Below are 57671 nucleotides of genomic sequence, written 5' to 3'. Positions count from 1 at the left end.
TTGTAAAGCGATGTTTCCGTTAGGCACCATTTGCGTTCCGGCACGGTACAATCTTGTAAAAGTAAAATCGTGTTGGTGAAATTCGGGAATATCTCCCAATCTTTTGTGTGTAATTTCTTTATTGGTAACCACAACATGACTTGTAACTAATTTGCTATCAATAGCGGTTTTAAGATTCATATCACTTTCAGAACCTATAAGAAGATGTAATTGATCGAAAGTATTTTTTTGCGCAACAATAAGTAAAACATCATTTTCTGATAAAATTTCTTTTGGAGTAGGTGTAATAATGATTCCTTTATGAAACATTCTTGAAACTACAATAGGTGTTTTAATCATTTCAAAAATGGCACTAATAGATTTTCCTATCAATTGTTTGTTTTCCAATTTCAAATGTTTAGAAATGACTTTATCTTCTCTTAGATTGTTGAGTTTATTTTGCAATTCGGTTTCGTGTTCGATGTCGACTTTGTATATTTTCTTTAAAACTACCATTGAGATAATTATCCCAAAAACCCCAAAAGGATAAGCCACAGCGTATGCTAAAGTAACCAAAGAATTGTCATTTGTTACATGATGCAGATTGGTAATTGTAGTTTGAGCCGCTCCTAAACCAGGCGTATTAGTAACAGCACCACTCATAATCCCTGTCATGATTGATATGGGATTGGTAGATAAATAATATAGAATTAAGGTTGTAGCTACTCCAAAAATAACAACTAATGCTGCTAGCATGTTAGTAACCAAAGCGTTTCGGTTGAGAGAGGCAAAGAAACCCGGACCTACTTGCAATCCAAGGGTGTAAACAAATAGTACCAATCCGAATTCTTTCAAGAAATCTTGTAATTCATGATTGACTGAAATACCAATATAAGAGAATAGTAAGCCAACAAAAAGTACCCAAGTCATTCCGAGAGAAATTCCGAAGATTTTAATTTTACCAAACCAAATACCAAAGGCAATGACTAAACCGAATATTATCACCGTTTGAGCAAAAGATTGCTTTGTAAATAAATCAATTATCCAGTCCATTATTGTTGCTTTTAAATACCAATGGAAAGATAGTGAAATTTTTCCATTGGTATTGGTTTAAAGTGGTTATAAACTTGGTCCAGCACTTACCAAACGTTTACCTTCTTCAGTATTGGTATATTGCTCAAAGTTTTTATTGTAAAGCGCTGTTAATTCTTTTGCTTTTTTCTCCCAATCAGCCACATCTTTATAAGTAGTTCTTGGATCAAGAATGTCGTCTACTTTAGCTAATGTTTTTGGAGCTGTCAAATTCAAAAACGGAATTTTAACTGTTTCAGCTTTTTCTATACTTCCATCAATGATGGCATCAATAATGGCGCGTGTGTTTTTTAAAGAGATACGTTTTCCAGTTCCATTCCAACCAGTGTTTACTAAATACGCTTTAGCATTGTGTTCTTTCATTTTAGCCACCAAAGTTTTAGAATACATTGTTGGGTGTAAGGTTAAGAAAGCTTCACCAAAAGCTGGAGAGAATGATGGTTGTGGTTCTGTGATACCTCTTTCAGTTCCGGCTAATTTAGATGTAAATCCGCACAAGAAATGGTATTGAGCTTGTTCTTCGTCTAATATTGATACTGGAGGCAGTACACCAAAAGCATCAGCAGATAAGTAAATGATTTTGCTAGCATGTCCTGCTTTAGAAGGAAGTACAATTTTATTGATATGATAAATTGGATAAGAAACACGAGAGTTTTCTGTAATAGAGTGATCGTAGTAATCCACTTCACCATATTCATTGACTACAACATTTTCTAATAAGGCATCTCGTTTGATAGCTCTCCAAATATCTGGTTCGTTTTCTTCTGATAAATCAATTACTTTGGCATAACAACCACCTTCGTAGTTAAAGACACCATTGTTATCCCAGCCATGTTCGTCATCACCAATTAAATAACGTTTTGGATCGGCAGATAGCGTAGTTTTTCCTGTTCTAGATAATCCGAAAAAGATTGCAACGTCTCCATCTTCACCTACATTGGCAGAGCAGTGCATAGAAGCCATTCCTTTTAGAGGAAGGTAATAGTTCATCATAGCAAACATTCCTTTTTTCATTTCACCACCATACCAAGTACCACCAATGATTTGGATTTTTTCGGTAAGATTGAATAATACGAAGTTTTCAGAATTTAATCCGTGTTCTTTCCAGTTTGGATTAGTTGTTTTAGAACCGTTCATTACTATAAAATCAGGTTCTCCAAAGTTTTCTAATTCATAGATAGATGGACGAATAAACATATTGGTAACAAAATGTGCTTGCCAAGCTACTTCCATTACGAAACGCACTTTTAGACGAGTATCTTTGTTGGTTCCACAAAAAGCGTCAACTACATACAATTTTTTAGAAGTTGAAAGTTGTTTCAAAACCAATTTTTTTAATTCGCTCCAAACCACTTGCGATGTTGGAAAATTTACTTTATCGTCCCAATAGATAGTATCTTTGGTAACATCATCTTTAACAATGTAACGGTCTTTTGGAGAACGTCCTGTAAACACTCCAGTTTTAACAGCAACAGCGCCAGAATCGGTTACAGCACCTTTTTCATATCCTTTACGGAAATGAGAAGTTTCTGCTTGAAACAATTCTTCGTAGGTTGGATTATAAACCACTTCATGGTAGCCAGTGATTCCTAAATCGTGAAGTTCTTGAATGACTTTAATGTTTTTCATAGTTAAAAGTTTTAGTTCTTATTTTAGTATTCTTTAAAAGCTTAAATTTTATACTTCAAAGTTCCAATTTTAACTACTTAAATAAACTGATAAATATCATAAAAAACAGAAATCTACGAAAACGTTTTCTTTGTATAGCAAGGGTTACAGCGTTTTTTATTCATGACTTTGTGGGAGAGGGAAGTTGGTTAAAAAGCAAAAAAGTAAATTCCTTTTGAAAACTTTTCACTATCAATTAAAATACCAAAAAACATTCGTAATTTTGCAACACTATTTTATAAACACACACACACAAAAATATATAATATGAGTTCATTTGACGTAGTCATTATAGGTTCAGGTCCAGGCGGATATGTTTCTGCAATTCGTTGTGCCCAATTAGGTTTTAAAACCGCAATTATTGAAAAATATCCAACGCTTGGAGGAACTTGCTTAAATGTAGGTTGTATTCCTTCTAAAGCGCTTTTAGCATCTTCGCATCATTATGAAGAGTTACAACATTTTGCTGATCATGGAATTGAAGTTTCTGGACAAGTAAAAGTAAACTTGACCAAAATGATTGAACGTAAGCAAGCCGTTGTTGACCAAACCTCTGGTGGAGTAAAATTCCTTATGGATAAAAACAAAGTTACAGTTCTTGAAGGTGTTGGTTCGTTTGAAGATGCTACTCATGTAAAAGTTACCAAAGCTGATGGTTCTTCTGAAGTAGTAGAAGCTAAAAATATTATTATTGCAACAGGTTCTAAACCATCAAGTTTGCCTTTCATTAAATTGGATAAAGAAAGAGTAATTACTTCTACAGAAGCATTGAAATTACCAGAAGTTCCTAAGCATTTAGTGATTATTGGTGGTGGAGTTATCGGAATTGAATTAGGTCAAGTTTATTTAAGATTGGGTGCCGAAGTTTCGGTTGTTGAATTTATGGACAGAATTATTCCAGGAATGGATGCTGGTTTATCAAAAGAATTGACTAAAGTGTTGAAGAAACAAGGAATGAAATTCTATACTTCTCACAAAGTTCAATCGGTTGATAGAAAAGGAAAAACAGTTACAGTGAAAGCTGAAAATGCAAAAGGTGAAATTATTACTTTAGAAGGTGATTATTCATTGGTTTCTGTTGGTCGTCGTCCTTACACAGATGGATTGAATGCTGACAAAGCAGGAGTGAAGCTGACAGAAAGAGGACAAGTAGAAGTAAACGATCATTTACAAACAAATGTTCCTAATATTTATGCAATTGGAGATGTTGTTCGTGGTGCGATGTTGGCTCATAAGGCAGAAGAAGAAGGAGTAATGGTTGCTGAAATTTTAGCAGGTCAAAAACCACATATTGATTATAATTTAATTCCAGGTGTTGTGTATACTTGGCCAGAAGTTGCCGCTGTTGGTAAAACAGAAGAGCAATTAAAAGCTGATGGTGTGGCATACAAAGCAGGAAGTTTTCCATTCAAAGCATTGGGAAGAGCTCGTGCAGGTGGTGATACTGATGGATTTGTAAAAATCTTAGCTGATGCTAAAACAGATGAGGTACTTGGTGTTCATATGATTGGTGCTCGTTGTGCCGATTTAATTGCAGAAGCAGTTACAGCAATGGAATTCAGATCGTCTGCAGAAGATATTTCAAGAATGAGTCATGCGCATCCAACTTTTGCAGAAGCAATCAAAGAAGCAGCATTGGCAGCAACAGATAATAGGGCTTTGCACGTTTAGTAAGGTTGTACAAAATTAAAAATCCGTTCTTTATTACTAAGGAACGGATTTTTTTATCGTTTACTTTCCCATTCTTTTTCAAAGAACTCAATGTATTTAATGTATTGTGAATTGGGTGAAGCATTTTGCTTTACAAGATTAGCCCATTCGTTGAATTTGTCTTTACTTTTCTGAATGAAATAATAATTAGCCATATTAATTGCCATTTCATAACTCAATTCTTTATCAGTAGCAATTTCAACACCTCTTTTATAAATGGCTTCTGCCTCTGGTAATTTGTGTAAGTTTAGATAAGCATAACCAAATTCCTTATACAATAAAGCATTTTTTGGGTCGTGTGTGGTCGCTTTGTTTAGAATTTCTATAGCTTTTTCATATTGACCAAGCGCATTGTAGGCATAGCCCAATTCAAACTCCAAACCTTTATGATGAGGTGATTTTTTGTAAGCTTTTAATAAAAACTCTAAAGCCTTTTTACTTCCGCCTACAGCATTAAGATGATAACCTGTTCGTGTTAACGATTCGGCATCTTCAATAGGTTTCTTATAATTTTTCAACCAATCAGGAACAGGAATTACACTTAATTCTTTGATTTGAGTAGGTGAAAGTAATGCAACGTTGGGTGTTTTATTTCCTAGACGTACTTTGACCATGTGATAAGGCTCTTTTTTACTACCAACCAATTTACCAGTTTTGTCTATATGAAAGGTACCTTCATGATTAAAAGTGAGACCAGCTTGCATATCTAAATAAATATAACCGTAAACATATGTAGAATCGGTTTCTGTTTTAGGAAATGCAACCCATTTATAGATTGCGTCGTAATAAATAGTCTCAAATTTAAATTGATTTGTTGGAGTTATATTTTGAGAACTACTAATTGTTGTAATAAATAATGCAATTAAAAAAGGAATTATTTTTTTCATTAAAACTTTTATTTTTATCAAAAATACTGAAAAAAAGCTTTTCACAAAAGTAACCTATTGAAACGATAACATTTTTGTGTTAATTAATACTAAAAAGCCGAACTTTGATGAATATTTTATTGAATTTACGTACCTTTGAATGACGTACTTCAAGGATATTTATTTGTCAATAAGTATTTTATCTGATTTACATCAAATGAATTTTAGTAACGTTTTTAATATTTTAAACAATGAAAAATAATCGATTAGTTGCTGTATTATTGTTAATGAGTTTTGTTGCCTCGGCACAGTTTACCCAAAAACCATTGCCTTATGCCTACAATGCTTTAGATCCATTTATAGATGCGCAAACAATGGAAATACATTATAGTAAGCATCACGCAGCTTATGTCAAAAATCTTAATGCAGCCATTGCAGGAACCGAAACAGAAAAAATGTCTTTGAAAGATATTTTTGCGTCTGTATCTAAACAAACACCAGCAGTTAGAAATAATGCAGGAGGACATTACAACCACGAATTGTTTTGGTCGATACTTACACCAGAAAAAAATACCAAACCATCACCAGAGTTAGAAAAAGCTATAAATGAGTCTTTTGGTAGTTTTGATGCTTTAAAAGAAAAACTTAATGCAGCAGCTGCAACAAGATTTGGTTCAGGATGGGCTTGGTTGTCTGTAGATAAAGATAAAAAGTTGATAGTTTCTTCAACACCAAATCAAGACAATCCTTTGATGGATGTAGTTGAGAGCAAAGGAACTCCAATTTTAGGAATTGACGTTTGGGAACATGCGTACTATTTGAAATATCAAAACAAACGTGCCGATTATTTAACCGCTATTTGGAATGTAATTAATTGGAATGAAGTGAGTAACAATTACAAAGCAGCTACCAAAGGTAAGTTTGATGATTGGCAAGCTTTAAAAGATTTTCACAAGATAATGTCGCAAACCTTTCATCCAAGTGAAGAAGGAAATTTAGAACCTATAAGAAAACGTTCTGGTGAAATGGTTGAGAAAGCAAATTTGTTAGCAAAATCAATAATTCCTGATGAGTTTAATAAAAAAGAAGTCGTGGCTGCCGTACAAAAATTAGCTACTGATAGTAAAAAACTTGACAAACTTGTTAGAAGTAAAAAATCGGATAAAGAACTAACCGAATCTTTGACAAAATTGCACGATGTATTTCATGAAATTATCGGACTTTGTACTAACGAAGATCACTAAAAAAAAAGACCATTCAATTACGAATGGTCTTTTTTATTTATTTATGCTTTCTTTGTCTTAGCTGTTGTTTTAGATTTCTCTAATTCTTTTCTGGCTTTTTCTAGTTCTTCTTTGGCTTTGATCATTTCCTCTTTGGCTTTTAGCATTTCTTCTTTAGTATTGTCTAAATCTTTTGAGGAACCACCAAATGAAGATTTCATTTCCTCCATTTGTTTTTTGAAGTTTTCTAATCCTTCTGCATTTCTGAAATCAAATTGCTTTTCGCCTAGGTTATTTCCAAAACCATCAGAAAATTCAAATTTGTGGTTCTTTTTGATTTCTTCTATCTCTTCTGCAGAATAATCATCAGCACCTTCAATAACTTCACCATCTTCAATTACTAAAGGTTTTCTACCATCTTTTTGAATTTGAATACGTGATTTCGATTTACTCATTCCATCACCATCATTTGGAAAACTAAAACTATACGATTGAGAATTTTTATCTCCTCCAAAGTTGAAACGTTTCATAATGTCATCTGCACCTGCAAAACCTCCCATCATAGGGTTTCCGACAAAGAAGTCATTTCCGTTAGAAGGTTCGCCAAATCCAACGGTGTCTCCTTGTTTGAAGAATTTGATGGTTGCAATTGGGTTAGCATTATCCAGTTCCATTTTGCCTTTATTTCCTTTTCTATCAGAATATTCTACTTTAATAGCAGTAATCTCATCCTTACTGTTTCGTTTTATATTAGAATATTTGATAGTAATACCTTTTTCTGACAAAGCTTTGATGTCGTCTTTCATTTCGCTTTCAGGTGTATCCTTGTTCCAAGTCATTACAATGTCATCACTATTGGCTTGATTGTTCAAAATAAACGGATTTTGTTGCGCCAAAATCACATTCTGAGTAAAAAGAAACGCAACTAAAGTAGGAAGTACAAAAGCAAAGTTTCTAAATTGTGTTTTCATAAGATTTGTTATTTGATTTATTGATTGATAAAATTCCAAAACAAATTTATAAAGTTGTCTATTTCAATGAAAATATATTTACAATTTTTTAACTTTTTTAAGTAAGATTTAGGAAATTACTTGGTAGTAATCACAATTTTCTTAGTTAAAGAACCTAGAGTTTCTTTTCCATTTTCATCAAAAACTCTTACAGATTTTACATTTTGTAAGTTCGTTTGATTTAAGGTTTCCAACGGATTTAATTTTTGCACTCCATTTACGATAAGAATTAAACCTTCATCATTTAATCGAATTGATGGATAATGTGGTAGTTTTAAAATTTTTTCTGCAGGAATGAAAACAATGTCATCACCATTGTCATTGGAGAAAATTATAGTTTTTCTTTCCAGAGTTTCTTTTGAAACATTGATTTTCTCAAGTGTAGTAACTCCATTGAAAACCATTGCACCGTCTTTGGCTTTTTCACCAAATTTCTTTACAGCTTCTTCTTCGTCATAATATGTAATTGCACCATCACATTTTAAAGTGTAGCCTTTTAAATCATTTTGAAAATATTCTTTACCATTTATAATGTAAAATCTATTCTTTTCTTGATTGACTTCACTAGTTGTTTTACTTTTAACAGGTGGTGCTGGAGGAGGCGGAGGTACAGGAAAATCGGCATCTAAAACATTGTTGATTATTTCAGTCTCACCTTTAAAAATTACAGCACCATCTTTAGCTCTTTTACCGTATTTTTTTAGAGCTTCTTTAGGAGATAATTTAATAATATTACCATCAATAATTGCAATATTTTTTCCTTTCAAATCTTCTTTAGTGTAAGGTTTACCATTAATAATAAACAAACGATCTAAATTATCTTCTGTATCACTTTCAAATTGTGAGTTGAAGATAGATACATATTTTTCATTTTCTGTTGATGTAATTTCATTAGTTCCTAAGTTATAAAATCCAATTTCACCTTTACCATCTTGATTAATATCTCTTCTAAAATAGATAGGGTCAATTCCGTTCTCCTTAAAGATTTTTTTTGAATCGCTATTTCCTAATTTATCTTGATATGAAATCATAATTTCAATTATTTCATTCTTATCATTTCTTTTTATACCACTTAATGACATTGTGATATCTGAACTTTTTAAGGATTCAATATCATCTTTGAATTCTTCATCTGTGCTGTTTTTTGTCCAATACATTTCTGTAACCTCTCTTGTTGATGCAGAAATTGATGATCCATCAGAAATTTGAATTAATTTTTCTTGTGCCACGACTTTTATTTGGAATAAAAATACGAAAGCAATAATTACAGGAAGAATTAATGTGTACTTCCAAATACTTTTTTTGTTGGATTGATTTTTGTTTAACATAACGATTCGTTTTTTGATTAATGATTGATAAAAATGATTGGTGATGGGTAAGCAGTTTTGATGAGAAACTACCTTTAAAAGTGCCATTTGATAACACTTTTTATCTTCTATATTTTGTATTGCTTTGCTATCGGCAATGTATTCTAAATTCTGAATGATGGCCTTTTGATACCACCAAATTAATGGATTGAACCAAAAGACAATGGTGAATAATTTTGCCACCAAAACATCAACGGAATGTTTTTCTTGGCTGTGAATTTTCTCATGCAATAAGATACTTTCTAATTCTTCTTGCGAGTAAAGACTTGAATTAAACACGATATAATTAAAGAACGAGAAAGGCGCTATATCTTGATTTATATTAATATAAGATAAGTCTTCTTGCTTTTGAATGGTTTGTTTTCTCAACAGTTTGGCAAGTGAAAACAAATCAATAATAACTTTAATAATTAAGATTGTTGCAACAATACCGTAGACAATAAACAAGATTTGAAGCCAATCAATACTTTCCGTTGTAATTGTTGTTGCTTTGTCTATAATTATGGGTAAATTATTGTTTTCTGGAGCAACAGGCAAAGTAATTTTCGGACTTTCAACGTAAACTACTTTCGTAATGAAAAATAGAGGCAATAGGATGGAAGTAGCCAAACCTGAAAGTAAAAACCAACGGTTGCTAGTAAAGAACGTTTCTTTTCGCAACAAAAAATGATAAGCAAGAAAGAAGGCAGCCAACAATCCACTTGATTTTAGTAAGTAAGTTACAATTTCTTCCATAATTTTACTTTTTTAATTTTGTACTTCGTATTTCGTACTTTGAACTATTTTCTTTTCTCTATAATCTCCAAAATCTCACGCAATTCGTCAGCAGAAATTTTATCTTCTTCAGCAAAAAACGAAACCATATTTTTATAGGAATTATTAAAATAGTTCTCAATTGCCGTATTCATAAATTCTTTTCTATAGTTTTCTAAAGCAATAATTGGGAAATATTGGTGTGTGTTTCCATAGGCATTGTGACTTACATATCCTTTGTCTTCCAAATTTCTGATTATTGTTGAAAGCGTATTGTAATGTGGTTGGTCTTCAGTTATTTCAGCCATTACTTCTTTTACAAAAGCTTTTTTTAGCTTCCATAAAATGTGCATAATTTCTTCTTCTTTATTAGTTAACTTTTGCATGATGTTTATTTTTATAAGGCAAACATATAACTATATTTTTAGTTACACAACTATTTTTATAGTTAAATAACTAAATTTAACGTTTGCTTTTTCTAATTCTTATTTTAGAAATTAAAAGAAATGAGTAAAATAAATAGAATCCATTTAATCTGTGGCAAAAAATAATTACTTACTTTTGTTCCAATAGTAAAAAGTAATGCCAATTAAAACGTACAATAAAACCAATTTTCACAAATACACTTTTTGTATTTTCAAAGAAGTCGATGTAGATGCAATTAAAGATTTGGAACTGCATTACAAAAGCAAATCGGGTAGTTGTTATTACTTTGTAGAAAATGGAGTATACCGTTTGTCAAACCACTGGAGTAGAGTAGCCAATTGCAAATGGAGATTGATTAACGAAAATAGCAATGTCAATCACAATATCAATAGCAATAGAACCAAACTCGGTTACGCCAATTGGTCTGATTTTTATTCCGATAATGATATAGATAAAATTTACTTTCTTGAAGCCGATTATGAGTCTAAAACGGTCAACTTTTATCACAAACAAAGTTCAAATTATTCTTCCGACAAAGTTTTAAGATCATCTTCAGAAACAACAAAAATAATTAAGCAAATCCGAACTTTATTTGAAGAAATCGCTTGGGCAAAATATTTAAACGAAGATAATATTGATGTTTTAAGAAAAGATGTTATCGAGGAAATGATGACTACAAATCAGACTTTTCAGGAAATAAGAAAAAGGCTTTTGTAATTATTTTAATTCTCAATTTTTATTTTTTCTTTAATGTTCCCAATTATAAGAGATACAATTCCTAATATAAAACCTTTTCCCAAAATAATTAAATCACTGTCAAAAGGTAAAAAAGCATTTCTATCGCCTTCATAATCTCGGTGAATAGTCGTTAAATGAATGACAAAGGATTCAAATAGCCAACCCAAATTCACAAATATAGCAATGAAAAAGACTAAATATAACTTACTTCTAAATTTCTTAAATAAAAGAAGCAATGGAAGAAATGTATGTGCAACAAGCATTAAAATATAGGTCAATTTGTAAATTCCTGTAGCTCTATTAATAAAAGAAGCATACAATTCAGAATCTACTTTAACTACTGAAATTAGAATTAGGTAAATTATTGATAATAAGCAGTAAAAAACCATTAAGTAGCTTAAAATAGTAAGAGCATTTTGCGTTTTAATTGACTTAAAAAACTTTCTAACAATGATTATCAAAAGAACACTAACGAAAATACCATCAATAAAATGATCATCTATAAACGAAAGTAGTTCTATAAATGGTTTCATTTTTTTTAATTACTAATTTTTAATTTTTCTTCTGCTACCAATCGCATCACCCAGTAACCAGCACCAGTTCCGATTAATCCCAGAATTCCCATGAACAACCAGTTCATTTGGTATCCATAGGCAGCAACAACACCCATTCCGATTTTGGCACTCAAAATATGTGCAGCGCTAAAGCTCATTGTGAAAATTGCCATATAACGACCTTCATGACCTTTGGGCGCTCGACTCATTGCAAATGAATTGGAGAATGGAAATGCAAACATTTCTGCTACCGTCATAAATAACATCATGATGATTAATATTCCTGCCCAAAAGTTGATTAAAAGTAAGAATAAACTAATCGTCATAAGCAGACAACCAATTGTAACAACTTTTACTTTATTCAATTTATTGCGTTCGATGTAGCTTACCACAGGCATTTCCATGAAGAAAATTAGAATTCCGTTTAAAGTAAGTAGCAAACCTGTTTGAAGTTCGTTCAAATTGAATTGCTTTTTGTGATATAATGGAATCGTAGTAAACAATTGAAAGAATAAAACTCCAGTGATGACGCACATAAATAAGAAAATCCAAAAAGGTCTGTCTTTGAAAACTGATTCTCGGTTGGCCTCAAGAAGAGCTTTTGCTTCTTTTGATTCGGCAGGTTTTTTCTTTTCTTTTACTAACAGCCAGAAGATTGAAATAGCCAAAATACATGTGGCACCATCTGCCCAAAAAAGTCCTTTGTAACCAATGTTCATAATGATTAATCCGCCCAATGCAGGTCCAGCTGCAAATCCTAGATTGATAGCTAGTCTAACTAAAGTCAATGCACGCGTTCTATTTTCGGGTTTGGCATAAGCTCCAAGTGAGACAAACATAGCAGGACGAAACATATCGGCAACCACCATAATTGAAAATACGGCAATACAAAGTCCGATATAACTTGTAACATATTGCAAGCCAAAGAACATCAATCCGCTAACAAACAAACTTAAAACCATTATTTTATAAAATCCGATTTTATCTGACAATTTTCCGCCAAGCCATGAGCCAACCATAGAACCTATTCCGAAACAAACTAAAATGTTTCCAATTTGCTCGTAGGAAAAATGCAAATCATCGTTCAGGTATTTTGATAAAAAGGGCAAAACCATCGTTCCGGCACGATTGATAAAGGTAACCAAAGTAAGTATCCAAACTTCTCTTCGAAACCCTCTAAAATTATCGATATACTTACGAAAAGCGTTTTTAAACATGAATCATTCGTTATTTTACAAAGGTATAAAACTTTGTGGCTTTGCGCCTTTGTGGTATAACATCTTTTGAACTATTTTTGTAAAAATTATTCAGATGCAAAAGTTATTCACTTTCCTTCTTATTTGTTGTTTTTTAGTATCAAGCGCTCAAGATAAAACGGCAGAAACTTCTAAAGAATTTCAAGATAACCTCAATTATGATTACGCTGATAAAGAGAAAAGTCCATTAACAAAAGAAGATTTGAAAAGTTTTAAGTCTTTAGATTTTTTTCCAATTAACGATAAATATATAGTTGAGGCAACTTTTGTTAGAACCAAGAAAGAGAAAGTTTTTAAGATGAAAACGTCAACCGATAGACTTCCGGAATATATAAAATATGGTGAGTTGAATTTTACTATTGATGGTGTTGCTTGCCAATTGAATGTTTATCAAAATATAGAATTGATTAAAAAACCAGGTTTTGACGATTATTTATTTCTACCATTTTCCGATTTTACTTCTGGAAAGGAAAGCTACATTGGTGGTCGCTATGTAGATTTAAGAATTCAAAAAGGTAAACTTTGGATTATAGATTTTAATAAAGCTTACAATCCGTATTGCGCTTATAATCATAAATATTCGTGTCCGATTGTACCTTTGGAAAATGATTTGAATGTCGAGATTTTAGCAGGAGTAAAGAAATTTCATGACTAATGAAGTATTTCAATTTACATACTCACAAATTCACAAATTCTCCTGAAGTTTTAGAACTAGTCAATCAATATCCTTGGGAATTTGATGTTGCCATTCCAAACTATTCTATCGGAATTCATCCTTGGTATATTAATACAAATAGGTTAGAAAGTGATTTGAAAATCATCGAAGATAAACTTCAATTAAATGTATGCTTGGCTCTTGGAGAATGTGGATTAGACAAGCGAATTGAAATTCCATTAGCATTACAAATTGAGGTTTTTGAAAAGCAAATTGAATTTGCAGAAAAGTATCAAAAACCATTAGTTTTGCATTTAGTTGCTGCTTTTGATGAATTAATTGCAATTAAAAAGCGATTGAAAATAAAAGTTCCGATTGTAATTCACGGATTTTCTAAAAACGAGCAGGTAGCAAAACAATTGATTGACAACGGATTTTATCTTTCTTTTGGAAAATATTTATTAAGAAATCCCGACATGGAAACTGTTTTTAAATCGGTTCCAAATGATAGATTTTTCCTTGAAACGGATACTATCGAAGAAACCTTAGAAGAAGTTTATACTTTAGCAGCAAAATACAAAAACATAAAAATTGAAGATTTGATAGAAATAGTAAATACAAATTTTAGTACTGTTTTCAAATCTAAAAATCCAATAATCTAAAAATCTAAAATGTCTGAATTATGGCAAAGTGGCAAGAAAGAGCAGAATTACTATTCAAACCCGAAGGATTAAATAATTTAAAAAACGCTAATGTTTTAGTGGTTGGACTTGGTGGCGTTGGTTCGTTTGCAGCCGAGTTTTTGGCTCGTGCTGGCGTTGGAAGTCTAACTATTGTTGATGGTGACGTGGTTGATATTACTAACGTAAATAGACAATTACCAGCGTTACATTCTACGGAAGGAATGCCAAAAGTTCATGTAGTTGGTGACCGTTTGATGGATATAAATCCGGAGTTAAATTTGACTAGAGTACAAGAATTCCTTTCACCAGAAAGAGCTTTTGAAATTGTAGAAGAAAAATACGATTATGTTTTAGATTGTATTGATAGTGTAACGCCAAAGTTAAATCTGATTGTTGGAGCTAAACGCAAACGTGTAAAAATAATATCTTCAATGGGCGCAGGCGGAAAAATGGAAGCAGCTAAAGTCAAAGTTGCAGACATTACCAACACGGTAAATTGTATGTTTGCAAAAACCATCAGAAGACGTTTGAAAGAGTTTAAAATTGATAAGTTAAAAGTAGTTTTTTCTTCAGAAATTCAAGATGAAAGTAGTTTGAAAATGACCGATGGAAGTAACTTTAAAAAATCGTTTTACGGAACTAATAGCTACATGCCAGGACTTTTTGGTTTGTATATGGCGGAAACGGTGATTCGATATTTGATAAAAAAAGAGTAATTAGTTTTAAAAAGACTTTGTGTCTTAGCGCCTTTGTGGCAAATACAAAATGATAAATACAGTAATTTTCGATATGGATGGCGTAATTGTTGACACGGAACCGGTTCATCATTATGCATATAAAGAACATTTTAAACAATTAAATATTGATGTTTCTCAAGAAATGTATTCCTCTTTCACAGGAAGTTCTACCAAAAATATTTATAGCCGAATTAAAGAATATTTTAATTTAGAACAAGAAATTGAAATATTAGTTAGAGGCAAACGTGATTTTTTTAACAATGCTTTTGACAAAAAAGAAGATCTGTTTTTATTAGATGGAGTTGAAGATTTAATTAAAGAATTGCATAGCAATGGAATGCAATTGGTTTTGGCTTCTTCATCAGCAAATGAAACTATTGAACGCATTTTTAACCGCTTTGATTTGCATCAATATTTCACATTTAAAGTTTCGGGTGAAGATTTTCCGCAGTCAAAACCACATCCAGCAATTTTCTTGAAGGCTGCAGAATTAGCTCAAACTTCTGTTGAAAATTGTATCGTAATTGAAGATAGTACTAACGGAATTAAAGCTGCAAATGCAGCAACAATTTTTTGTGTAGGATATAAAAGTTTTCATTCAAAGTTGCAAGATTATTCTTCAGCTGATTTAGTTATTGAGCATTTTAGTGAGTTGAGTTTTGATAAAATTAGAACTATAAAAAATAGATTATGAAGAAGTTATTCTTAGTTTTATTGTTGATAGTTTCCACTCTTGGAAATGCTCAGCAAAGACCTTTTTGGAATGAAATAAATGCTTTTGTAAAACAAGATAGTATCAATAAACCCAAAGATAAAGTTATACTTTTTGTTGGTAGTTCGTCCTTCAGACTTTGGAAAGATATAAAAACCGATTTGAATAACGATAATATTCTAAACAGAGCTTTTGGTGGTGCAACTTTATTGGATATGATTTACTACAAAGACAAAAATCTTTTAAACTATAACCCAAGTAAAATTGTAATCTATTGTGGAGAAAATGATGTAGCAAGTTCGGAAAAAGTAGATGGGAATGAGGTTTTTAAACGTTTCAAAAAGCTTTATAAGATAATAAGAAAACAATATCCAACAGTTCCATTAGTTTTTGTTTCTATCAAACCATGTATTTTACGCTGGAGCATGAAAGACAGAATGATTGATGCCAATGAAAGGATAAGCCGATTTTTAAGTCATAAAAAGCAAACTATTTTCGTAAATATTTGGGACGCAATGTTAGAAAATGGCGAACCTAAAAAAGATATTTTTATTCAAGATAATTTACACATGAATGCAAAAGGTTATGCTATTTGGATTGAGAAATTGAAAGGTGTGGTTAATGAATAATATTGTTTATTAGGATTCTCCTCCTTTGGAGGAGTGCCTGAAAGGCGAGGTGGACAAAATATAATTATGAATAAAATAATTACATATATAAACGAAATCCCAATCAAAAGAAATTTTGTTGAAAATTTGCCATATAATATAAAATTAAAATCCCGTGCTAGAGCATTACGAAAAGCAGGAAATTATCCAGAAGTTGCATTTTGGTTACAAGTTAAAAAAAATGGTTTTCATAATATAGATTTTGACAGACAAAGAGTTATTGGAAATTATATTGTTGATTTTTACGTAAAAACATTAGGTCTTATTGTAGAAATTGATGGAGAAAGTCATAATGTTAAAGAGGAATATGACAAAAAACGTGAAGAATATCTTGAATCTTTGGGTTTGAAGATATTTAAAGCCACAAGTATAAGAGTTTTACATGATTTGGATAATGTTATGAAAGAGTTGGAATTATTTGTTTTAGAACATTTTTCTTATCAAAACTAAAAGCCACCTCGTCCTTCGGACACTCCTCCAAAGGAGGAGAATCGTAATAAGACATTTTTATTTTACCCTACAGCTTCTTTATAAACTCTCAAGCATCTTTCTCTAGCTTCTTTGTGATCTACAATTGGATTTGGATAGTATTGTGTTTCCAACTCTGGAATCCATTTTTTGATGTATTTTAGCTCTTTATCAAACTTTTTGATTTGCTCTGTTGGATTGAAAATTCTAAAATAGGGTGCAGCATCAACACCGCTTCCTGCTGCCCATTGCCAATTACCTACATTACTTGCTTGTTCGTAATCTAAAAGTTTTGTTGCAAAATAAGTTTCACCCCAACGCCAATCGATTAATAAATGTTTGCATAGAAAACTAGCCACAATCATTCTCACACGATTGTGCATGTGACCTGTTGCGTTTAGCTCGCGCATACCTGCATCTACAAAAGGATAACCGGTTTTTCCATCGCACCATTTTTGGAATAAATCTTCATTATCATCCCATTTGATGGTATCATATTTTTGTCGAAAACTTGATTTGTTCGTGTGCGGAAAATGCCATAGAATCTGCATAAAAAATTCTCTCCAAATTAATTCTTTTAGAAAGGTTTCATTTTTACTTTGCAAAGCTTTAGCAATCATTTTTCTTATAGAAACTGCTCCAAATCGGAGATAAATTCCTAAGTAAGAAGTTTTGTTTAAAGCAGGAAAATTTCGAGTTGCTTCGTAATTATCTATTAAATTATTTGAAATATCAAAAGAAGAAACTTTTATAGATGAAGTTTCAAAACCAATGTCAGATAAACTCAAAAAAGGATAGGAGTGAAGTGTAATTTTGTCTAAAAAATCTTCTGAATTATAGTTGATTAATTGGATTTTTTTGAAGTTATCTTTCCATTTATTTGAATAGGGAGTATAAACAACATAAGGAGTTCCGTCATCTTTTACAACTTCGCTTTTTTCAAAAATGACTTGGTCTTTGCTGGTTTTGAAATCGATACTATTTTCTTTAAAAAGATGGTACAAATCTAAGTCACGTTTGCGTGCATAAGGTTCGTAATCATGATTGGTGTAAACCGATTTAATATTGTTTTCAGAAATTAACTTTTGATATACTTCCAATGGAGTTCCATGAAAAACAGCTAACGATTTGCCGATTTCTTTCAATTGGATTTGGATGTTTTCTAACTGCTGATGAATAAAAGTTACACGAGCATCGTCTTTTTGAAGTTGAGAAAGTATGGCTTCATCAAAGATGAAAATTGGCAGCACTTCTTCACCACTATTTAATGCGTGAAAAAGTCCAACGTTATCGTCTAATCGTAAATCTCTTCTAAACCAGAATATGTTCATTCGAATGTTTATTGTTGCTAGTTTATTGTTATCCGTTAACTAATAAAGTTGACATTCCACCATCTACATGGAATATTTGTCCGGAAATCCAACTGCTTTTTTCACTTAATAAAAAACTTGCCATTTGAGCCATATCTTCAGAGGTTCCAACTCTTTTTAAAGGATGACGTTGTGCTGATTTTTCTTTTTTATCATCGTTACTCAAAAACTTTTCAGCCAATGGTGTATCTGTTAATGAAGGAGCAATTACGTTTACTCTAATTTTTGGAGCATATTCTGCTGCTAATGCTTTTGCAAATCCTTCTACAGCACCTTTTGCAGCTGCAACACTAGTGTGAAAAGGCATTCCCATACTTGCAGCAACTGAACTAAAAAGCACAATACTTGATTGATTGGAAGCAGTCAAATTTGGTAAAACCGATTGGATTACTTTCACCAAACTTATAAAATTTATTTGTAAATCTTGTTCAAATGCTTCAGGTTTTAAACCACGAAACGGACGTAAATTGATACTTCCAGGACAATATACTAAACCATCAATAATTTCAGGTAGTTTTGAAGTATCTAAAGTGTCTGTTGTAGCATCAAATGGAATGTGCGTCACGTGCATTTCTGCTATTTCTGCATTAGTTCTTGAAGCTACAAAAACCTTATTTTCATATTGTAATTCTTTTGCGATGGCTAAGCCAATTCCATAGGAACCGCCAATTAGTAGTATGTTTTTCATAATTTATTTATCCTTTATATTCTCCGAACATTTCAATTAATTTTTTTCTTCTGTATTCAAATATTTCATCAAGCTTTGGTTTAACCAAAAATGGATGGACAAGTTGACCCAAAATTCCCATTGGAACTTTATAATCAACAATATCTTCCATTTCAACACCACCAGGAATTTCTTTGATAAAATGTTTGTGATGCCATAACGCATAAGGACCAAAACGTTGTTCATCTACAAAATACTGTTTGTCTACAACATGAGTGATTTCGGTTACCCATTTTGCAGGAATTCCTAAAACAGGTGTTACTATATATTGAATAATTTGTCCAGGAAACATTGGTCTGTCAGCACCAGAAAGGATTTTAAAACCCATATATTCTGGAGTTATTTTCTGCAAATTTTTTGGATCAGACAAAAGAGCCCAAGCTTCATCTATTGATATTGGCAGATTTTGTTTGGTATGTAGTCTATAAATCTTCATTTAAATTATACTTTTAATTCGTTGCAAATGTAATAAATGTTTAACTATTTAAAATATTTGTTAAACAAAAAAGAGCATCATTTAAGTTTAAATTAACATTTGAAGCCGATACAATTTGTAATTTTGGAACTCTAAAACAAATGATATGAAAAAAATATTTATTTTATTGGCAATTGCGATTGCTAATTTTGCTGTAGAAGCTCAGGTGAAAACACCACAACCAAGTCCGAAATCTGTTTTAAATCAAGTTGTTGGTCTTACAGATGTAACTGTTGAATATTCTCGTCCTAGTGCAAAAGGAAGAGTAGTTTTTGGTGATTTAGTTCCTTTTGGAAAATTATGGAGAACAGGTGCTAATGCTAATTCTACGGTATCTTTTAGTGAAGATGTTGTTATAAATGGAACAACCGTAAAAAAAGGGAAGTATGCTATTTTTACTTTACCAAAGGCAGATATGTGGGAAGTAATTCTTTATACAAATACTGATAATTGGGGTTTACCAGAAAATTATGATGTAAATAAAGTAGCGGTAAGTTTAAATGTTGATCCAGTAATGTTAAACAATCATGTAGAGTCTTTTAATATTGGAATTAACAATTTAACAAACGATAGTGCATCTTTAGACATATCTTGGGAAAAAACTATGGTTTCTTTGAAATTTGAAGTACCAACTCAAAAAGCTGCCATGGCAAGTATTGCCAAAGTTTTGGCTGGACCAACTGCTGGAGATTATTTTTCATCGGCTCAATACTACTACCAATCTAATGGTGATTTGAATAAAGCTTTAGAATATGTGAACAAAGCAGTAGCTATGGTAAAACCAGGTGAAGAAGCTCCTTATTGGCATTTACGTTTAAAATCATTAATTCAAGGTAAACTTGGTGATAAAAAAGGAGCTATTGAAACAGCAAAATTATCATTAGCAGGAGCTGAAAAAGATGGCAATGGTGATTACGTTAAAATGAATAACGATAGTATTAAAGAATGGAGTAAAAAATAATTTACTTTTAATATATAAAAAACGTCCCAAGAAATTGGGACGTTTTTTTATGTAGTTAATTCTGTAGTAGTATTCTTTTCTTTGAGAATAACTTGTGAAAGCATGGACAATAGAATTGTAAGCAAAGCCCCAATAAAGTTGAGCCATAAGAAGCTAACCACATCCAAATAGTATATGTAAAAAATTGTTAATTGGCTGACAACAGCACTCCAAAAGATAGCTCTTGCTTTAACAAATTTGATGTAAAATCCAACTAAAAATATTCCCAATACCGTACCATAAAAAATGGAACCCACTATGTTTACTAATTGGATTAAGTTTTCAAATAGTGTTCCAATACAAGCAAAAAGTATCGCGATTACACCCCAAAGTAGTGTAAAATATTTGGTAGCATTCACATAGTGCTTTTCAGATTTTTCGCCTTTAACATTACGTTTGTACAAATCAATAGCAGTGGTAGAAGCCAATGCAGTTAGTCCAGAAGCAGAAGAAGACATAGCTGCTGATAATATTACAGCAAGTAATAATCCAATAAGTCCTTTTGGTAAATAGTTTAGAATGAAATAAAGAAATACATAATCTTTATCGTTAGTTTCTGCTTTTGGATCGGCTTTGGCAATTAAATCTTTAGCTTGGTCACGCAAATCTTTTTCTTTTCCAGAAATTGCCAATAATTTACTTCTAAGAATTGGATTGTCATAATTTTGATTTAAATGATCCATGTAGAGTAAATTGTATTCTTTTTTTTCTTCAGTAAGTGCTTTTAATTGGGTTTCTAAACCATGATATTGATTAGCATATTCCGATTTTTCAATGGCTATTTTGTTTACAGGATTAAAGTTAAGTGGTACATCATTGAATTGGAAAAATACAAAAACCATAACTCCAGTAAGTAAAATAAAGAACTGCATTGGTACTTTTAGAAATCCATTCATAATCAAACCTTTCTGACTTTCTCTATCTGATTTTCCAGATAAATAGCGTCCAACTTGAGATTGGTCTGTTCCAAAATAGGATAACATTAGAAAAAAACCACCTGTAATTCCACTCCAAAAAGTATAACGAGTTTCTGGATTAAAAGAAAAATCTACAATATTCATTTTGTCATTAGCTCCAGCTATGTGCATTGCATTACTGAATGTCATTTCGTTTGGTAACATATGTAAGATTAGATAGAACGTAATAAACATACCGCTCATGATGACAAACATTTGTTGTTTTTGAGTAACGTTAACCGCCTTAGTTCCTCCAGAAAAAGTATAGATGATTACTAAAATTCCGATGATGATATTTAGTAAAGTTAGGTTCCAACCCAATAATGTAGATAGAATAATTGCTGGCGCATAAATAGTTAAACCGGTTCCTAAACCACGTTGTATAAGGAATAGAATGGAAGCCAGAGATCGCGTTTTTAAATCGAATCGTTGTTCTAGGTATTCATATGCAGTAAATACTTTTAACCGATGATAAATGGGTATAAAAGTGTAACAAATTACTACCATAGCAATAGGCAAACCGAAATAGAATTGTACAAATCCCATTCCGTCGTGATAGGCTTGACCTGGTGTTGATAAAAATGTAATGGCACTGGCTTGAGTTGCCATAACAGAAAGACCAACCGTCCACCAATTGGTTTCTTTATTTCCTAAAATATAATCTTCTACGTTTTTACTTCCTTTGGTTTTGTATACTCCATAAATTACAATAAATAGGAGTGTAGCCGAAAGAATTATCCAGTCTATCTTTTGCATATTACGAGAAAATTTGCATTAGCATGAAAAAAATAATGATATAAATAGCATTCATTACTAAAAGCCAAGTATAATTATTACTCCATTTATTATGTTTTTTTGATTCCATAGTTATTTTCCAATTGCAATAATGTTAGCTAATAATCTAAATGCACCAGGAACGCCTTCTGGCAATTCTCTAAAGAAACTTATTCCAGTGTAAATGTAATTTCCTTTACCATATTTTGCTACCAATATTGCACCATCCTTAGCTTTCTCGCCTTTATCATTAGATGAAATTATTGGTGTAAAATTGGCATCCCATTCACTTGGATAATACAAACCTTGTTCTTGTTTCCAGCCTTTAAAATCTTCTGTTGTAATCTTATTTGGTGTATTCAAAATAGGATGATTTGGGTTCAAAAATCGTACTTCTGCATTTTCTTCAGTAACTCTATCTCTTGAAATTTTTAAAGGAAATGGCGCTATTTCTTTGGTAACCAAATCGTCAAGAGTATTGTATTGTACAATCATAGTTTTACCATTTTTAACAAAATCAAAAAGAATATTTTGTTTGAAACCTAGTGCTGTAACAACATTATATGCACGAATTCCAGTCATAACCACATCAAAGTCTTGAAGTTTTTCTATTGAAATTTCTTCAGGTTTTAGGATAGAAACTTCATATCCCATTTGCGTTAAGCTTTTAGGAACTTCATCACCTGCGCCCATGATGTAAGCAATTTTTTCTGATTTAGTTTTAATGTTCAACTTTATGGCTTTTGCTTCTGCAGGCTTTAAAACCATTTGTTTATAAATGTGTGGATAATTGATGTCTATTTTTTCTTTATCAAAAGTTTGTCCGTCAATAGTAATAATACTTTTCAAAGTTATATCAGATGCTTCTTTTGAAGGCGTTACATTGAAAATTGCCAATTGCTCTTCACCCTTTTTGGTCATTGTAAATGGAATTGAAGATGGTGAAACTATCCAATTTTGTGGAATATCTAATTTAATTGAACCCGATATGTTTTCTTTACCTGCTTTTATTTTTACAACAATTGCTTTTTCTTTATTGTTCGGAAAAATGTATACTTTTTCTTGAATAGAAGATGTTGCAACAGGAACAATATCAAGTGGTTGGTAGACTTCTCCTTTTACATCGTCGTTGTATTTGTAGACTATATTTTTTTCAAATGGAATTGTTACACCATTGATTTCAATTAAAAAAGTTTCAGAAATCCTTGAAATAACATCAGGTTTACCAATATTTCTTTGATCATTTACAACGTACATTCCTTCAGTTCCTTTTTCGTTTAAATAATATGGATTTGTGTATGGATCGTTGTTTTCCATTTCAACTTCAATATTATCATTAATCACTTTATTAAAAGGAAGCTCTATTTTTATAGAATTATCAATTCTAGAAATCCAATTCATTTTTGCAGAACTTCTATTGATAACTTCATATTTTACTTTAGTTTTACTTCCTAAAGCAACTTCTTGAACATCGGCAACTGCTTCCAAATATAAACCTGCACAACTTGCAATTATCTTTTTAATTTCTTCCGATTTGATTGTTTTCCAATGATTATCTTCTATTTTTTGGATTAAATCATAGGCTTTTACCAATTCTGCTATACTGGCTTCAGGGTTTTTGAAATCGAAATTTTTTTGTACGTTTTCTAAAATTGTTCCAATGGCATCTCCTCCTTTTACTCGATTCCAAGTGGTATCAATTCCTTCAAATAAATTGGTCTTATCATTTAAATTATCACCTTTTAAAAACTCTAAATATTCTTCTTCTTCACCACGAGTTCCTGTATTTCCGAAACCTTGCGATTGATGACAACTTCTACTTAAAGCTGCAATTTCTTGATTGGATTTGCCAAATTGTTCATAATAAACGCCTATTTGAAGTTTGCTTAAATTGGTTTTATCTGCTTTTTCAAATTTTTCTTTACTTCCATAAAACCACCATGATGTATTGAAAAATATACGTTTGGGTTGCCAAGTAGCAACGTATTGCAATTGATTTGGAAAAATAGAGGCATCGTTAGTTTTATTAAATGCTTCCATGCTCAACAAAGCAGAAGCTGTGTGGTGTCCATGAGTTGTTCCTGGTGAACGATGATCAAATCGATTGATGATTACATCTGGTTGGAATTTACGTATTGCCCAAATCACGTCACTTAGCACTTGTTCTTTATCCCAAATTTGTAATGTTTCATCTGGAGTTTTTGAATAACCAAAATCGTTGGCACGAGAAAAAAGTTGTTCACCACCATCAATTTTTCTTGCTTCTATAAGTTCTTGTGTTCTAATGACACCAAGTAATTCGCGTAGTTCAGGACCAATTAAGTTTTGACCACCATCGCCACGAGTTAAAGAAAGATATCCTGTGCGAGCATTTTTTTCGTTAGATAAATAGGAAATTAAACGAGTGTTTTCATCATCAGGATGTGCAGCAACATAGAGTACAGAACCTAAAAAGTTTAGTTTTTCAATCTGATGATAAATCTCTACAGCATTAGGTTTTTGAGGTCGTTGACCAAAAACAATGAAGGAGGAAAGAAGGAATAGAAAAGAGTAATATTTCTGCATTGGTGACTATTATTTTGCAATAGTTTCAAATGTAGTAATAAATATAAAGTGAAGTTTTATTTTTTTTAAACTTTGGAATTTCTTTAACAAAAAAAAGCAACATAATGAAACATTGCTTTTGATTTGATCTCTAATCTTTTTTGTTTTTTTCCTTTTTAGGGTTCTTTTTTCCTTTTTCCTTTTTTTCTTTTTTCACAACATAAACTTTGGTTGAATGTGCTTTTTTAGGATATTTTATTTTATGATTTTTATAATATTGATAAGGTGTATTTCCTCTATAATCAGTAAGATAAATAATATTCCCACCTCTCAAATTATAATTTCTATATCTGTATGGTAATGAAGTAGCACGTATCCATTTCCCATTTTTTATGTAAATAAAACGAGCAGATGGGATATCGTAATAGGCATCAATATCAGGCAAATAATAATATTGAGTTTCAACTCTATTTGCTGGTGCCCACTCAGGAGGAGTTCCAAAAGTAATTTTTACTTCGGTTTGCCCTTGAATAGTACTAGTTGCGATAAATAGTAAACTAAAAATAAATAGCTTTAATTTCATCTTACTTATAGTAACAAAATTAGCAACAGAATAATGATAATTATGGCACCAATAGATAAGTAAACTCCATTACCAGTAGATTTTAAAGTTTTTTTAATTGCTTTAACTTCTTTTCTAAGTTCTTTTTTTTCTGAAGAATTTAAATTGGATTTATCCATTTTTTTAATTTCTTCTAATCTATTTAAAAGTACTTTTACTTCAGCAGGAACTTCTTTCGGATTGGTTGATGATGTTGGAACCTTTTCATTAATTGCAAAAGAATTGGATGGAAAGAAAGTTACAGTTAGTAACAACATCATGGTGTAGAAAGTGAATTTTTTCATTTTGTTTCAATTTTAGTTTAACTTAATTAGTAAGTGTAAAATTGATTAAATGATTCTTTAAATGTGTTATATAATTTTTTGTAAATGTTATATAAATCACATTTTTTTATAAGTGTCTCGAATTTTTATGTTGATTAATATAATTTAATTGATGTTCTGCAACATAATTTCTAAAAAGTTCTACCAAAGAATCATAATATTTTTCAAGATTTTTAACATTCACTTTTGGGTTGCTGTCTATTGGAATAGTAACTGGCATCTCGTTTAAATATTTCGATAATTCTGGATAATTTTCCTGAATAATCATTGTGATTTTCAAGATTTTCGCATTGATTTCTTCTTCGGTTTTCATAAACTTCCATCACTTTTTGTGTAATGTAAATTTAAGCACTTTAATCTAAATAAGATGTTAAATAAGTATATACTTTTTCTGTAGGTAAACCAACCACATTAGTGTAAGAACCTTCAATTTTATGTATACCAATCAGACCAATCCATTCTTGAATTCCGTAGGCACCAGCTTTGTCAAATGGTTTGTAATTATCTAAATAGTAGCGTATTGAATCATCTGACAATTCTCGAAAAGATACTTTTGTTATTTCAAAAATAGTTTCTGTTTTGTCAGTTGTTTTAAAGCAAACCGATGTAATTACTTCGTGCGTTTGATTGGATAACGATTTTAAAATTTGAAAAGCGTCATCATAATCTTTCGGTTTGCCCAATGCTTTCCCGTTTAACCATACTAAAGTATCGCTCGTTATTAAGATTTCGTTGACGGCTAATTCACCATCAAATGCTTTTGCTTTTAGTTCGGCTAAATAGTTTGTAATCTCCTCAGCTTTTAGATTTTCAGGATAGATTTCTTCAATTTCTTTTAGTCTAATTTCAAATTGCAAATCGAAATCTTTAAAAAATTGTTGACGTCGCGGTGAACCAGATGCTAAAATTATTTTATATTCTTTAAGCATTGTGTTTAATATTTAAAGTAACAACTGCAATGGATAAAATTCCGAAGAAAATAATCCATTTTAAAAGCATACTAATTTTTTTGTAATCGTTGTTTTCTTTTGCATTCCAAATTTGAACTAAACACATTATCATTGGAGCAATAACAAATGCTAATAGGTAGGCTAATCCATAAAATAAATTATTTTCAAAAAGATAGGTTTTAGAATAATAAAGTAAATATAATGTTGGAAGAAGTAATACGATAAATGCAATAATTCTTGTTTTTTGTATTCCAATAGTAATAGGTAAGGTTTTCATTTCTTGAAGAGCATCACCTTTTACATCTTGAATGTCTTTAATTATTTCACGCACTAAATTAATAATGAAAGCAAATATTGCATAATCTAAAAGAATACTAAAAGCCAAAGTCATTTGTTTTCGGTTGATATCGAAAGTATTTGGAAATATATCAAACATTCCAATGATTATGACACTAAAAGCCAATAACAATGCTACTACAATATTTCCAACTAAAACCATTTGTTTCAAAGTACTTGCATAGAAATAGAGTAGGGTAGCAATCAAAACAAAAACAACAGCAAAATTGGGATGTTCTACAGAATTCGCTAAAATGAATCCACAAGCAACTCCAGTAATAGTTAAGGAAGCATAAATAATATAAGCCTTTGATTCAGAAATTGATTTACCAATAATTACTTTATTAGGTTTGTTTTCTGTATCGGTTTCTTGATCAAAAATATCGTTGATTACATAACCACCAGCAGCAATTAAAACAGTTGCCAATATCAGTAAAGTATATTGCCAATACCAAAGTGAAAGTGGAATATTAATAAGTTCTAAATAACCAAACCGAATAACAAGTTGCATTAAGGCAATTAAAAGTAGGTTTTGGTATCGTATTAATTTTAGGTATTTCATGTTAAAGTGTTCAGTGTTCAGTGTTCAGTGTTCAGTGTTCAGTGTTCAGTGTTCAGTGTTCAGTGTTAAATAATGTATATGAATTTACGATTTATCTTCTTTTACTCCAAACTTTTTTGGGTTTAGAATCATGTAATTTATCAATTTTCCTACTTCTTTTGAATCATTTAATAATTCTGTATATGTTTCATTTGTTATGTATTCACAAGCAATGGAATATTCTAACCAGACTTGAGTTTCAGAATTTTCAGCATCAGAATCGGTTAACTTACTATGAAAATGTTTTGGATAATCACGTTTTCTGTATGCTTCAGCAATATTTGCAGAAACACTTCTTGATGATCTTCTTATTTGATCTGTTAAAGAATAAGTTTCTTCTTTTGGGAAGGATTTTGAAACTCTAAATATTTTCATTGCTAAGGCAAATGATTTTTGATAAGCCAATAAATCTTGAAATGTCATAAATAACTAATTAACTGAATACTAATTTAATACAATCTAAGTAACTGAAAACTGATTACTGAACACTGAATACTTTTTAATCGTGTTTTCCGTTGTAATACAAATGCCATTTTCCTTGTACCTTCATGACTTGTTCTATAACTTCTCTTACAGCACCTTTTCCACCATTTTTATGAGAAATATATTTAGAAATGGCTTTGATTTCAGCTACAGCATCTTGTGGACAAGTTGGTAATCCTACTAATTGCATCACATGATAATCAGGAATATCGTCGCCCATATACAATACATTTTCTGGCTTGATATTGTATAATTCGGTATATTCTTTAAAGGTTTCTACCTTGTTTGGAGAAGCTAAATGAATGTCGGTAATTCCTAAATTTCTTAAGCGAATTCGCACACCTTCATTATTTCCGCCAGAAATGATGCAAACATTATAACCACTTTCAATTGCGGCTTTCATGGCAAAGCCGTCACGAATATTCATAATGCGTAACATTTCTCCATTTTGAGAAACGTGAACCGAACTATCGGTTAAAACACCATCAACATCAAAAACAAAAGTGTCGATGGTATTCATAATTTCTTTATAACTTTTTGCCATTATCGATAATAGATTTTGTTAAAATTTTATAGATATCTTTTTGATTTTCATCAGTTAAGATTGTTAAATGTTTGTTTATAGTTGAAGTGTCATTTCTTTTTGCTGGACCTGTTTGCGCTTCGTTAGGCTCTATTACTTGCACTTTTTTGGCGGTTTCCAAAATTAATGGTTTTAGAATTTCAAATGGTACTTTATGTTCAATACAAATATCACTTCCTATTTTATATAAGTGATTTACAAAATTGGAAACAAAAACCGCAGCTACATGTAAAGATTTTCGTTGTTCGGAATCAACATTGTACACATGATCTGAAAGATGTTGAGCAACTTCAGTTAAAAGATATAAATCAGCTTCATTTTGAGCTTGGATGCAAAGTGGAACCGTTGTAAAATCGACTTCTTTTTTCTTGGATAAGGTTTGTAATGGATACAAAACGGCTTTTCTGTTTTTGTCAGAAAGTTCTTCCATAGCAACACTTCCGGAAGTATGAGCAACTAATTTGTTAGAAAAAAACAAGGAATTAGAAACCGATTGAATAGCATCATCAGAAACTGAAATAATATATAAATCAGCATTTTTTAACTTCGAAATGTCATTTGTAATTTTATCAGAATCAATAAGATGCGAAAGAGAATCAATATTTCGTGCATACACTTGAGTCACTTCTAAAATTGTAGTTTTAGAAATGGCTTTTATTAAATGTTGTGCGACATTGCCCGAACCAATTATAGTAATTGAAATCATTCGGTAAAAATATTGAAAATATATTTTACTGCACTAGTAAAAATTAATATTCTCAACGTCTCTTAAAAATCCCTTAAAACCATGTTATAATTTTAAAAAAATCCACAATTTTAATTTACTTTTGTGACACTTTTTTAAAATCATTCCAAAAATCCTCATGGAAAAAATTAAATCTATACTTTTCTCAACACGTTTAATGGCTGTTCTATTTATTGGTTATGCTGTTGCAATGGCAGCTGGAACTTTTATTGAAAGCGCTTACAATACCGATACAGCTCGAGTTATTATCTACAATGCATGGTGGTTTGAAGCCATACACATTTTTTTCTTAATCAATTTCTTCGGAAATATTTCTAGATATCAATTGTGGAAAAAAGAGAAGTGGGCTACTTTATTATTACATCTTTCTTTTATTTTTATTATTATAGGCGCAGCAATTACCAGATATATAAGTTATGAAGGTATGATGCCAATTCGCGAAGGCGAAGCTTCTAATCAAATTTACTCTGATAAAAATTATCTTACTTATTTTGTAGATGGACAATATCAAGGAGAAATGAGAAGAAGAGTATTTGAACATCCATTATTGTTTTCTTCAGTGTCTCTTTCACCAATTGCAGATAATCATTTCAATTTTCAAGATAAATTCGATGAAACTTCTTTTGAGGTAGAATATGAAAAATTTATTCTTGATGCTAAAGAATCAATCAAAGAAACGCCAAACGGAAAGTTTCATTTAAAAATGGTTGAATCTGGTGGCGGTGAACGTCATGAACATTATTTGAAAGAAGGTGAAGTTCAAAATATTCACAATGTTTTATTTGCTCTAAATTCTTACACTAAAGGCGCAATCAACATCACAATTAAAGACGGAACAACCACAATTGAAGCTCCATTTGAAGGAAATTTTATGCGAATGGCAGACAAATTGCAAGGAACTGTAGCTAAAGATGTTGTTGAACCGTTAATGTTTCGTTCACTTTATAATATGGGAGGCGCACAATTTGTATTTCCAGATCAACCTATAAAAGGAGAAAAAGATTATAAATTTAGTGGTGATTATAAAGCAAAAAATGGTGAAGATGCTTTAGTAATTAAAGTAAAAACAGAAGGTCAAGAGAAGGAAATTACTTTGGTAGGTTCTAAAGGAAAGCAAGGTGTACCTCAAACAGTTAAAATTGGAAAATTAGAATTTACTTTTTTCTTTGGAAGTAAAGTTTACACTTTGCCATTTAGTCTTAAGTTAAATGACTTTATAGCACAACGTTATCCAGGAACTGAAAAAAGATATTCATCATTTGAAAGTAAAGTCACTGTAATTGACGGAAATGACAAATTTGACGCAAGAATTTTTATGAATAATATTTTGGACTACAAAGGATTTAGATTTTTTCAGGCCAACTTTGATCCAGATGAAAAAGGTACTGTCCTTTCTGTAAATCATGATTTTTGGGGTACCTTAATTACCTACATTGGTTATTTTATTTTATTCTTTGCAATGATGGCCATATTGTTTACAAAACATTCTCGTTTTACTGATTTGAAACGAAAGTTAGAAGTTATTAAAGATAAAAAGTCGAAATTAATTACCATTTTGGTATTAATGTTATCATTTACTGGATTTTCTCAAAACCACGATAATCACGATGGTCACAATCATGGAAAAGAAAAAGTTCCTGTTAAGAGTGCAAAATTTAATTATGTTGATTCTATTTTAAAATATAAAGTTTCAGAGAAACACGCAGCTCAATTTGGACGATTGGTAATTCAAGATGAAGGTGGAAGAATGAAGCCAATCAATACGTTTTCATCAGAATTACTTAGAAAAGTTAGTAAGAAAGATACTTACGAAGATATGAATTCGGATCAAGTATTTGTTTCTATGACGCAGTTTCCTATTGCTTGGTATGAAGTTCCATTGGTTTATATAAAAAGTGGAAACGACAGTATTAGAAAAATTATCGGAATTGATAAAAAGGAAACCTATGCTTCATTAAAGTCATTTTTTGATGCCAAAGGAAATTATAAATTGTCACCTTATTTAGAATCGGCTTACAAGGCACAAGTTCCAAGTAAATTTGAGAAGGATTTTATAGAAACTGATAAAAAAGTAAATCTATTAAATACAGCTTTGAGTGGTCAAATTTTAAAAATATTTCCTGTGCCAAACGATAAAAATAACAAATGGGCTTCCTATTTAGAAATAAATCATGCTACCGGAACATCTTTGGATACTATAAAAAATGCACTTCCAATTTATCTCGACGCTTTGATGAAATCTTCACAAGATGATAACTATACTATGGCTAATACTTTTTTAGTTGGTATGGAAAATTATCAAAAGAAAGAGGGTAAAGCAGTAAGACCAAGCGATGATAAAATTGATTCTGAAATTATGTATAACAAATATGATATTTTCAAAAATCTCTATTATTTGTATATGCTTTGTGGTGTACTAATGTTGGTTTTTACTATTGTAAACATCTTTTTTGAGAAGAAATCAATTCGAATTATTATCAATGGTTTTCATGTATTTATTGGTGTTTTATTTGTTTTACATACCTTAGGATTAATTGCAAGATGGTATATATCAGGACATGCACCTTGGAGTGATGCATACGAAAGTATGATTTATGTAGCTTGGGCAACAATGTTGTTTACATTATTATTTGCAAGCACAATTGCAATTTTATCCAAAATCAATCCCACTTTTTATTTATTATCTTTATTACCATGGAAATTTAATAGTAAATCACCTTTGGTAGTTGCATCAGGAACCTTCGTAGCTTCTATGATTTTAATGATTGCTCATTGGAATTGGATGGATCCAGCAATTGCTAATTTACAACCTGTTTTAAATTCGTATTGGTTAATGATTCACGTTGCAGTAATTGTAGCAAGTTATGGACCATTTACACTTGGAATGATTTTAGGTTTAGTTGCATTGATTTTGATGTTGTTCACCAACGAAAAGAACAAAGCCAAAATGAGTTTGAACATCAAAGAAATTACTTATATCAACGAAATGGCTTTAACCATTGGTTTGGTAATGCTTACCATTGGAAATTTCCTTGGCGGACAATGGGCAAATGAATCTTGGGGAAGATATTGGGGTTGGGATCCAAAAGAGACTTGGGCTTTAATTAGTATTATGATTTATGCTTTTGTAATTCATGCTCGTTTCGTTCCAGCTTTACGTGGTTTATGGATTTATAATTTAATGAGTGTTGTTGCTTTCTATTCTATTATGATGACTTATTTTGGAGTGAATTTCTATTTAACAGGTTTACATTCTTATGCGAGTGGAGACAAAGTTGTGACTCCAGTAGAGTTTTATTATTCGCTAGTAGGATTAACAATCTTAGCAACATTTGCTTATTTCAAGTACAAGAAATTTTTAAAGAATTAGATATAAAAAAGGTTCAACAATTAAGTTGAACCTTTTCTTTTTCAATAGGATTTAAAATAACTATACTTTTCCTAAAGTATATAATTGTTCCATTGTTGGCGATTTACTTCCTCCAGTTGGCTCAAGAGTAATTCCGAACGCTTCTGCATCAGAAGTTCCACTAACTGCAAATAACTTTTCGTTGTTTCCTTTGAAATCTTCTAATAATCCAATACTTGTTGGCGTTAGAGTAGGACTCAATTTTAAAGACCATATTTGATAAACTTTTCCTTCTGGTGGCTCAGGTAATCCTTTAGCATCTACATAGACTGTTGAAGTTTCTTTGTTCCAATAGATTTTAGCAAAAGACGTAGGAGCAACCGTTTGACCAGCCAAGTTTACAACTGTATTTTTTTCGTCTCTAACAACGTTTAAAGCTGTAGCAGTTTCTTTGTTTTTTAATTCCAATTCTACTACCGATTTTTGAAGATTTGATTTTTCAGTTTCAATAGTATTCAATTGTTGTGATGTTGAATTTAATTGAGTATATTGATATCCTACACCAATTAATAATGCAATTGAAGCTGCCCAACCAAGGTATTGCGACCAATTTGATTTTGGTTTTATTTCAATTACTTTCCCATGTTTCAATTCTAGTTTTGCTTTGATTTTTTCAAAATTTTCTGCAGAAATATTTGGAGAAAAACTGCTTGATAAATTTAGAATAGCTTTTTCAATTGAAATGATTTCTTGTCCTACAGCCGGATTGATTTTTGCCAATTCGCTAATTTCTTTAGTTTCACTTTCGTCTAGTAAACCATAGACGTATAGTTCTAAGTTTCCTGATTCTATATATTCTTGTGTGTTCATTATACTTGTAAATAAGTTCTTAAATGATTGATGCAATTTCTATTTTGTGTTTTAACAGTTCCAAGCGGAATTTCAAGTTCGTCAGAAGCTTCCTGTTGGGTGTATCCTTGAAAGAATAGCAATTCAATTAATTGGATGCACTTTGGTTTTAATTTTTTTACGAATTCTTGAATTCCAATCGTATCGATGCGATTGATTAACTTGTTGCTGTCGTCTAACAGATGTACGAAATTATCAGATGATAGGTTTTTTTGACTGTTGTTATATCCTTTAGAACGAAGTTTATCTATTGCAGTATTTCTTGCAATATTCAACATCCACGTATATAAGCGTCCTTTGGAATCATTATAAGATTCAATATTTTTCCAAATCTTTACAAAGACTTCTTGCAGTACATCTTCGGCTTCATCAGTTTCTTTTACCAAGTTAGAAATTACTGCAAACAGACTTTTAGAGTACATATCATACATGATAGTAAACGCTCGGTCGTCTTTCTTTAAAATTAGCGGAATCAGTTGTTCTTGTGTCATAAGCTTTTGGGTTTGTTCAAAGATTAATAAAATTATTTAGAGTAATTTTATCTACGTAAAGTGACAACTTATGGTTTTATAAAACACAAATTTTAACATTTTTTTATGCATTGATAAATCAACCACACCTGATTTTATTACGTAATTTTATAAAAAAATAAATAATTATGAAAACAAAAATTATAGCATTGTTATCCGTATTTATGCTTGTTAGTTGTAAAAATGAAGCACAGACAAATGCTAAATCTGAGTTGATCGCAAAAACTGAAACTATGAATAAAGAAAACATTTACCAATTTAAGGTTAAAGATTTAAGTGGAGATGAATTTGATTTTGCTTCTTTAAAAGGAAAGAAAATACTAATTGTGAATTCAGCGTCTAAATGTGGATTGACACCACAATACAAAGATTTAGAGGCGATTTATGTAAAATATAAAGACAAAAATTTTGTAATTGTTGGATTTCCTGCCAATAATTTTGGACAACAAGAACCTGGAACAAATGATGAAATTGGTGCCTTTTGTCAGAAAAATTATGGTGTAACTTTTCCTATGATGAGTAAGGTTTCTGTAAAAGGAAGTGATATGTGTGAATTGTATCAATTCTTAACTCAAAAATCTAGAAATGGTTTGCAAGACAGTCAAGTAGAATGGAATTTTCAAAAATATTTAATTAATGAAAATGGTGAATTAGAAAAAGTAGTTTCGCCACAAGTACTTCCTACAGATGCAGAAATTGTAGATTGGATTTCAAAATAAATAGAGAAAGAAATAAAATTAATCCCTTTGCTAGTAGTAAAGGGATTTTTTATGTGCAACGAATTAGTAGCTTCAAATAATTTTATTTACTTTTACACACCAAACAACCACTTCATTATGAGTCAAAAAATATTACTCACTGCAAAAGAAGTTAATATCATTCTACATCGTTTGGCTTGTCAGTTAATTGAGAAGCATCTTGATTTTTCTGAGACTGTTTTAATAGGTTTACAACCAAGAGGAAAGTTTTTAGCGCAACGAATCAAGCAAATTTTAGAGCAAGAATACAAAGTAGCAAGCATTGAGCTTGGTTTTTTAGACATAACATTTTTTAGAGATGATTTTCGTCGAGGTGAAAAACCATTAGAAGCTAATAAAACCCAAATTGATTTTTTAGTAGAAAATAAAAAAGTGGTTTTCATTGATGATGTTTTGTATACAGGAAGAAGCATTAATGCAGCTTTAACAGCAATTCAATCGTTTGGAAGACCATCTGAAGTAGAACTTCTGACTTTAATTGACAGAAGATTTAGTCGCCATTTACCAATACAACCCGATTATAGAGGAAGGCAAGTAGATGCCATAAATAATGAAAAAGTGAAAGTTTGCTGGATTGAAAATGATGGTGAAGATGCTGTTTATTTGATTTAGATAAAGTAATTACAACTACAACACAACTAACTATATAAATGAAAGAATTAAGTGTAAACCATTTATTAGGAATAAAATACCTTGTAAAAGAAGACATCGATTTGATTTTTGAAACTGCTGACCATTTTAAAGAAGTCATCAATCGACCAATTAAAAAGGTACCTTCTTTGAGAGATATTACTATTGCTAACATCTTTTTTGAAAACAGTACAAGAACAAAATTATCATTTGAATTAGCTCAAAAACGACTTTCTGCAGATGTAATTAGTTTTTCAGCAGCACAATCATCGGTTAAAAAAGGAGAAACACTAATTGATACAGTAAACAATATACTTTCAATGAAGGTGGATATGGTGGTGATGCGTCATGCCAATCCTGGAGCTGCTTATTTTTTATCTCAAAATGTTAAAGCAAGTATTGTAAATGCAGGTGATGGCGCTCATGAACATCCAACACAAGCTTTGTTAGATAGTTTTTCTATTAGAGAAAAATTAGGTGAAGTATCAGGAAAAAAAGTGGTTATTGTAGGTGATATTTTGCATTCGCGTGTAGCACTTTCAAATATTTATGCTTTGCAAATGCAAGGTGCCGAAGTAAAAGTTTGCGGACCGAAAACATTAATCCCAAAATATATTGAAAGTCTAGGAGTTTCTGTTGAACCTAATTTAAGAAAAGCTCTGGAATGGTGTGATGTTGCCAATATGCTTCGAGTTCAGAACGAACGTATGGATGTAAATTACTTTCCATCTACAAGAGAGTATGCACAACAATATGGTGTCGATAAAGCGTTATTAGATTCTTTAAATAAAGAAATAGTAATCATGCATCCAGGACCAATAAATCGTGGTGTAGAAATTACTTCAGATGTTGCCGATTCTCAACAATCGGTAATTTTAGACCAAGTTGAAAATGGAGTTGCAATTCGAATGGCAGTGATTTATTTATTAGCTTCAAAAATAAAACAATAAATGAAAGTAGATCAAAAAGGACATACAACAATTGTAAAAGATACTCAAGGTGATGTAAATTCGTTTATTGAAAAAGTAACTCGTGATCACAATAGTTTTAAATCTCAAAATTTAATTCTTGATATAACTCATGATAAAAATGTGACTTTAAAAGATATTAAATTATTTTCAGAATTATCAAAAACTCACAAAAAAGGAAAGAAATCATTCGTAATTGTTGCCGATGGAATTGATTTTAATGCTGTCCCAACAAAGTTAATTGTTGTTCCTTCTTTGCAAGAAGCTAAAGACATCATAGAAATGGAAGAAATTGAACGTGATTTAGGATTTTAAGAAACATAAAATGAAATTAGACAACAAAACATTAGTTTACATATATATAGTAGTATTATTTATTCTAACTTACTTATTTGCAAGTAGATTGATAACAAGTTTAAAAACTCAAGAATTTGATTATTTAAGACTTTCTGTAAATCTTGGATTATTAATTTATATCATAATTAAAGTAGTGAAGTTGGGTAAAATTGAGAATGATAAAACGGACAAGTTATAAGTTTAGAAATTCTTAAACATTTAAACTCATAAACTTCTAAACTATCAAATGAAACTTACCATACTAGGCTGTTACGCTGCTACTCCAAGAACTATTTCCAATCCAACATCTCAAGTTTTAGAGATAAAAAACCGTGTGTTTTTAATTGATTGTGCAGAAGGTACTCAAGTACAATTGCGAAAAAGCAAAGTCAAGTTTTCTAAAATTAACCACATCTTTATTTCTCATCTTCATGGGGATCATTTTTACGGATTAGTTGGATTAATATCAACTTTTATGTTACTCAATAGAGAAAGTGATTTGACTGTTTATGGTCCAAAAGGAATCAAAGAAATTATTCTACTTCAACTTCGTGCTTCGGGATCATTTACAGGATATAATCTCTATTTTCATGAGTTAGAATCAAATCAATCAGAGATTATTTATGAAGACGATAGAGTAGTGGTGAAGACCATTCCGTTAAAGCATCGAGTTTATACCAACGGATTTTTATTCCAAGAAAAAAATATAGAGCGAAAGTTAAATATAGAAGCCGTTGAAAATTATGAAATAGATAAAGTTTATTTCAATAAAATTAAATATGGTGGCGATATTACTTTAGATAACGGAACCATTATTCCAAATTCAGAACTAACTTTTGACCCTCAAGTTGCTAAAAGTTACGCTTTTTGTAGTGATACTATATACGACGAATCTATAATTCCGCTTATTGAAAATGTAGATTATTTGTATCACGAAAGTACTTTTCTAGAAAGCGAGGCTCATCTTTCTGATCGAACTATGCATTCAACAGCAAAACAAGCCGCTACAATTGCTTTAAAAGCAAAAGTCAAACATCTTATACTTGGACATTATTCTACACGCTATGGCAACATAGAATACTTTAAAACCGAAGCTCAAACCATTTTTTCAAATGTTCTTCTTGCAGACGATGGAAGAGAATTTGAAATGGAGTAGGAGCGAATGGCTTGGTCTTTATCAGCAAACCTTTTTCCTGCTGCAGGAACTCGCTTTTTTTATTGCGTTGCCTTAGGTACTCGAAGGCAACGTAATAAAAAAGAGCTCAAACAATTCAAGCATCAGGGCTAATTAGTAATTCATTTTAACATTGTTTCCGTTTTAAGAACAAAATCTCTTTAACTTTGTATCTATAAAAGCAATTTATAGTACAATGAAAGATTTGAGCAATTACAGAAAATCCTACGAAAAAAGTGAACTTTTGGAAACTACTATTCCAGAGGATCCAATCAATTTATTCAACAGATGGTTCCATGAAACCGAAGATTTAGATGATGTTGATGAAGCCAATGCCATGACTATTTCTACTATTGGTGTTGATGGATTTCCTAAATCTAGAGTCGTGCTTCTAAAAAAATTTAATGAGGAAGGTTTTATTTTCTACACCAATTATGATTCAGAAAAAGGTCAAGCTATAGCAAACAACCCAAATGTTTGTCTTTCTTTTTTTTGGCCAAGCATAGAACGTCAGATAATTATTAAAGGTATTGCTGAAAAAACTCCTACCAATGTTTCTGACAATTATTTCGATTCTCGTCCTACAGGCAGTAAGCTTGGAGCTATTGCTTCCGATCAAAGTAGGGTAGTTGCTTCTAGATTTGTTTTAGAAGAGAAGTTAAGAGAATTAGAACAATATTATGATGGAAAAGACATTCCAAGACCTTCAAATTGGGGAGGATATTTAATTAGACCTCAAGAAGTTGAATTTTGGCAAGGTCGTCCTAATCGTCTTCATGATAGAATTCGCTACAAACTTCAGAATGATTTTAATTGGAAAATAGAAAGACTTTCTTCGTAAATGTAAGAAAAATACATTATAAAAAATAAAAAAGATGTATTTTATCGATTTTATTTGTCATTTTAACGACATAGTAGTAATATTGTTTAACCAAATCAGAGAAAACGTTCATACAATATTAATATAAAGATTTTTGCCCCACATCTATCTTTAAAAAACTTAACCTACTACTATGAAAACAAAGCTACTAAGATTGTTTGTACCAATGGCATTGGTATTCACTATGATTTCATGTTCACCTGATTCTAAAGAAGATGAACAAGCTCCAGCTCAGTTAATTACTGATTATGATTACACTCAAGATGAGATGAAATTAGCACAAGTTATTAATGAGTACAGAGTGAGTCAAGGTCTTAACTCTTTAGAAATAATCAATCACATTTCATACAAATCATTGGAACACAATCAATACATGATTGATAACAATGTTGTAAATCATGATTATTTTGAAGAGCGTTCAAACAATATTATTCAACTTTTAGGTGCTGTAAAAGTTGGAGAAAATATTGCGTATAATTTTTCTACTCCTAATGCAGCTTTGTATGCATGGCTACAAAGTCCTGGACACAAAGCAAATTTAGATGGTGATTATACTCACTTCGGAATATCTATTACAGTAAACCCTGCTACAGGTAAAAAGTATTACACTAATATGTTTATGAAAAAATAATTGATTTATAGTTTTGTTTGATTTTGAATTAAAACCATCTGTTTTGCAGATGGTTTTTTTATGTAATTTTTTACGTTATTTTTTAACTTATCATGTAATAAAAGAAATGGCAATGCATAAATTTAAACAACGTTATTGTCTTTCAAATGAATACTATTTAAGTAACCAATGGAAAGGAAACATGATTATAAAGAAGTTGTTGAAGGATATTTATATCTTAGTAACTTTCTTTTTTAGTTCTTTAAATGGTATATGATTTACGCTATTATCAGTATTTATTTTTAATATATTAAATAAAGTATTTACGGAACAACTTTCCAATGGTATATTCAATTTTAGCAAACAAGAAGTAAAAAAAGAACCGCTCAATTACTTGAACGGTTCCCAGGGTTTAAACAATTGTATATTAAATAATCTACAATTTCGTAATAATAAATTCTGATCTTCTGTTGGCTTGGTGTTGCTCCTCTGTGCAACTTGATTGGTTTGTTGGCTCACAGCCACAATCGTTTACTAGTTGTGACTCACCATATCCTTTTCCTGTTAGTCTTGATTTGGCGATGCCTTTTTCTACTAACCAAGCAATAGTTGATTTAGCTCTTCTGCCTGATAATGCCATGTTATATTTTGCTGTTTGACGACAATCAGTATGGGAACGAACATCAATCTCCATCGTTGGGTTTTGCTCCATTACATCTAATATCTTAGCCAATTCTACTGCTGCATCTGGACGTATGAATGACTTATCTAAATCGAAGTAGATGATTTTGATTCCGAAAGCTTTGGCTAAATCGTCTCCAGGTTGTACTGGTTTTACAGCTTTCTCTAACTCTACTGGAACAAATGATTTGCCAGATTCTTCTTTTGTTATGGTTGAAGTCTCTAAAGTATTGTACTCTGGTTTTTCTGTTTTGATGTAGTATTTTGTTCCACAATCAACTTTTCCAAAGTCAAACTTACCGTCTTTATCTGAGATTACTTCTTGTAGCTTTTTGTAATTAGCATCCGATAGCGTTACGCGTGCTCCAGAAAGTGGTAATCCTGTTTCCTTATCGGTTACAACTCCAGTTAAGAATTGCTCACACTCTAGTTTCTTAGTCTCTTTAAATCTGTAGATATCATCGCCACCTTGTCCGCCATCTCTATTTGAGGTAACATATCCTATTCTTGATGATGTGTTGATAAGGTAAGCAAAATCGTCTTTCGAACTGTTTAATGGTTCGCCTACGTTTTCTACTTTCTTGAAGCTTCCATCAGCTTGTTCTTTAGCAACAAAAACATCTAATCCTCCAAGTCCTGGATGTCCATCTGAGGCAAAATAAATTTCGTCCTCATTAGTCACCATAGGAAAAGTTTCTCTTCCTTCAGTGTTGATGGTGTTTCCTAAATTTACTGGTGTACCATAACTACCATCTGATTTTATTTCAACTTTAAACAAATCTGATTGTCCTAAAGTACCAGGCATATTGGATGCAAAATATAATGTTTTCTCATCTGCACTTAATGCAGGATGTGCCACACTATATTCATTGCTATTGAATGGTAACTCCGTTACATCACTCCATTTATCGCCATCTAAGGTTGCTTTGTATAATTTCAATAAAGTCGATTTTCTAGCGTCTTTTCCTTTTTTTCCGTCAAGAAAATTGTTTCTTGTAAAGTAAACTGTTTTTCCGTCTTTGGTAAAAACTGGTGTTGATTCGTGGAACTTTGAATTTAAATTTGCTCCAAATCTTCCTGGTTCAGACAACGCACCTTGGTCGCCTATATTGGCACTGTACAAGTTGGTAAAACTCTCACCTGTCCAAGAGTGTCTCTTGTTTGACAATCCTCCGGTATCTCTTGCTGAAGCAAAAACTACTTTAGTACCTGAAAAAGCACTTCCATAATCAGAATACTCTGAATTGATTCCAGCATTTTCTAAAGTATAACGTCCTGAGTTTTTCTTGATTTGTGCCAAATAATCTTTCTGAGCTGTAGCTAATTTAGCACGTAAATCATTACCGCTCTTTTGATTAAATTTCACCAACATTTCATCGGCTTTTTTGTAATCTTTTATTGCTTTTAATGATTGTGCATAACGATAGTAATACTCTGGCTCTACATCTTGTGTGAAAGCGAATAGCTCTCCATACCATTTTGCAGCATTGTCTAAATCGGCTTTAAAATAGTACGAATCGCCAAGCTTTTGTAACATCTCTTGTGATTTGTATCCTTTAGCAAAAATACGCTCGTAGGTTTTTATAGCATCAACATAGGCAAACTTATCGTATTGTTGGTCTGCTTTAGCTTCTTTTAACTTCTGACCTGACATGCTCATTGAAGCGATGCAGGCAACTACTAAATATATAATTCTGTTTTTACTCACCATGATACTATTGTTTTTTTGGTGTTCGTGAATCTTTGATTTCATGATAATCGCTTTTTAGAAGAATCTTGGTGATACTATTCGGTCTTGACGTTTGAATAATTCAAATCGTAAAAATATTTCGTGTGAACCTGAATTGTAGTTAGCTAACTTGGTAGTCTCTAAATCGTATCCGTATCCAATATATAACCCATCGCTAACTTGAAATCCTGCCATAGCACTCACAGCAGCACTCCATCTCCAGGCAGCTCCCAAAACAAACTTCTCATTAATTAAAAAGTTTCCTGATAAATCCAATTGTAATGGTGCTCCTTCAACTACTTTGGTTAAAAAGGCTGGTTTGAATTTTAAATTCGAACTCAAATCAAAAACATAACCTCCTATTAAATACAAGTTCATACGTTCTTTATAAACCGCAATATCATTGTCATCATAACGCTTAGTCTCAAAGAAATTTGGAACCGATACTCCTAAATAAGATTTATCAGAATGAAAGTAAACTCCAGCTCCAACATTTGGAGAGAAGTTGTTGTTTAAATTCTGTAACAACGGATCACCTTGGTTTTGAACTTTTAATTTGTTAATATCTAAATTAAACAAATTAGCCGTTCCTTTTATTCCAAAAGACAATTTATAGGTTTCTGAAGTTTTTATTGTATAGGATAAATCTGCAGAAATCGTATTCTCAACCGTAGGACCAATTTTATCATTAACAAATGATAATCCAACTCCTAAATTACTATTGTTAATAGGTGAGTTTATCGAAAAGGCATTGGTAGTTGGCGCACCATCTAATCCAACCCATTGGGTTCTGTGCAATCCAAATACACTCAAAACTCCTCTAGAGCCAGCATAAGCAGGATTCACATTAATCGTGTTGTACATGTATTGAGTATACTGGGCATCTTGCTGTGAATAACTCACAAGGCCCATTAACAACATAGCGAAAAATATTATTCTTGTTCTCATTTTTTGGGTGTTATAAATAACAGAGGATATTTATTTATCCTCTGTTATGGATTATGGATTATCTAAATAAGTATAAATAGCCGTTTTTAGTTACATAATTGCCTTCTATAGTTTTGTATTTCAAAATGTTTTCATTGTTTTTTTAAAATCTAATATAATTTTACCGCTCTCGAAAAAATACCGACTATTATTTTTAAAATATTAGGTTCTAACTTGGCTAATTTTAATCTTTATTCAAATTCACTAATGATTTTTTGCTCTTTTGTTTGCATTACTACTCTTTTTCATAGAAAACTGCCAGTGCCAAACTTGTAATATTCTTTTTCGCCATTTGTAAAGTTTATTAACGCCTTTAACTAATTCTCTGGCTTAAATAATGTTGGAAATTCTACGGCTTTTATTTTAACGGCTGTATCATAAATTATTCTTTATCATATCATAAGTTAAAAATAAGTTTTTTTTCTTAAATTTAACTCCAAGCTAAATTAATATATACATCATAAAGTTCAAACGACTTCATTTTTTAATTTAAAATCTTATAAATATATTACAAGAAAAAATTGTTAATAACTCTAATAGTATTTTAATGAAAAAATTGACTTTGATTCGACATGCTAAATCTTCTTGGAATAATCCAATTAATGATTTTAAAAGACCAATTATTGAAGAGGGAATTCAAAAAACAATTAAAGTAGCCACAGAAACTAAGAAATTATTTAACGATAAATCTTTAATTTGGATAAGCCCAGCAGAACGAACTAGACAAACAGCAAAACTATTTTTATCAATTTGGGGTGAAAATAACGAAATGCAAATTCAGTTTAAAGAGAATTTATATACTTTCGATTTAAATCAATTAGAAAAAATTGTTAAATCTTGTTCAAATGAGTTTAAAAGCTTAATTCTTTTTGGTCATAATGGTGCCATTACAGATTTTGTTAATAAATTTGGAAACATTTTTATTGATAATGTTCCAACTTCAGGTTATGTTTCGATTATTTTCGAATGTGATGATTGGAATAAAATAAATAAGGGTAAAACAGAAAAAATTATATTTCCAAGAGATATTTAGTTATGGGTTCAGAAAATAATTACCGATATATTGATAGAGAGAAAAGTTGGCTAACTTTTAATGCTAGAGTTTTACAAGAAGCTGCAGATGAAACCGTTCCTTTATTGGATAGACTTAGATTTTTGGGTATTTTCTCAAATAATCTTGACGAGTTTTTTAGAGTACGTTTTGCAGCTATTAGAAGATTAAGTCTTTCTGGACAAACTGGTGAAAAAATTTTAGGAGGAATTACGGCTCAACAATTAGTAAAGGATATTACAGATATTGTAATAAAACAACAATCGGAGAGTTTACGAATCCTTGAAATAATTGAAAAACAATTAGAAAAGCAAAACATCATAATCGTTAATGAAAGTGAGCTTTGTCAAGAACATCAAAATTTTGTTCACGATTTTTTTATACAGAAAGTAAGCCCGGAACTTGTTACAATTATCTTGAATGATTTGGCAGAATTCCCTTTGCTTAAGGATACTGTGGGATATTTAGCCATAAAACTTGTAATGAAAACCTCTGAAAAAGCTAAAGTACTGGGTCTTGTAAAACCCAAAAAAGAGGTTCGTTACGCAATCATTGAAATTCCTAAAACATTCAACAGAATAGTTGTACTTCCTGCAATTGGAGAAAAACAATATATAATGCTATTAGATGATGTAATTCGTTATAATTTGAGTAGCATTTTTAATATTTTCGAGTACGAAAGCATTTCTGCACATATGATTAAAATTACTCGTGATGCTCAATTAGATATTGATAGTGACATGAGCAAGAGTATGTTACAAAAAATAGCTACTTCTGTTAAAGACAGAAGAATTGGTGAACCAGTTCGTTTTGTTTACGATAAAAAAATTGATAAAGACACCCTTTCATTTTTCTTAGATAGAATGGGAATTGAATCTACAGATAGTATAATTCCTGGAGGAAGATACCACAATCGCCGAGATTATATGGATTTTCCAAATCTAGGACGTTTTGATTTATTATATCAGCAAAAACCTCCATTACCAGTAGAAGGATTGTCTCTAGAAGGAAGCATACTAAATAGAATTGCCAAAAAAGATTACTTAATTTTTGCACCCTATCAGTCATATTCTTACTTAATTAAATTTTTGAGAGAAGCAGCTCTTGATCCGAAAGTTACTTCCATTAAAATTACTTTATATCGATTAGCAAAAAACTCACAAATCATTAGCTCTTTGATAAATGCGGCTAAAAACGGAAAGCGTGTTGTGGTTCAAATTGAACTTCAAGCACGATTTGATGAAGCCAACAATATTTCCTACGCCGAGCAAATGCAACAAGAAGGAATCGAATTGATATTTGGTATCAAAGGATTAAAAGTACATAGTAAAATATGTGTTATTGATAGGCTGGAAGAAGGTAAAATAAAACGTTACGGATTTATTTCAACTGGAAATTTCAATGAGACTACAGCTAAATTTTACACCGATGTAACTTTGTTTACAAGCCACAATCAAATTCTAAAAGATGTAACCAAAATCTTTGAGTTTTTTGACATCAATTACAGATTACACCGATACAAACATTTAATTGTTTCACCTCATTATTCGCGTTCAAAATTCAATAAACTAATTGACAGAGAGATTCTCAATGCTCAAGTTGGAAAGCCAGCTTATATTAATTTAAAAATGAACAGTTTATCAGATTTTCAAATGATTGATAAATTGTATGAAGCAAGTAATGCTGGAGTGAAAATGAAACTTCAAATTAGAGGTATATGTTCGTTAATTCCTGGCGTAAAAGGAATGAGTGAAAATATAGAAGCAATAAGTATTGTTGATAATTTTCTTGAGCATTCAAGAGTTTTTATTTTTGGTAATGATGATAATCCTGAAGTATTTATCTCTTCGGCGGATTTTATGACAAGAAATCTTGACGGACGAGTCGAAGTAACTTGCCCAATTTATCAAGAAGATATTAAAAAGCAATTAATTGAAACCTTCGAAGTGGGTTGGAAAGGTAATGTAAAAGCACGTTTGCATTCAGAAAAATTAGACAATAAATATCGAGTTAGAAAAGAAGGCGAAACTGTTTTCCGCGCACAACACGAAACCTATAGTTACTATAAAAATCAGCAAGAAGACAACAATAATTTTTAAAATACAACCCAAAAGAATAAATGATTTCAATAAAAAAATATGCAGCAATTGATATTGGTTCTAATGCCATGCGATTGCTTATAACCAACATAGTTGAACAAGACGGAAAGGAAACACAATTCAATAAATCGGCTTTAATTCGTGTGCCAATTCGTTTAGGACAAGATGCTTTCACTGTTGGTGAAATTACCAATGAAAACATTGATAGAATGGTTGATGCTATGGAAGCTTTTCGACTTTTAATGAAAGTTTACAAAGTAGAAAAGTACAAAGCTTGCGCGACATCTGCCATGAGAGAGGCATACAATGGTAAAGAAGTTGTTGAAATTATTAAGAATAAATCAGATGTTGAAATTGATATTATTGACGGAAGAGTTGAAGCAGCAATTATTGCATCATCAGATTTGCATAGCTTTCTTGCTACTGATAAAACATACTTATATGTAGACGTTGGAGGAGGAAGCACAGAATTTTCACTATTTTCTGATGGAAAAATGATTAATTCAAAATCATTTAAAAACGGAACGGTACGATTACTGAACAATATGGTTAATGAAATCGTTTGGATTGAAATCGAAAAATGGATTAAAACCAACTGCGAACCATATGAAAATATAACTTTAATTGGTTCTGGTGGTAATATTAATAAAATTCACAAATTATCTGAAAAACATCAAGATAAACCTTTGTCTTATGTCTATTTAGCATCTCAATATCAATACTTAAATTCACTAACTTACGAACAAAGAATCGCCGAATTAGGTTTGAATACAGATAGAGCTGACGTAATTATTCCTGCTACTCAAATTTATCTTAACGCAATGAAATGGAGTGGTGCTAGACAAATATATGTCCCAAAAATTGGACTTTCAGACGGAATAGTAAAAGCAATGTATTATGGTACAATATAAAATTTAAATGTATGAAAAACTTAAAATACCTTTTCGGATTAATAACTGTCTTACTTTTAATTTCTTGTAAGCAAGAAACTTCATCGAACTCTTATTTTAATTCTGATGAAAATGGAATTAAAATTGGTGGCGTCAAAATGATTACCATAGAAACGCCAAAAGGAAAGTTTAATGTTTGGACAAAGCGCATCGGAAACAATCCAAAAATCAAGTTATTGTTGTTAAATGGCGGTCCGGGAATGTCGCATGAATATTTTGAGTGTATGGAAAGTTTTCTTCCAAAAGAAGGAATTGAATTTATCTATTATGATCAGTTAGGAACTGGTTTTTCAGAAAATCCAAACGATACCACAATGTGGGATTTGCCTAGATATGTTGAAGAAGTAGAACAAGTTCGCGTAGCTCTGAATTTAAACAAAGATAATTTCTATTTATTAGGTCATTCTTGGGGCGGAATTCTAGGAATGCAATATGCTTTAAAATATCAAGACAATTTAAAAGGATTAATAGTTTCCAATATGATGGCGAGTTGTCCTAAATATGGAGAATATTCTAAAGTTTTAGCCAAACAAATGAATCCAGAAATCTTAAAAACGATTAAAGATTTAGAAGCTATAAAAGACTACAACAATCCAAAGTATATGGAATTGCTGATGACTAATTTCTATAATCAACACATCTTAAGAAAACCTGTTAATGAATGGCCTGAACCTGTTAATAGAGCTTCAAGTAGATTGAATCAGTCACTTTACATTACAATGCAAGGACCAAGCGAATTAGGGATTTCAGGAAAATTAACCAATTGGGATGTTTCTAAAGAATTAAAAAACATAACAGTTCCAACATTAGTAATAGGAGCAAAATATGATACAATGGATCCAGAATATATGAAATGGATGGCAACGCAATTTCCAAAAGGAACTTATTTGTATTGCGCCAACGGAAGTCATATGAGTTTATACGACGACCAAGAAACGTATATGAAAGGATTAATTGAGTTTTTGAAGAAATAGAAAAAAAACGTTTCTAAATTACTGAAACATTTTTTTTATAAATCCAAATCAAAAGTCTTCTTCAAAACTTCTAAATTCGGATTGATTTCATTCAGTCGGTTGTACTTATCTTGTGGTGTAAACGCATTTTTCACTTTCACTGCTTCATTTACAACAACTTCAATTGTAATATCATGATTGTGTAAATGTCCTCTCAAATAACCTAATAATTCTGGTTTAGCTTTTTCAAAATCAATTTTAGAACCCTCATTCGGAAGTTCATAAATAATGATAGTGCCATCAAGTTTAGGATCACTTATTCTTAAGAGTGATTCCATGATTTTCGCACCTTTATCGCCCAATCTATCGGCAAATTTATACCAAAGTTCTAGCATTTCGGTTTCTGTAAAATCTTCACTTGGTAAGTGTTCTTCCACTTTTACAACACCTTTTTGAGCTTCCATCATTTCCTTTTTGGCACGAATACTACCTAAAGATAATGCTGAAATTTTTCCAGTTTCGGGTTTAAAATCTGTTTCAGTTTTTGGCACTTCAATAGAACTTACTATAACGGATTCTTGTTTTATATTATCTTCAGATTTTGATGATTCAACAGAAGTTTGAATTAAAGTTTCAGATTTAGGTTCTTCAACTTCAATTTTAGCGGTTGTTTCTGAAATAGGGTTTTCAACAGAAATCGCATCCGTTGTTTTCAAACTTCCAACTTCTGTAATCGAATAATTATTGTTTCTGAAATAAGTCGGTGGAATTATAAAGTCAACTTTTTTTTTTCTCCATCAAAGTTGATAGAGCAAAGTTGCATTAATGTTAGTTCAACTAACAAACGTTGGTTTTGAGAAACCTTGTATTTTAAATCACAATCATTGGCAATTTCAATCGCTTTTAAAAGAAAATCCGATTGGCATTTATGTGCTTGCTGACCATAAAGTTGTTGCGCTTGTTCACCAGCTTCTAATAAAACTAGAGTTGCAGGATTTTTACAAACCAATAAATCTCTAAAATGAGAAGCCAATCCAGAAACAAAATGATGTCCGTCAAAACCTTTCGATAAAATATCATTATAAGCAATTAAGATGCTTGGAATATTATTCTCCAAAATCAAATCGGTTACTTTAATGTAGGTTTCAAAATCTAAAACATTCAGATTTTCAGTTACAGCTTGACGTGTTAAATTGTTTCCACAATACGAAACAACTCTATCAAAAATTGACAAAGCATCACGCATTGCACCATCAGCTTTCTGAGCTATAATATGCAAAGCGTCATCTTCAAATTGTACACCTTGACTTGTTGCTACTTCTGCCAAATGTTCTTTAGCGTCTTTAACTGTAATTCGTTTAAAGTCAAAAATCTGACAACGAGATAATATCGTCGGAATAATTTTGTGTTTTTCTGTAGTTGCTAAAATAAAAATAGCATGTTTTGGTGGTTCTTCCAATGTTTTCAAAAACGCATTAAAAGCAGCCGATGACAACATATGAACCTCGTCAATAATATAAACTTTATATTGTCCAGTTTGTGGCGGTATTCTAACTTGGTCAATTAAATTTCGAATATCATCAACAGAATTGTTAGAAGCAGCATCCAATTCGAAAACATTAAATGCAAAATCTTCATTTGGATCATCATAGCCAGGTTGGTTGATTTTTCTAGCTAAAATTCTAGCACAAGTTGTTTTTCCAACACCTCTTGGACCAGTAAATAATAGAGCAGAAGCCAAATGGTTGGTTTCTATAGCATTCAACAAAGTATTCGTAATAGCTTGCTGACCAACAACGTCTTTAAACGTTTGCGGACGATATTTACGAGCAGATACTACAAATTGTTCCATAGAAAATTATTGGATTACAAATATAGATTTAAAAAAATCAATTTCAAAAATCAAATGCAATAACAATTCAAAAAAATAAATTCTTTTTTTCTAGAAGCTATTTCTAGCTTTCCATTTCATTCTGGGCTAGTCAAGTGCTAACGTTCAAGTTCTACGTACTTTAAGGATTTCGGTTACCTTTTATTGTCAATTCATTCAAAACCATAGCCGCGCTTTTTTCAGTATAAGCTGATAATCCTGCAACAAAAACACCTTTTTCACCAGTGCTAGATTTTATTCCATAAACCGTTGCTTGATCTCCAGGATCACTTTCTCCTTCATACCTATACATGTGTACAATTTCAAAATCATCCGGACTATCAATAATTCTTTTTTCCTGAATATTAAAATCTACAGTAAATCCTTTTTCGTTCAATTCTTCAAGAGCTTTGCTAACCGTTGCGTAGTGATACATTTTAGGATCCATTTTGTTTGTTTTTTAATTGATTTACAAACTTACAACTGTTTAAAAAATAATGCATTACATAATTAATGCTTAAAGTTGTAAATTCATGGCACAATTTCTAGGTGCTAATTGTTTACCTTTGCTCCGCAGACCGCCTTATCGCTTGTTAGTAATAATAAGAGGAAAGTCCGGACACCAAAGAGTAGCATAGCGGATAACATCCGTCAATTCAAGAAATTGGATTAGGACAAGTGCAACAGAAAGTATGTACAGTTCGGCTGTAGTGAAACCAGGTAAACTCTATGCGGTGAAATTTCAAGTATATCGACATTTAAGGATTACTCGTCCGTTGTCGAAGGGTAGAAAGATGGAACTTGTGAGTAATTGCAAGTCTAGATAAATGATAAGGCATCTTTATTGATGACAGAATCCGGCTTATAGGTCTGCTTTTTTTTATTTTTTTATTATGATACAGGTATTAAAATTATTGTTTGGTAGTTTGTTTTCTAAAAAATCTTTAGAAAAAACTTTAGTAGATTCTAAATTAGGAAAACTGCTATGTACCTATAAAAAGGAAGATATCTACTTTAGTTGGGATACCGAATACAAGTTCAATAACAATAATCGTGAACCAATTTCAATTAGTATAGACGGTGATACTAATGGTCCATTTTCAAATACATTACAGAAAACCTATCAAATAATGGATTCAATTGCTGAATTGCAATCAAAAATTCAAACCAAAATTGATTTACAATTCCCTGAAAAAAATATCGATTTAAAAAGAGATTTTAATTTAGAAGATCTTTACATTTACCTTGAAGAGGAAACCAATTCAGTGGAATATGAATTTGAATATTACTCAAATGATTCTGAAATAATGATTTCTGTAGAATTTGTTAAAGATGAAATTGAAGCTATAGAATTTTATTAATTACTCTTCCTCACTTTCATCTTCCTCATCATCTACCTCAAACTCATAAAAAGAAAACACCGAACCACCATAATTCTTCTGAAAAGAAAAATGCATCATATGGTCGAGTTTAGTATGTTTAGAGTGTTCCATAATCATCATGCCTTCTTCGTCTAATAATTCGTTTTCGAAGACCATTTCGATTAGTTTTTCAAATTCTTTTTGCGCAATTCCATAAGGTGGATCGGCAAAAATAATATCGTAACTTCCTTTGTGCTTTTCTAAAAATTTGAACACATCACTTTTAATAGCAGTAATATCCAAGTCAAATTCTTTGGCAGTTTTCTTAATGAAATTCACGCAACCCATATCGCCATCGATGCACGTAATATTGTCACAACCACGTGAACCAAATTCGTAGCTAATGTTTCCAGTTCCAGCAAATAAATCCAAAACCTTCAATCCCGAAAAATTGAAATGATTGTTCAGTACATTAAATAGCGCTTCCTTACTCATATCAGTCGTTGGTCGAACCGGTAAGTTTTTTGGAGCTGTAATGCGTCTTCCTTTGTATTTTCCAGAAATGATTCTCACGAGTGAAGTAGTATAAAGTGTTCGCGGTTTTCTTTTTCCGTGAAGTTGTTTTTAAAATCAGAAACGTCAAATAAACTTATGTTTCTAATATATTTGTAGGCAATTTGATAAAAAGCATCCGTTTCAACAATCGCTCCAAGCAATTCCAATTTGAAATGCTCAGGATTCAACTGCAATTGTTCAGCAGTAAATAGAATGTAGTAAATAAAATCCTCAGGCGTTTTGTACTCAAACGAATTAAACAAATGTAACTTCTGATTCTGAACTACAATAATCTCAAAATGACTTTCACTTACGTGAACAAACATCTTGCGTTCTTCATTATTCTTAGATAAATCCAACAATTTTGAAACCAAAACACTGTTTGCATGCTTGTATTCAAACGAACCATATTGGTCAATAAAAAAGTTATTCATATTCACATACGGAATGTAAACATTATTCATTTCATATTTATCTAAAGCGTCAAAAGTGAAAAAATCGGTTTCAAAAACCTTAGTATTGTATTGCAAATAACTTCCTAAAAACTCCTCGTCAAACAAAGCTGTCGGCACAAAAGTCGATAAATTATTACTGTGAAGAATCTCAATTTCATCATACTTATGGCTCAATTCAGGATGTTCTCTAAAAACCGAAGCAAACAAATCTTCTATCTTCGCACTACGCTGAAAACTATCAAAATGAATGTTATGCAACACCACAGGTTTACCACTCAAAGTATCAAATACACAAAACGACAACCCATTCAAAGAAACTTGAATAGCTAGTTTTTTATAAGTTTTGTCCGTAATACTCATTTTGAAATTCCTTTTTTAACATCGCAAACTTACGATTTTTATTTTTAAGGAGCGAATGGTTCGGGCATTTCTACAAACCTTATTCCTGCTTTCCGCGTTACAAGGTAACTGATCCAATCAGGGCTAAAAAGCCATCCATTTTCACAAAATCAGATTTCCAAAACAACATTAAGTTTAGCAACACAGATTAGAGAAATTTGAGAAATTTATAAAATCAGTGAAAATTATTCCAATTTCTTAAATCTGTGTTCCAAAAAATGTTAATAAACAAAACTCCTAAACATTCAAACTTCTAAACATATTTCTGTACTTTGCGGTTAAATAAAAACCTGTGGCAACCAAAAATTTCTATTCCATTCTATCCCAAAACTTTCCGTTTAATCCCACGATTAAGCAAGATGCCTTCTTTCAAAAAATTGCCGTTTTCATCACCAATGTCAACAACGACAGCATTTTTGTACTAAAAGGATACGCAGGAACAGGAAAAACCACCGTAATTTCTACCATTGTAAACAACCTAATCGAAGTCAATAAAAAATACGTTTTATTGGCACCAACAGGTCGAGCTGCCAAAGTTATTGCCAATTATTCCAACAAACCAGCATTTACGATTCATAAGAAAATATATTTTCCAAAGAAGTCGAGTGGTGGCGGAGTGGCTTTTACGATGCAACAAAACAAACACAAAAATACCATTTTCATAGTCGATGAAGCGTCCATGATTTCTGATGTTGCCGCCGAAAGCAAAATGTACGAAAACGGAAGTTTGCTAGACGATTTAATCTCTTACATCTATAGTGGTGAAAATTGCAAAATGATTTTACTTGGCGACACAGCTCAGCTTCCGCCAGTGAATTTAGATATTTCACCAGCTTTAAACACCGATACTTTAGAACTAAATTACGACAAAAAAGTAGATTGGATTGAACTCGACGAAGTAATGCGTCAAGAACTAAACTCCGGAATTCTCTACAACGCCACCGAATTGCGCGAATTGTTGAAAGACAGTTTCATCACCGAATTCAAATTCAAGTTGCGAGGTTTCAAAGATATTGTTCGTCTTACTGATGTTTATGATATTCAAGACGCCATCAACCAAGCTTATAGTAATTATTCTATTGAAGATACAGCGTTTATTGTGCGTTCCAACAAAAGAGCCAACCAATACAACGAGCAAATTAGAACCAAAATCCTCGACAAAGAAAGCGATTTATCGACAGGCGATTTCTTGATGGTTGTGAAGAACAACTACTTTTGGTTGAAAGAAAAAGACGAAGCCGGTTTCATTGCCAATGGCGACATCATCGAAGTTTTGGAAATTTATAGTTTCAAAGAATTATACGGATTCAAATTTGCCAAAGTCAAAATACGAATGGTCGATTATCCAAACCAAATTCCGTTTGAAACCGTTTTGATTTTAGATACTATTAAAAGTGAATCACCATCCTTAACCTACGAGCAATCCAACCAATTGTATGAAGAAGTGATGAAAGATTACGAACACCTAACAACCAAATACGCCAAATTCCAAAAAGTAAAAGAAAACGAATACTTCAACGGATTGCAAGTAAAATTCTCTTACGCGATAACCTGCCACAAAAGCCAAGGCGGACAATGGAACACCGTTTTCATAGAACAACCGTATTTACCCGAAGGCATCGACAGAGATTACATTCGTTGGCTTTACACTGCAATTACAAGAGCTAAAGATAGATTGTATTTGATTGGGTTTAAAGACGAGAGTTTTTTGGAGTAGATTGTGGGAAATTGTTATATTTGGTAAGTTAAACCCTTAATTTTTATAAAGTAAACAATACCAATTAAGTATTATTTTAATGGCAGACTTATTCAATTATTTACTTTCAGCTTTAATTTTATTACTTGGAGTAAGATTTATTTTTATTTCATACACAAAGCCTGATGTATTTTATAGTTCAACTTTGAAAGGATATTTAGCAGGTTTTCTTTTTATTCTTATGAGTATAATGTCATTTTTAGGAAAGTTCAGTTTATATTCAATAATAACTAAACTTGTTCGTAATTCTTTAATGTTAAAAGGAGAAAATGGAGGATTAAGTTTTGCTATATTTATTACAATTATTTTCATGGTACTGTTTTTTACTTATTATCGTCCTGACAAATTGATTAGAAAATATAAAGTATTAAAAAATGATTTATCAGAAAAAATTAATTTATTAAGTAACTATGTGTTGTTTTATTTTTGGTTCTTATTTGTAATATTGTATTTGATTCTTCGATAAAAGTTTCAACAGAAATAATATTAATTTAGTTGAATGATTTAAAAAAAAGTTTAAAAACATAAAAATTAATGATAAAAGAACTAATTCAAAAAAAAGGTTACATCAAAAGAGAACTCAAAATTTTTGAAACCAAAGTACATTGCAAAACTACTTTGTTTGGAGTTGTATCTGATATTGTTGTGCCATTTGAAAATATTCCTAATCAAAAAGAATCATTTGTCTTACACAGAAGAAGTATGCTAGTAATTCTTGGCTTATTAGCTTTTTTGATACTAGTATGTTTAATTTATAAAGATGATAAAGAATTTGATCCTAATATTTGGATGTTCTTTTTAATCATTTTTCTTTTAGCTATTCCTGTTTATTTTTATAGTGTAGAAAATCTTTGGCGAGTGAGAATTGGGTTTAATGTAAATATATTTGCTTTCAAAAAGATTCCAAATATTAATGAAGTTGATGAGTTTTTTGAACTTCTTTTTACAACACGAAATAATTACTTAAGACAAACTTATTTTTTGCCTGTAACTAAGAACTTAACATATGATTCTCAAAAAAGCAATCTTCAATGGTTACGAAAAAATGAAGCAATTTCGGGTGTTGAATTTGAAAAATCAATTGAGGAATTGAATAAAATATTTCTATCTGAAAACAACAAAATTGGATTTAATTAATATAGAAATGCTCCGCAAGCATCTTCCAAACTTTGCGGATTTTTTTTATACATTAGCTTAAGCAAATAACAAACAACCAATAAACCATGGCACAAATAAACGTACATCTAAACTACAACGGAAATGCAGAAGAAGCATTTACATTTTATAAATCAGTTTTTGGTGGAGAATTTTCTAAAATTACGCGTCTCAAAGATTTAGAAGGTCCAGATTTTCCAGTCGATGAAAAAGACGCTGATAAAATAATGCACATCGCTCTACCAATTGGCAACAACACCTTAATGGCAAATGATGTTCCAAGTTTTATGGGAACGGTCAATGAAAATGAAAATCGATCTAAGATTGCAGTTTCAGCACAAAGTAGAGAAGAAGCCGATAAATTATTCAACGGACTTTCTGCAGGCGGAACTGTTGAAATGCCGATTCAAGATAGTCCTTGGGGTTCTTATTTTGGAATGTTCAGAGACAAATATGGTATCGAATGGATGATAGATTTTGATGCTAATTCATAACGAAAAGTAGATTAATTATTTGATGATACTATCAAATGATACTATCATAATTAACTTTTAATGTTATAATATGTCAAAAAATCAACTTTCACCAACCCAACAATCCGAACTTTTAGCTATTCTAAAAAAGCGTTTTGAGAAACATCCAAACCGTCATCATGGCTTGGAATGGTCGAAAATTCAAGAAAAGTTAGAAGCCAATCCAAATAAACTTTGGTCCTTAAACGAAATGGAACGAACCGAAGGCGAACCAGACGTTGTTGATTACGACAAAGAAATGGATGAATATGTTTTCTATGATTGTGCAACAGAAACACCAAAAGGACGAAGAAGTTTGTGTTACGACAAAGAAGCTTTAGAGGCAAGAAAAGAATTCAAACCAGAGAATAACGTAATTGATACGGCAACTTCTATGGGAATTGAACTTTTATCAGAAGACGAGTATCGCTACTTGCAACAGTTAGGAAAATTTGATTTAAAAACGTCAAGTTGGATAAAAACACCTTCAAAAATCAGACAATTAGGTGGCGCACTTTTTGCTGATTTTCGATATGAAACCGTTTTTATTTACCATAATGGCGCGCAATCGTATTATGCAGTACGAGGTTTTCGAGGTTCATTGAGAGTATAGTTTTGCAAAATTATTGAACAAAAAATTATATCTTTGAATCATCAAACAATTCTTAAAACATTTAAATTATGGCAACAGTAAATGCATATTTAACTTTCAACGGAACTTGCGAAGCTGCTTTCAATTTTTACAAATCAGTTTTTGGTGGAGAATTTACCTATATAGGAAGATTCAATGAAATGCCACCAGCAGAAAATTGCGAACCAATTTCTGAAGAAGCAGGAAATTTAATAATGCACGTTTCATTGCCAATTAGCGCAGAAACCATTTTGTTTGGAAGTGATACGTCAGAAGCTTTTGGTCATACAACAGTTGTTGGAGATAATATTTCTATATCAGTAAATGCATCGAGTAGAGAAGAAGCAGACAGATTATTCAACGGATTGTCAGCAGATGGAGTAATAAAAATGCCTTTAGAAAATACATTTTGGGGCGCCTATTTTGGAATGTTTGTTGATAAATTTGGAATCCATTGGATGATGAATTTTGATGAAGCGCCACAAAAATAATTCAATTTATAATTAATTATAATCAAACAAATCCTCGTTTTTAATTGTAAAACGAGGATTTGTTTTTTAGTATATTTGTAAAATTAAAATTAATGAATCTAGAAACCATTTTATCAATTTGCCTCGGAATCGGTTTAGCTTCAGCATCAGGATTTAGAGTTTTCTTACCTGTGTTCGCATTGAGTTTGGCGTCTTATTTTAATGTTATTCCTCTAAATGAAAGTTGGGCATGGATTGGCGGTTTGCCAGCATTGATAAGCTTTGGTGTAGCCATGATTTTCGAAATATTTGGTTACTACATTCCGTTTATTGATAATTTATTGGATACAATTGCAACGCCATTAGCAGCCATAGCCGGATTTGTAGTAATGGCTTCCACAATGGTTGATATTTCTCCAACAATGACTACAATTCTGGCAATAATCGCTGGAAGTGGTTCCGCCACAGCATTTCAAGGATTGACTACCACAACACGATTAGCATCATCAGTAAAAACAGCAGGTTTAGGAAATCCAGTAGTTTCCACCGCCGAAACCGGAACCGCAATTACTTTAAGTTCCTTAGCAATTTTCCTTCCAATAGTTGCAGTTATCCTCGTTGTTATTATCTTTGGTGTGATTTATTGGATATTTAAAAAATTAAAAAAATAAAGTTGTCAATTATCAGTTTATAAACTGACAACAGAAAACCGACAACCGACAACTAAAAAGTATGAAAGTAATCGCCGTAATTCCAGCTCGTTATGCTTCTACACGTTTTCCTGCTAAATTGATGCAAGATTTAGGTGGTAAAACTGTAATCCTTCGAACGTATGAAGCTGCAAAAAACACCAATTTAT

61 protein-coding genes, 1 other RNA gene and 1 pseudogene (2 of these 63 cut by a window edge) are annotated in these 57671 nt (G+C 31.4%); 33 read left to right on the top strand and 30 right to left on the bottom strand.

What is annotated here, in order from left to right; all coding sequences use genetic code 11:
• Positions 1 to 1032, bottom strand: the 5' portion of a protein-coding gene (locus ABD771_RS12115) for a putative transporter (RefSeq protein ID WP_345094926.1). The gene continues 636 nt to the left of window position 1, outside the view; 1032 of the gene's 1668 nt are visible here — the first part of the coding sequence; the start codon lies at positions 1030 to 1032; its stop codon lies off the left edge, out of view.
• 66 nt (positions 1033 to 1098) lie between these two features.
• Positions 1099 to 2700: a phosphoenolpyruvate carboxykinase (ATP) gene (gene pckA / locus ABD771_RS12110; protein WP_345094924.1), complete on the bottom strand. Its 1602-nt coding sequence runs from the start codon at positions 2698 to 2700 to the stop codon at positions 1099 to 1101.
• A 306-nt stretch (positions 2701 to 3006) separates the two neighbouring features.
• Here pckA and lpdA point away from each other — a divergent pair, with 306 nt between their 5' ends.
• On the top strand, positions 3007 to 4410 hold the full coding sequence (gene lpdA / locus ABD771_RS12105) for a dihydrolipoyl dehydrogenase (RefSeq protein WP_345094922.1): 1404 nt from the start codon (positions 3007 to 3009) through the stop codon (positions 4408 to 4410).
• A gap of 53 nt (positions 4411 to 4463) precedes the next feature.
• Here lpdA and ABD771_RS12100 read toward each other — a convergent pair whose 3' ends face one another.
• Positions 4464 to 5336, bottom strand: a complete 873-nt coding sequence (locus ABD771_RS12100) for a tetratricopeptide repeat protein (protein ID WP_345094919.1) — start codon at positions 5334 to 5336, stop codon at positions 4464 to 4466.
• Between the two features lie 266 nt (positions 5337 to 5602).
• On the opposite strand from ABD771_RS12100, the pseudogene ABD771_RS12095 reads away from it, so the two are divergent.
• Positions 5603 to 6235: pseudogene (locus ABD771_RS12095) on the top strand (superoxide dismutase); the annotation flags it as partial.
• A gap of 365 nt (positions 6236 to 6600) precedes the next feature.
• On the opposite strand, the gene ABD771_RS12090 reads toward ABD771_RS12095, so the two are convergent.
• The 3 genes from ABD771_RS12090 to ABD771_RS12080 form a co-directional block, all read right to left on the bottom strand.
• Positions 6601 to 7509, bottom strand: a complete 909-nt coding sequence (locus ABD771_RS12090) for a hypothetical protein (protein ID WP_345094917.1) — start codon at positions 7507 to 7509, stop codon at positions 6601 to 6603.
• Between the two features lie 116 nt (positions 7510 to 7625).
• Positions 7626 to 9650 carry a M56 family metallopeptidase gene (locus ABD771_RS12085; protein ID WP_345094915.1) on the bottom strand — a complete coding sequence of 675 codons (2025 nt, stop codon included), beginning with the start codon at positions 9648 to 9650 and terminating at the stop codon, positions 7626 to 7628.
• Positions 9651 to 9694: 44 nt separating this feature from the next.
• Complete coding sequence (locus tag ABD771_RS12080; RefSeq protein WP_345094912.1) at positions 9695 to 10054, bottom strand: BlaI/MecI/CopY family transcriptional regulator; 360 nt, start codon at positions 10052 to 10054, stop codon at positions 9695 to 9697.
• Positions 10055 to 10250: 196 nt separating this feature from the next.
• On the opposite strand from ABD771_RS12080, the gene ABD771_RS12075 reads away from it, so the two are divergent.
• Complete coding sequence (locus ABD771_RS12075) at positions 10251 to 10811, top strand: hypothetical protein (protein ID WP_345094909.1); 561 nt, start codon at positions 10251 to 10253, stop codon at positions 10809 to 10811.
• 5 nt (positions 10812 to 10816) lie between these two features.
• On the opposite strand, the gene ABD771_RS12070 is transcribed toward ABD771_RS12075, so the two are convergent.
• Both ABD771_RS12070 and ABD771_RS12065 read right to left on the bottom strand, forming a co-directional pair.
• Positions 10817 to 11365 carry a hypothetical protein gene (locus tag ABD771_RS12070; protein WP_345094907.1) on the bottom strand — a complete coding sequence of 183 codons (549 nt, stop codon included), beginning with the start codon at positions 11363 to 11365 and terminating at the stop codon, positions 10817 to 10819.
• Positions 11366 to 11370: 5 nt separating this feature from the next.
• On the bottom strand, positions 11371 to 12603 hold the full coding sequence (locus ABD771_RS12065; protein WP_345094905.1) for an MDR family MFS transporter: 1233 nt from the start codon (positions 12601 to 12603) through the stop codon (positions 11371 to 11373).
• 94 nt (positions 12604 to 12697) lie between these two features.
• On the opposite strand from ABD771_RS12065, the gene ABD771_RS12060 reads away from it, so the two are divergent.
• The 6 genes from ABD771_RS12060 (at position 12698) to ABD771_RS12035 (ending at position 16547) form a co-directional block, all read left to right on the top strand.
• Positions 12698 to 13297 (top strand): DUF1684 domain-containing protein, encoded by a 600-nt coding sequence (locus ABD771_RS12060; RefSeq protein ID WP_345094903.1) that lies wholly within the window; start codon positions 12698 to 12700, stop codon positions 13295 to 13297.
• Positions 13297 to 13959 (top strand): TatD family hydrolase, encoded by a 663-nt coding sequence (locus ABD771_RS12055; RefSeq protein WP_345094901.1) that lies wholly within the window; start codon positions 13297 to 13299, stop codon positions 13957 to 13959. Before ABD771_RS12060 ends, ABD771_RS12055 begins: the two co-directional genes overlap by 1 nt.
• A 20-nt stretch (positions 13960 to 13979) precedes the next feature.
• Entirely contained in the window at positions 13980 to 14696 is a 717-nt protein-coding gene (locus ABD771_RS12050; RefSeq protein ID WP_345094898.1) for a tRNA threonylcarbamoyladenosine dehydratase, read from the top strand.
• Positions 14697 to 14745: 49 nt separating this feature from the next.
• Entirely contained in the window at positions 14746 to 15411 is a 666-nt protein-coding gene (locus tag ABD771_RS12045) for an HAD family hydrolase (protein ID WP_345094896.1), read from the top strand.
• Positions 15408 to 16058 carry a GDSL-type esterase/lipase family protein gene (locus tag ABD771_RS12040; protein ID WP_345094893.1) on the top strand — a complete coding sequence of 217 codons (651 nt, stop codon included), beginning with the start codon at positions 15408 to 15410 and terminating at the stop codon, positions 16056 to 16058. Before ABD771_RS12045 ends, ABD771_RS12040 begins: the two co-directional genes overlap by 4 nt.
• 66 nt (positions 16059 to 16124) lie before the next feature.
• A complete protein-coding gene (locus tag ABD771_RS12035; protein ID WP_345094891.1) occupies positions 16125 to 16547 on the top strand; it encodes an endonuclease domain-containing protein in 423 nt (140 codons plus the stop codon).
• Positions 16548 to 16609: 62 nt separating this feature from the next.
• On the opposite strand, the gene ABD771_RS12030 is transcribed toward ABD771_RS12035, so the two are convergent.
• From ABD771_RS12030 to ABD771_RS12020, 3 genes are read right to left on the bottom strand one after another with little or no spacing between them, the layout of a single operon-like run.
• Positions 16610 to 17896, bottom strand: a complete 1287-nt coding sequence (locus ABD771_RS12030) for a cryptochrome/photolyase family protein (RefSeq protein WP_345094889.1) — start codon at positions 17894 to 17896, stop codon at positions 16610 to 16612.
• A 28-nt stretch (positions 17897 to 17924) separates the two neighbouring features.
• On the bottom strand, positions 17925 to 18623 hold the full coding sequence (locus ABD771_RS12025; protein WP_345094886.1) for an SDR family NAD(P)-dependent oxidoreductase: 699 nt from the start codon (positions 18621 to 18623) through the stop codon (positions 17925 to 17927).
• Between the two features lie 7 nt (positions 18624 to 18630).
• Positions 18631 to 19098 carry an SRPBCC family protein gene (locus tag ABD771_RS12020; protein WP_345094884.1) on the bottom strand — a complete coding sequence of 156 codons (468 nt, stop codon included), beginning with the start codon at positions 19096 to 19098 and terminating at the stop codon, positions 18631 to 18633.
• 145 nt (positions 19099 to 19243) lie between these two features.
• Here ABD771_RS12020 and ABD771_RS12015 point away from each other — a divergent pair, with 145 nt between their 5' ends.
• Complete coding sequence (locus ABD771_RS12015; RefSeq protein ID WP_345094882.1) at positions 19244 to 20098, top strand: DUF2911 domain-containing protein; 855 nt, start codon at positions 19244 to 19246, stop codon at positions 20096 to 20098.
• Between the two features lie 47 nt (positions 20099 to 20145).
• Here the strand turns inward: ABD771_RS12015 and ABD771_RS12010 are convergent, their stop codons facing one another.
• The 10 genes from ABD771_RS12010 to ABD771_RS11965 form a co-directional block, all read right to left on the bottom strand.
• Positions 20146 to 21849, bottom strand: coding sequence for a sodium:solute symporter family protein (locus ABD771_RS12010; protein WP_345094880.1), 1704 nt, complete (start codon positions 21847 to 21849; stop codon positions 20146 to 20148).
• Positions 21850 to 21960: 111 nt separating this feature from the next.
• Complete coding sequence (locus ABD771_RS12005) at positions 21961 to 24432, bottom strand: PIG-L family deacetylase (RefSeq protein WP_345094878.1); 2472 nt, start codon at positions 24430 to 24432, stop codon at positions 21961 to 21963.
• Positions 24433 to 24562: 130 nt separating this feature from the next.
• Complete coding sequence (locus ABD771_RS12000) at positions 24563 to 24994, bottom strand: hypothetical protein (protein ID WP_345094876.1); 432 nt, start codon at positions 24992 to 24994, stop codon at positions 24563 to 24565.
• Between the two features lie 5 nt (positions 24995 to 24999).
• The gene (locus tag ABD771_RS11995) at positions 25000 to 25317 is read right to left on the bottom strand and encodes a hypothetical protein (protein ID WP_345094874.1); all 318 of its coding nucleotides are present in this window, start codon (positions 25315 to 25317) and stop codon (positions 25000 to 25002) included.
• Positions 25318 to 25423: 106 nt separating this feature from the next.
• Positions 25424 to 25669, bottom strand: coding sequence for a hypothetical protein (locus ABD771_RS11990; protein WP_345094872.1), 246 nt, complete (start codon positions 25667 to 25669; stop codon positions 25424 to 25426).
• 40 nt (positions 25670 to 25709) lie between these two features.
• Entirely contained in the window at positions 25710 to 26297 is a 588-nt protein-coding gene (locus ABD771_RS11985; protein ID WP_345094964.1) for a Maf-like protein, read from the bottom strand.
• A complete protein-coding gene (locus ABD771_RS11980; RefSeq protein ID WP_345094870.1) occupies positions 26278 to 27204 on the bottom strand; it encodes a geranylgeranylglycerol-phosphate geranylgeranyltransferase in 927 nt (308 codons plus the stop codon). Before ABD771_RS11980 ends, ABD771_RS11985 begins: the two co-directional genes overlap by 20 nt.
• An 84-nt stretch (positions 27205 to 27288) precedes the next feature.
• Positions 27289 to 27666 carry a four helix bundle protein gene (locus ABD771_RS11975; RefSeq protein ID WP_345094868.1) on the bottom strand — a complete coding sequence of 126 codons (378 nt, stop codon included), beginning with the start codon at positions 27664 to 27666 and terminating at the stop codon, positions 27289 to 27291.
• Between the two features lie 76 nt (positions 27667 to 27742).
• Complete coding sequence (locus tag ABD771_RS11970; RefSeq protein ID WP_345094866.1) at positions 27743 to 28270, bottom strand: KdsC family phosphatase; 528 nt, start codon at positions 28268 to 28270, stop codon at positions 27743 to 27745.
• Positions 28254 to 29015 carry a Rossmann-like and DUF2520 domain-containing protein gene (locus ABD771_RS11965; RefSeq protein ID WP_345094864.1) on the bottom strand — a complete coding sequence of 254 codons (762 nt, stop codon included), beginning with the start codon at positions 29013 to 29015 and terminating at the stop codon, positions 28254 to 28256. The genes ABD771_RS11970 and ABD771_RS11965 overlap by 17 nt, the downstream gene beginning before the upstream one ends.
• 157 nt (positions 29016 to 29172) lie before the next feature.
• On the opposite strand from ABD771_RS11965, the gene ABD771_RS11960 reads away from it, so the two are divergent.
• The gene (locus ABD771_RS11960) at positions 29173 to 32424 is read left to right on the top strand and encodes a cytochrome c biogenesis protein (RefSeq protein ID WP_345094862.1); all 3252 of its coding nucleotides are present in this window, start codon (positions 29173 to 29175) and stop codon (positions 32422 to 32424) included.
• 60 nt (positions 32425 to 32484) lie between these two features.
• Here ABD771_RS11960 and ABD771_RS11955 read toward each other — a convergent pair whose 3' ends face one another.
• Both ABD771_RS11955 and ABD771_RS11950 read right to left on the bottom strand, forming a co-directional pair.
• Positions 32485 to 33273 carry an anti-sigma factor gene (locus ABD771_RS11955; protein WP_345094860.1) on the bottom strand — a complete coding sequence of 263 codons (789 nt, stop codon included), beginning with the start codon at positions 33271 to 33273 and terminating at the stop codon, positions 32485 to 32487.
• A complete protein-coding gene (locus ABD771_RS11950) occupies positions 33273 to 33803 on the bottom strand; it encodes an RNA polymerase sigma factor (RefSeq protein ID WP_345094858.1) in 531 nt (176 codons plus the stop codon). Before ABD771_RS11950 ends, ABD771_RS11955 begins: the two co-directional genes overlap by 1 nt.
• 167 nt (positions 33804 to 33970) lie before the next feature.
• On the opposite strand from ABD771_RS11950, the gene ABD771_RS11945 reads away from it, so the two are divergent.
• The 8 genes from ABD771_RS11945 (at position 33971) to ABD771_RS11910 (ending at position 39219) form a co-directional block, all read left to right on the top strand.
• Positions 33971 to 34561 (top strand): glutathione peroxidase, encoded by a 591-nt coding sequence (locus tag ABD771_RS11945; protein ID WP_345094855.1) that lies wholly within the window; start codon positions 33971 to 33973, stop codon positions 34559 to 34561.
• Positions 34562 to 34678: 117 nt separating this feature from the next.
• Entirely contained in the window at positions 34679 to 35212 is a 534-nt protein-coding gene (gene pyrR / locus ABD771_RS11940) for a bifunctional pyr operon transcriptional regulator/uracil phosphoribosyltransferase PyrR (RefSeq protein ID WP_345094853.1), read from the top strand.
• Positions 35213 to 35250: 38 nt separating this feature from the next.
• On the top strand, positions 35251 to 36180 hold the full coding sequence (locus ABD771_RS11935) for an aspartate carbamoyltransferase catalytic subunit (RefSeq protein ID WP_345094851.1): 930 nt from the start codon (positions 35251 to 35253) through the stop codon (positions 36178 to 36180).
• Positions 36181 to 36513, top strand: a complete 333-nt coding sequence (locus ABD771_RS11930) for a ribonuclease Z (protein ID WP_345094849.1) — start codon at positions 36181 to 36183, stop codon at positions 36511 to 36513. It abuts the gene before it with no gap.
• Positions 36514 to 36523: 10 nt separating this feature from the next.
• Entirely contained in the window at positions 36524 to 36733 is a 210-nt protein-coding gene (locus ABD771_RS11925; RefSeq protein WP_345094847.1) for a hypothetical protein, read from the top strand.
• A gap of 48 nt (positions 36734 to 36781) precedes the next feature.
• Positions 36782 to 37690, top strand: coding sequence for a ribonuclease Z (locus ABD771_RS11920; RefSeq protein WP_345094845.1), 909 nt, complete (start codon positions 36782 to 36784; stop codon positions 37688 to 37690).
• A gap of 214 nt (positions 37691 to 37904) precedes the next feature.
• Positions 37905 to 38549, top strand: a complete 645-nt coding sequence (pdxH, locus tag ABD771_RS11915; protein ID WP_345094843.1) for a pyridoxamine 5'-phosphate oxidase — start codon at positions 37905 to 37907, stop codon at positions 38547 to 38549.
• A 172-nt stretch (positions 38550 to 38721) separates the two neighbouring features.
• Complete coding sequence (locus tag ABD771_RS11910; RefSeq protein ID WP_345094841.1) at positions 38722 to 39219, top strand: CAP domain-containing protein; 498 nt, start codon at positions 38722 to 38724, stop codon at positions 39217 to 39219.
• A 415-nt stretch (positions 39220 to 39634) separates the two neighbouring features.
• On the opposite strand, the gene ABD771_RS11905 is transcribed toward ABD771_RS11910, so the two are convergent.
• Both ABD771_RS11905 and ABD771_RS11900 read right to left on the bottom strand, forming a co-directional pair.
• Positions 39635 to 41590 (bottom strand): OmpA family protein, encoded by a 1956-nt coding sequence (locus tag ABD771_RS11905; RefSeq protein WP_486320575.1) that lies wholly within the window; start codon positions 41588 to 41590, stop codon positions 39635 to 39637.
• Between the two features lie 54 nt (positions 41591 to 41644).
• Positions 41645 to 42556, bottom strand: a complete 912-nt coding sequence (locus ABD771_RS11900; protein WP_345094837.1) for a PorP/SprF family type IX secretion system membrane protein — start codon at positions 42554 to 42556, stop codon at positions 41645 to 41647.
• 586 nt (positions 42557 to 43142) lie between these two features.
• Here ABD771_RS11900 and ABD771_RS11895 point away from each other — a divergent pair.
• From ABD771_RS11895 to ABD771_RS11880, 4 genes are read left to right on the top strand one after another with little or no spacing between them, the layout of a single operon-like run.
• Positions 43143 to 43628, top strand: coding sequence for a SixA phosphatase family protein (locus ABD771_RS11895; RefSeq protein ID WP_345094835.1), 486 nt, complete (start codon positions 43143 to 43145; stop codon positions 43626 to 43628).
• Positions 43629 to 43630: 2 nt separating this feature from the next.
• Entirely contained in the window at positions 43631 to 45745 is a 2115-nt protein-coding gene (ppk1, locus tag ABD771_RS11890; protein ID WP_345094833.1) for a polyphosphate kinase 1, read from the top strand.
• Positions 45746 to 45765: 20 nt separating this feature from the next.
• Positions 45766 to 46656: a Ppx/GppA phosphatase family protein gene (locus ABD771_RS11885; RefSeq protein WP_345094831.1), complete on the top strand. Its 891-nt coding sequence runs from the start codon at positions 45766 to 45768 to the stop codon at positions 46654 to 46656.
• 11 nt (positions 46657 to 46667) lie between these two features.
• On the top strand, positions 46668 to 47669 hold the full coding sequence (locus tag ABD771_RS11880; RefSeq protein ID WP_345094829.1) for a proline iminopeptidase-family hydrolase: 1002 nt from the start codon (positions 46668 to 46670) through the stop codon (positions 47667 to 47669).
• A 35-nt stretch (positions 47670 to 47704) separates the two neighbouring features.
• Here the strand turns inward: ABD771_RS11880 and ABD771_RS11875 are convergent, their stop codons facing one another.
• The 3 genes from ABD771_RS11875 to ABD771_RS11865 form a co-directional block, all read right to left on the bottom strand.
• Positions 47705 to 48364 (bottom strand): DNA polymerase III subunit gamma/tau, encoded by a 660-nt coding sequence (locus tag ABD771_RS11875; RefSeq protein WP_345094826.1) that lies wholly within the window; start codon positions 48362 to 48364, stop codon positions 47705 to 47707.
• A gap of 53 nt (positions 48365 to 48417) precedes the next feature.
• Positions 48418 to 49500, bottom strand: coding sequence for a DNA polymerase III subunit gamma/tau (dnaX, locus tag ABD771_RS11870; RefSeq protein WP_345094824.1), 1083 nt, complete (start codon positions 49498 to 49500; stop codon positions 48418 to 48420).
• Positions 49501 to 49660: 160 nt separating this feature from the next.
• Positions 49661 to 49966, bottom strand: a complete 306-nt coding sequence (locus tag ABD771_RS11865; RefSeq protein WP_345094822.1) for a hypothetical protein — start codon at positions 49964 to 49966, stop codon at positions 49661 to 49663.
• Positions 49967 to 50088: 122 nt separating this feature from the next.
• On the opposite strand from ABD771_RS11865, the gene rnpB reads away from it, so the two are divergent.
• An RNA gene (rnpB, locus tag ABD771_RS11860) (RNase P RNA component class A) lies at positions 50089 to 50399 on the top strand.
• A gap of 12 nt (positions 50400 to 50411) precedes the next feature.
• Positions 50412 to 50879 (top strand): hypothetical protein, encoded by a 468-nt coding sequence (locus ABD771_RS11855; RefSeq protein WP_345094820.1) that lies wholly within the window; start codon positions 50412 to 50414, stop codon positions 50877 to 50879.
• Here ABD771_RS11855 and rsmD read toward each other — a convergent pair whose 3' ends face one another.
• A complete protein-coding gene (rsmD, locus tag ABD771_RS11850) occupies positions 50880 to 51452 on the bottom strand; it encodes a 16S rRNA (guanine(966)-N(2))-methyltransferase RsmD (protein WP_345094818.1) in 573 nt (190 codons plus the stop codon). It abuts the gene before it with no gap.
• Positions 51449 to 52249 (bottom strand): DUF3822 family protein, encoded by an 801-nt coding sequence (locus tag ABD771_RS11845; RefSeq protein ID WP_345094816.1) that lies wholly within the window; start codon positions 52247 to 52249, stop codon positions 51449 to 51451. The genes rsmD and ABD771_RS11845 overlap by 4 nt, the downstream gene beginning before the upstream one ends.
• A gap of 331 nt (positions 52250 to 52580) precedes the next feature.
• Here ABD771_RS11845 and ABD771_RS11840 point away from each other — a divergent pair, with 331 nt between their 5' ends.
• The 8 genes from ABD771_RS11840 to kdsB form a co-directional block, all read left to right on the top strand.
• Positions 52581 to 54005: an ATP-dependent DNA helicase gene (locus ABD771_RS11840; protein WP_345094814.1), complete on the top strand. Its 1425-nt coding sequence runs from the start codon at positions 52581 to 52583 to the stop codon at positions 54003 to 54005.
• A gap of 79 nt (positions 54006 to 54084) precedes the next feature.
• Positions 54085 to 54510, top strand: coding sequence for a hypothetical protein (locus tag ABD771_RS11835; RefSeq protein ID WP_345094812.1), 426 nt, complete (start codon positions 54085 to 54087; stop codon positions 54508 to 54510).
• A 68-nt stretch (positions 54511 to 54578) separates the two neighbouring features.
• Positions 54579 to 55181, top strand: coding sequence for a hypothetical protein (locus tag ABD771_RS11830; RefSeq protein ID WP_345094810.1), 603 nt, complete (start codon positions 54579 to 54581; stop codon positions 55179 to 55181).
• Positions 55182 to 55267: 86 nt separating this feature from the next.
• Positions 55268 to 55693, top strand: coding sequence for a VOC family protein (locus tag ABD771_RS11825; RefSeq protein ID WP_345094808.1), 426 nt, complete (start codon positions 55268 to 55270; stop codon positions 55691 to 55693).
• 70 nt (positions 55694 to 55763) lie between these two features.
• Positions 55764 to 56324, top strand: a complete 561-nt coding sequence (locus ABD771_RS11820) for a DUF4256 domain-containing protein (RefSeq protein WP_345094806.1) — start codon at positions 55764 to 55766, stop codon at positions 56322 to 56324.
• 68 nt (positions 56325 to 56392) lie between these two features.
• Positions 56393 to 56833, top strand: coding sequence for a VOC family protein (locus ABD771_RS11815; RefSeq protein ID WP_345094804.1), 441 nt, complete (start codon positions 56393 to 56395; stop codon positions 56831 to 56833).
• Between the two features lie 92 nt (positions 56834 to 56925).
• Positions 56926 to 57483, top strand: a complete 558-nt coding sequence (locus ABD771_RS11810; protein ID WP_345094802.1) for a DUF4126 domain-containing protein — start codon at positions 56926 to 56928, stop codon at positions 57481 to 57483.
• Positions 57484 to 57544: 61 nt separating this feature from the next.
• A protein-coding gene (gene kdsB / locus ABD771_RS11805; protein WP_345094800.1) for a 3-deoxy-manno-octulosonate cytidylyltransferase crosses the window boundary here: on the top strand, positions 57545 to 57671 show its start. The gene runs 599 nt beyond the window's last position; the window shows 127 of its 726 coding nt (coding positions 1–127); it begins with the start codon at positions 57545 to 57547; its stop codon lies beyond the right edge, outside the window.

It is taken from the genome of Flavobacterium chungnamense (assembly GCF_039539165.1).
GTDB lineage: Bacteria > Bacteroidota > Bacteroidia > Flavobacteriales > Flavobacteriaceae > Flavobacterium > Flavobacterium chungnamense.
This window is presented reverse-complemented; position numbering and strand designations above follow the sequence as displayed.

Coding starts and splice junctions, on each gene's coding strand:
- ABD771_RS11835 (WP_345094812.1), top strand. CDS start 54,085: ATGGCAGACTTATTCAATTATTTACTTTCAGCTTTAATTTTATTACTT.
- ABD771_RS11930 (WP_345094849.1), top strand. CDS start 36,181: ATGAAAGTAGATCAAAAAGGACATACAACAATTGTAAAAGATACTCAA.
- ABD771_RS12075 (WP_345094909.1), top strand. CDS start 10,251: ATGCCAATTAAAACGTACAATAAAACCAATTTTCACAAATACACTTTT.
- ABD771_RS11980 (WP_345094870.1), bottom strand. CDS start 27,204: ATGAAATACCTAAAATTAATACGATACCAAAACCTACTTTTAATTGCC.
- ABD771_RS12020 (WP_345094884.1), bottom strand. CDS start 19,098: ATGAAGATTTATAGACTACATACCAAACAAAATCTGCCAATATCAATA.
- ABD771_RS11885 (WP_345094831.1), top strand. CDS start 45,766: ATGATTTCAATAAAAAAATATGCAGCAATTGATATTGGTTCTAATGCC.
- pckA (WP_345094924.1), bottom strand. CDS start 2,700: ATGAAAAACATTAAAGTCATTCAAGAACTTCACGATTTAGGAATCACT.
- ABD771_RS12000 (WP_345094876.1), bottom strand. CDS start 24,994: ATGAAATTAAAGCTATTTATTTTTAGTTTACTATTTATCGCAACTAGT.
- ABD771_RS11865 (WP_345094822.1), bottom strand. CDS start 49,966: ATGGATCCTAAAATGTATCACTACGCAACGGTTAGCAAAGCTCTTGAA.
- ABD771_RS11965 (WP_345094864.1), bottom strand. CDS start 29,015: ATGATTTCAATTACTATAATTGGTTCGGGCAATGTCGCACAACATTTA.
- lpdA (WP_345094922.1), top strand. CDS start 3,007: ATGAGTTCATTTGACGTAGTCATTATAGGTTCAGGTCCAGGCGGATAT.
- ABD771_RS12055 (WP_345094901.1), top strand. CDS start 13,297: ATGAAGTATTTCAATTTACATACTCACAAATTCACAAATTCTCCTGAA.
- ABD771_RS11895 (WP_345094835.1), top strand. CDS start 43,143: ATGAAAAAATTGACTTTGATTCGACATGCTAAATCTTCTTGGAATAAT.
- ABD771_RS12080 (WP_345094912.1), bottom strand. CDS start 10,054: ATGCAAAAGTTAACTAATAAAGAAGAAGAAATTATGCACATTTTATGG.
- pdxH (WP_345094843.1), top strand. CDS start 37,905: ATGAAAGATTTGAGCAATTACAGAAAATCCTACGAAAAAAGTGAACTT.
- ABD771_RS11955 (WP_345094860.1), bottom strand. CDS start 33,273: ATGAACACACAAGAATATATAGAATCAGGAAACTTAGAACTATACGTC.
- ABD771_RS12045 (WP_345094896.1), top strand. CDS start 14,746: ATGATAAATACAGTAATTTTCGATATGGATGGCGTAATTGTTGACACG.
- ABD771_RS11910 (WP_345094841.1), top strand. CDS start 38,722: ATGAAAACAAAGCTACTAAGATTGTTTGTACCAATGGCATTGGTATTC.
- ABD771_RS12085 (WP_345094915.1), bottom strand. CDS start 9,650: ATGGAAGAAATTGTAACTTACTTACTAAAATCAAGTGGATTGTTGGCT.
- ABD771_RS12005 (WP_345094878.1), bottom strand. CDS start 24,432: ATGCAGAAATATTACTCTTTTCTATTCCTTCTTTCCTCCTTCATTGTT.
- ABD771_RS12035 (WP_345094891.1), top strand. CDS start 16,125: ATGAATAAAATAATTACATATATAAACGAAATCCCAATCAAAAGAAAT.
- pyrR (WP_345094853.1), top strand. CDS start 34,679: ATGAGTCAAAAAATATTACTCACTGCAAAAGAAGTTAATATCATTCTA.
- ABD771_RS11845 (WP_345094816.1), bottom strand. CDS start 52,249: ATGAGTATTACGGACAAAACTTATAAAAAACTAGCTATTCAAGTTTCT.
- ABD771_RS11855 (WP_345094820.1), top strand. CDS start 50,412: ATGATACAGGTATTAAAATTATTGTTTGGTAGTTTGTTTTCTAAAAAA.
- ppk1 (WP_345094833.1), top strand. CDS start 43,631: ATGGGTTCAGAAAATAATTACCGATATATTGATAGAGAGAAAAGTTGG.
- ABD771_RS12015 (WP_345094882.1), top strand. CDS start 19,244: ATGAAAAAAATATTTATTTTATTGGCAATTGCGATTGCTAATTTTGCT.
- ABD771_RS11950 (WP_345094858.1), bottom strand. CDS start 33,803: ATGACACAAGAACAACTGATTCCGCTAATTTTAAAGAAAGACGACCGA.
- ABD771_RS11820 (WP_345094806.1), top strand. CDS start 55,764: ATGTCAAAAAATCAACTTTCACCAACCCAACAATCCGAACTTTTAGCT.
- ABD771_RS11960 (WP_345094862.1), top strand. CDS start 29,173: ATGGAAAAAATTAAATCTATACTTTTCTCAACACGTTTAATGGCTGTT.
- ABD771_RS11880 (WP_345094829.1), top strand. CDS start 46,668: ATGAAAAACTTAAAATACCTTTTCGGATTAATAACTGTCTTACTTTTA.
- dnaX (WP_345094824.1), bottom strand. CDS start 49,500: ATGGAACAATTTGTAGTATCTGCTCGTAAATATCGTCCGCAAACGTTT.
- ABD771_RS11970 (WP_345094866.1), bottom strand. CDS start 28,270: ATGGCAAAAAGTTATAAAGAAATTATGAATACCATCGACACTTTTGTT.
- ABD771_RS11990 (WP_345094872.1), bottom strand. CDS start 25,669: ATGAAAACCGAAGAAGAAATCAATGCGAAAATCTTGAAAATCACAATG.
- ABD771_RS11935 (WP_345094851.1), top strand. CDS start 35,251: ATGAAAGAATTAAGTGTAAACCATTTATTAGGAATAAAATACCTTGTA.
- ABD771_RS12090 (WP_345094917.1), bottom strand. CDS start 7,509: ATGAAAACACAATTTAGAAACTTTGCTTTTGTACTTCCTACTTTAGTT.
- ABD771_RS12050 (WP_345094898.1), top strand. CDS start 13,980: ATGGCAAAGTGGCAAGAAAGAGCAGAATTACTATTCAAACCCGAAGGA.
- ABD771_RS11995 (WP_345094874.1), bottom strand. CDS start 25,317: ATGAAAAAATTCACTTTCTACACCATGATGTTGTTACTAACTGTAACT.
- ABD771_RS12025 (WP_345094886.1), bottom strand. CDS start 18,623: ATGAAAAACATACTACTAATTGGCGGTTCCTATGGAATTGGCTTAGCC.
- ABD771_RS11810 (WP_345094802.1), top strand. CDS start 56,926: ATGAATCTAGAAACCATTTTATCAATTTGCCTCGGAATCGGTTTAGCT.
- ABD771_RS12030 (WP_345094889.1), bottom strand. CDS start 17,896: ATGAACATATTCTGGTTTAGAAGAGATTTACGATTAGACGATAACGTT.
- ABD771_RS11945 (WP_345094855.1), top strand. CDS start 33,971: ATGAAAACAAAAATTATAGCATTGTTATCCGTATTTATGCTTGTTAGT.
- ABD771_RS11920 (WP_345094845.1), top strand. CDS start 36,782: ATGAAACTTACCATACTAGGCTGTTACGCTGCTACTCCAAGAACTATT.
- ABD771_RS12065 (WP_345094905.1), bottom strand. CDS start 12,603: ATGTTTAAAAACGCTTTTCGTAAGTATATCGATAATTTTAGAGGGTTT.
- ABD771_RS12100 (WP_345094919.1), bottom strand. CDS start 5,336: ATGAAAAAAATAATTCCTTTTTTAATTGCATTATTTATTACAACAATT.
- ABD771_RS12040 (WP_345094893.1), top strand. CDS start 15,408: ATGAAGAAGTTATTCTTAGTTTTATTGTTGATAGTTTCCACTCTTGGA.
- ABD771_RS12070 (WP_345094907.1), bottom strand. CDS start 11,365: ATGAAACCATTTATAGAACTACTTTCGTTTATAGATGATCATTTTATT.
- ABD771_RS11900 (WP_345094837.1), bottom strand. CDS start 42,556: ATGAGAACAAGAATAATATTTTTCGCTATGTTGTTAATGGGCCTTGTG.
- ABD771_RS11830 (WP_345094810.1), top strand. CDS start 54,579: ATGATAAAAGAACTAATTCAAAAAAAAGGTTACATCAAAAGAGAACTC.
- ABD771_RS11825 (WP_345094808.1), top strand. CDS start 55,268: ATGGCACAAATAAACGTACATCTAAACTACAACGGAAATGCAGAAGAA.
- ABD771_RS11905 (WP_486320575.1), bottom strand. CDS start 41,590: ATGGTGAGTAAAAACAGAATTATATATTTAGTAGTTGCCTGCATCGCT.
- ABD771_RS12010 (WP_345094880.1), bottom strand. CDS start 21,849: ATGCAAAAGATAGACTGGATAATTCTTTCGGCTACACTCCTATTTATT.
- ABD771_RS11815 (WP_345094804.1), top strand. CDS start 56,393: ATGGCAACAGTAAATGCATATTTAACTTTCAACGGAACTTGCGAAGCT.
- ABD771_RS12060 (WP_345094903.1), top strand. CDS start 12,698: ATGCAAAAGTTATTCACTTTCCTTCTTATTTGTTGTTTTTTAGTATCA.
- ABD771_RS11925 (WP_345094847.1), top strand. CDS start 36,524: ATGAAATTAGACAACAAAACATTAGTTTACATATATATAGTAGTATTA.
- ABD771_RS11975 (WP_345094868.1), bottom strand. CDS start 27,666: ATGACATTTCAAGATTTATTGGCTTATCAAAAATCATTTGCCTTAGCA.